Genomic DNA, 57,671 nt, shown 5'->3' with positions numbered 1-57,671 from the left:
CTTAAAAGACGTGGAGTTGCATTTACTCGATACCGGACATTTTGCCTTGGAAGAAGAAGGCGATGTGATCGCAGACCATATTGCTCAATTTCTCGCCTCACGACTGCAACCCGTCTCTGTCTAATTGAGTGCAAAAGTTGCTGGGCGATCGCTCAAAATGTCTAAGGAGTAATGGCATGACCACATTTAACACAGTTTCGATCAATGGTTTAGATATCTTTTACCGAGAAGCTGGTTCCCGCAGTAATCCGACAGTTCTGCTGTTGCACGGCTTTCCAACCTCCTCTCACATGTTTCGCAACTTGATATCTGCCTTAGCCGATCGCTTCCATCTTGTTGCCCCTGATTATCCAGGTTTTGGCTATAGTTCCATGCCCACGGTGGACGAGTTTGATTACACCTTTGATCATCTTACCGAAGTAATGGCAGGCTTTATCGCTGCGATCGGATTAAACCGCTATAGTCTTTACCTGATGGATTATGGCGCTCCCATTGGCTATCGCCTGGCAACGCAGCATCCTGAGCAGATTGAGACGCTGATTGTGCAAAATGGCAATGCCTACGAGGAGGGACTCGGTGATTTCTGGGAGCCTATGCGTGCTTTTTGGCAGAATAAGACACCCGAAAATGGCGATCGCGTGCGACAGGCTTTGACAAGCAAGGGCACGAAATGGTATTACATGACTGGAGCCAGGAATCTAGAAAACCTCAGTCCCGATACCTGGACTCTGGATCAGGCACTCCTTGATCGCCCTGGCAATATAGATATTCAATTGGCATTAAAATACGACTACCAGTCCAATGTGCGGTTATATCCACAATGGCAAGCTTACTTGCGCCAATATCAACCACCGACGCTAATTGTATGGGGCAAAAATGACCAGGGCTTTTTAGTCGAGGGAGCTTATGCCTACAAACGCGACTTAAAAAACCTGGAGTTTCATTTACTTGATACCGGACACTTTGCTCTGGAAGAAGATGGTGACGCGATCGCAAATTATATCGAGCAATTTCTCACATCACGACTGCAATCCGTTCTCGCCTGATTGGTGGAAATAATGGATTATCCCAGCATTGCTCATGCTCAAGTATAAACCTTTGAATAACAATACCTTCGCCAAAAAAAGAGTATGAACACAGAGGACTGATGTAGTAAAGATCGGCTGGAATCTTCAAAAAATGACCAAATAAAAAATACCTACCTTTGTAAGGGCTTTTATTGAAAAATTAAGGAGGATTGGTCATGGCAGCAATCGATACAGCACCGTTAGAAAACAGCCTGGGATTTCTAGCTTTAGGAGCTTACATTCTCACCTTAATGCCCACAAATCTTAGAATAATTTTTCCTCAAACTAAACAAGCGAACCTTCCCAAATGGCTGTTAAAATATCGACGAATTATCGGGATTCTGGCTTTCTGCTTGGCTTTGCTTCACGGTTTCCTCTTAGTGAAAAAGAGAGACCTTGATTTTTTAGATCCCAATACCTATTGGATTTATATCCAGGGTATATCTACCTTCATAATTTTTACCCTATTGGCAATTACTTCTAATGACTGGAGTGTCAAAAGACTGAAAAAAAATTGGAAGCGATTACATACCCTGACTTACTTAGCCATGTTCCTGCTCACTTGGCACGTTTGGGACAAAATGTTAGAGCATTGGAGCTATTTAACCCCGATTGGGCTAGTAGGGATTGTCACGACAACCCTTTTATTTCTGATGCGACGCTGGATTGAATATCGAAATAAACAACAAAAAGCGCAAGGAAAAGCGTTCTCATCTCAAATTCCAGAAAAAATTACTCTATAAGCTGTCGCGCATTTAATTTGCACAACTAGGGCGGGCTTTTCGGCCCACCCCACAATAGATTCATTTTTTGAGGATGCAAATTAAAAGATTTTTAGCTTAGTACTAGTAGTCTCCGACACCGTTACGCAGTGGGTGCAAGTCAGATTATTCTCCCACTCGCACAAGGAATGTCCTGTTATGAGATCGAAACAAATTACCAGGAAATCTTCAGCAGCATTGGCAATCAGCACCCTAACAATCTTGGTTGGTAGTAGCAGTTGTGCTAGCCTATTGTCTTCCTTCCGAAACGCTAGTATTGCTACTACCTCTGTTGCAACCATTCAACCCTTAAGTTCTCTCCAAGGAAATTCAACTTGGGTTTACGCATTGGCAATTAGCCCTGATGGACGCTTCCTCGCCAGTGGCAGTTACGATAAAAAAATTAAAATCTGGGATCTGCCTAGTAACACCTTACTCTACACTTTAGAAGGACACGGCGATGCAGTGGTAAGCCTTGCCATCAGTCCAGATAGCAAGCTGCTCGCTAGTGGCAGTTGGGATAACCGGATTAAACTCTGGAATTTAGAGACGGGACAACTGCTTCGTACCCTAGATGGCCATACAGATGATGTAGAAGCCGTTGCCATCAGCCCCAACGGAAAGTGGTTAGCCAGTGGTAGTGCTGACACAACCATCCGCATCTGGAACGTGCAGACTGGCATACAAGTTCATCAGTTATCGGATGGAAAGTGGGTAAGAACTGTTGCTTTTAGTCCAGATGGGCAGACCTTAGCTAGTGGCAATGAGGCTGGTACAGTCAAAATTTGGCGCATGGATGGTGCTGTTCTAAAAACCCTGAATGCTCATTCACAAGCCGTGCGCTCAGTGACTTTTAGCCCTGATGGACAGACTTTAGCGAGTGGCAGTGCTGATAGGACAGTCAAACTCTGGCAAATGCCCACTGGAAAATTGTTGCACTCCCTAATTGGACATTCAGGAGTTGTGTGGTCAGTGGCTTTCAGCCCTGATGGTAAGAGATTAGCTAGTGGTAGCAATGATAGCACTATCAAGTTATGGGGGTTGCCTGAAGGCAAACTCTTGGAGAATTTGATCGGGCATGAGCGAGGCGTGCGGTCAGTAGTTTTCAGACCGCATGGAAATATGATCAGTAGCAGTGCCGACAAAACCATCAAACTCTGGTCTCTTCCTAAAGAGTGACAAGAAGCTTTCACCAAACAAGATCAACTATTTCTGATTCTGTTGAACGATTTGAATTCAAAAGAGTAAACCCATGACCACTTATCGCACAGTATCGATCGATGGTTTAGATATCTTTTATCGTGAAGCTGGTTCTCGTAATAATCCGACGATTCTGCTATTGCACGGCTTTCCAACCTCGTCCCACATGTTCCGCAATCTAATTCCGGCGTTGGCGGATCAATTCCATCTGATTGCACCTGATTATCCTGGTTTTGGCTATAGTTCTATGCCAACGGTGGATGAGTTTGATTACACCTTCGATCGCCTTGCCGAAGTGATGGCAAGCTTTGTCGATGCGATCGGATTGAAACGCTATAGCCTTTATTTAATGGATTATGGCGCTCCCATTGGTTATCGATTGGCAACACAGTATCCAGAGCAGATTGAGACGCTAATTGTGCAAAATGGCAATGCCTACGAGGAGGGTCTTGGTGATTTCTGGAAGCCCATGCGCGCTTTTTGGCAGAATAAGACACCCGAAAATGGCGATCGCGTGCGACAGGCTTTGACAAGCAAGGGCACAAAATGGTATTATACTAATAGAGCTAGGAATATAGAAAACCTCAGTCCCGATACTTGGACTCTGGATCAGGCAATCCTCGATCGCCCTGGCAATATAGATATTCAATTGGCATTAAAATACGACTACCAGTCCAATGTGCGGTTATATCCACGATGGCAAGCTTACTTGCGCCAATATCAACCACCCACGTTAATTGTATGGGGCAAAAATGACCAGGGCTTTTTAGTCGAGGGAGCTTATGCCTACAAACGCGACTTAAAAAACCTGGAGTTTCATTTATTTGATACGGGGCACTTTGCTCTGGAAGAGGATGGGGATGCGATGGCAGACCATATTCACAGCTTTCTCAGCACTCACGTTGTAGAGAATACCAAACTAACCACTAGTAACAAATAGTTTTGGCTCTTAAACGATGTCGGTAAAAAGTGATTGTGATTTGACAATTACTACTGATCAAGCAGCAGTGTTAAATCAATTAACTTAACATCTCAACAGATTGTTTACAATTCATTAAAGGAGAATGTCATGGTTGCTCAAGCAAACTCGCAAGCAGCAAAAATTGTGGAATTTGCGGATGATCCACGTCTTTCCAAAGGAACGAAGGAATTTTTGAAAGTGCTGAATTCAGGGGGTGTGGCGCTGGAGAAACTCACTGCACTTGAAGCACGTCAAGTCCTTGTGGATGCACAGGCTTCTGTTTCAGTAGACCTTTCAGGCATTGAAGAATCCCAAAAGACGATTACTGCTGACGGTTATCCAATCACACTCAATATTGTACGACCATTAGGGGTCAAAGGCACATTACCTGTTTTCATCTTTATTCATGGTGGTGGTTGGGTGCTGGGTGATTACCCAACACACAAGCGCATGGTTCGCGATCTGGTTGTGCTTTCAGGGTTTGCAGGTGTCTTTGTCAACTATACTCGCACGCCAGATGCTCAGTACCCACAGGCAATCAATGAGATTTATGCTGCGACCAAATGGGTTGCTGAGCATGGTGAGGAAATTGGTGTGGATGGCAAGAATTTGGCAGTTGTTGGCAACAGTGTCGGCGGTAACATGACAACTGTCACTGCTTTGAAGGCGCAAGAAAAAGGAGGGCCACACATAAAGCTGCAAATTATGATGTGGCCGATTGTAGATGCGGATTTTGAAACGAATTCTTATCACCAATTTGGCGATCAGCGTTTTCTGACTGTACCCACGATGAAGTGGATGTATGACATGTACATCCCTGACCCAGAAAAGCGCAAAGACATTTATGCTTCTCCCCTACAGGCGACGGTTGAGCAACTCAAAGGCTTGCCTCCAACGTTAATTGTGGTTGCAGAGAGCGATATTTTGCATGACGAAGGCACAGCCTATGGACGCAAGCTCGATGAAGCTGGGGTCGAGGTAACAACTGTGCAGTACAACGGCATGATTCATGACTTCGGACTACTGAATGGTTTAGCCGAGTTGCCAGAAACCCGTTCTCTGTTTGTTCAAGCTGCTGCCCAATTGAAGAAATATCTGCAATAGGATGCGTAGTTTACAAAGAAAGGCAGAGGGCCGTTCGCGTAGCGGCGACCATAGGAGAAGGCAGGAGGCAGAAGGGATGAGTAGTATTAATGACAACTTTAGTTCTGGGTTTAAAGCCGATTTAATCAATAATTATACTGAAACTGCTTGCATCAAGGTATAAAAAGTCATTGTTTCAATCCCACTCTTTTAAGGGTGGGTTCCTTCTGCCCTCTGCCTCCTGTCTCTTGCCTTCTGAACGCCGCAGGCATCCTTTCCCGTTATGCCAAAACCTCGAAGTTTAAGTCTGTAAACGAGACGTTTACCTTCTTGCAAATGAACAAGAATTTAACGAAGATTCAAGGTATGAGACGTAAAACTAAGTTTCTGTACTTTTGGGCTACAGTCGTCGTTACAGTTTTAGCTTTAAAACCAACTCCAGGTGCCGCTCAAACCCACTCAGACACACAAACGGTTGACATTCAGGAGTTAGTCCGGACTCGCTGTGCCACCGATTCACGGAACACCTATCTCGAATGGAGCGGTTCTGTTTATGCGTTTGTTCCTCAAGAACAGCAGCGAAAGTTATTTAGTATCATCGGCATGAATGTTGCACGCTGCTTTCAGAATCAGCAAGGACAATGGTTATTAACATCTCGTGAACTTCAGTACTATTTAGATCCAGAGACGAATCAGGTGCTAAATCGCTGGCAGAATCCCTGGACAGGGGAAGTAGTGCCCGTAGTGCATGTTGCGAATAATCCCGTTCAGAACAACTTAGGACAAGGGAGATTCCCCGCTTTGGCGGCTGGCAGAAATCTCATTCTCACATTGGATGTTCCGCTTACCTATCCTAAAGTTCTAGCCAGTGATCCGAAGTTTCAAGACTATAGTCCCGAACCACTCTATCAAGCTGGGGAATTTTTTAAGTTTGTAGTTCCTGAAGCAAGAGTCGAACAGCTTAACGTTCTTACAGTACTGAATGTTTCAGGCACTTGGAATCGCATTGGTCCCTGGCTACCTTGGATGAAGATGAAAGGGAAACCAGGACAATTAGTTTACAGTGCTAGTATTCGGAAACTGCAAAGATTTGAGGAGCTTTCCCCATTGCTTCAGCAAGAAATTAAATCACGAGTCCCAGTTTATCGCACGGCTCCTACTTGCTATTTAGCTGCAAAGAGTAAAACTTCCTGGACCTACTTTCACGAATACTTTGACAATTATCTTGCTGGCGATCAATTCCCCATTTCTGAGACACAGAGCAACCAACCTTGTCAGCAATAAGCCTGTGCTGCTTCTAGAGATCTTAACTCACTTACGATCTCTACAAAGTTTAGAAGTAGAATCTCTAATTTGAGGTGTCTGAAATTACTTTGTTCTACCGTGCTTTATCTGTTATGCCAAGAGTATAAAAAAGTGAGAGCAACGCTCTGGGCAGCAAGCCGCGATCAGTGTCGATGCGATCGCCTTGTCCGAAAGCATTCGCAACTGCGGTCTGGGAACTCGCATTAAAGAAACGTTAATGGCTTCCTGAAGCGATGACTCTGCGCCGTTTCACCTTCAAATGGATCGTAATAACAAACTACTCTCAGGTAATTACCTGCTATGAACAGCCACACACCGAGCGCTAGGGACATTATCGGATCATCACCGTTGATTGCGATCGAAAACGAAGCACCACCCAAGCTGATTGTCGATCCACCGCTTCCTGAACCGTTAGCACAGGGTCGCGTCTTTATCCAGTACCGGACGGAGAACCTACGCGTGTTGCCAGTGTTTGGCAAAGGTGCCCTTGAAGTATCGCCGCGCATCGGTCATATCCACATCACCGTTGACGACGCGCCGTGGCACTTTGTCGATGCCAGTGGGGAAACGATCATCCTGGTCGGACTGGAACCTGGCGCACACAAGGTGCTGATTGAACTAGCTGACCCCACGCACAAAGTAATTACCAGCGAAACGGTGAAGTTCACACTGCCCGATCTTAAGAAATTATCATGAAAAAACTAGAGGGAAAAATTGCAGTTGTAACGGGGGCATCTGGGGAAACGCTGCACATCGCGGATCGTATTCATTGAACTGTATTAAACTGCTTTTGAGGTAATTCGGTCGGCACGGATTTAATGCCAATTAAATCATACTGAGACGTTGGCAAAGCCTCTCTGAACGAGAATCGCTATTATATCGCTTACATACTATGAACAACGCCGAAAATCCTCGACTACCCCTGCCGCCTTTTGATCATGAATCCGCTATCCAAAAAGTCCGAATTGCAGAGGATGCTTGGAACACACGTAACCCTGAACTAGTATCACTTGCTTACACGTCGGATAGCATTTGGCGTAACCGTTCAGAATTTCTATGTGGTCGTGAGGCAATCGTCGAGTTCTTAACACGTAAGTGGCTTAAAGAATTAGAATACCGTCTGATCAAAGAGCTTTGGGCTTTTCAAGACAACCGAATTGCTGTCCGGTTTGCTTACGAATGGCATAATGATTCCGGCAACTGGTTCCGTTCTTACGGCAATGAGAATTGGGAGTTCGATGAACATGGATTCATGCGATGGCGTATTGCCAGCATCAACGACCTGCCAATTCACCAGAGCGATTCTCCGAAGGAGACGCTACGCGAACGCAAATACCACTGGCTACTAGGTCGTCGTCCTGACGATCATCCAGGATTGTCCGACCTCAATCTTTGAAAAGCCGAAGCAACGACCATATTACCCAGTTTTTATCCTGCAAGAAGTCCACTGCTATGAACGCAAACAACGGCATCATCAACCAGTTCAGCCCGCTCAACTTGAAGCTTTACCCGAAAGCTGGCGCGACTACTTCCAGGAGCAAAGTCATCGTCAGGATAGGTCAAAGTTTAAATAGCAAATTATTAAAAAGGACACCATGACAACTCAAAATGTAACCATTTCAGCCTTGTCCGGGGGCAGTTTTAGCGCCTATCTAGCAGCACCCAATACTCAACCTTATGCAGGGATTGTGCTGATTCAAGAAATTCTTGGGGTAAATATTAATATGCATCAAATTGCCGATGATTATGCTAAGTCCGGCTATTTGGTGCTTGTGCCAGATTTGTATTGGCGACTGGAACCCGGTGTGCAACTTGATGCTGACGATCAGGATCAGTGGGCTAAAGCCTTTGAGTTACTCCAAGCGTTTGATGTGGATAGCGGCGTAGAAGACCTAAAGGCAAGTCTGTCTTTTCTGCGGCAGTATCCCAGCAGCACAGGTAAGGTCGGTAGTGTGGGCTTTTGTTTGGGCGGCAAACTGGCATATTTCATGGCAACACGTACTGATGCAGATGCCAACGTTAGTTACTACGGTGTTGACATTGAAAAGAATTTAGCAGAGGCGACAAAAATTCAGAAACCGCTGATATTGCACATGGATGAAAATGACGAGTTTGTGTCATCAACTGCTCAAGCATCCATTCAGCAGAGACTGAAAGACAACCCCTTGGTAACAATCTATCGCTATGAAGGAGTGAGTCATGGGTTTAGTCGCGTGGGTAGTTCCGCTTATCACAAAGAAGCCGCAGAATTAGCGCGCGATCGCACCTTGGCGTTTTTAAAACAGCATTTAGGCAGTGGTGTCAAAGTCTGAAATAGGGCGACTACTGCCAGATAATTCGCCCACTGCGATCGCCCTGGCAACCAAGTATTCTGATTTGGGTATATAGCCAATGCAGTCCTTTCTACAAATGAAGTTGTAGCAGCAATGCACTAATGTCAAACTCATTAATTTTAAAACACTCATGAAAAAATCTGCGTTACTCCTAGCTCTGCCAATCAGTATTTTAGCTAATTTTTCCTTAAGAGCTTCTGCTGATTCTACTGCTGGCATCCTCCTGAGTACAAAATGCCAGGGTAGTTACAACATCAGTATTTGGCAGAATTATACTTCTCGTGAACTGCTCTATCGCGCGACCAGTCCCAACGGGAATTTAAGTTTGGGCAAAGGAACTAGCCAAGCGACAGAAGGTGTTCGAGTATATAAGTTTCAAAGTGGAATTTATGAATATTGGGTGTGGGATGGCACGTTAGATAACCCGCAATCTGGAACTTTAGAGGTGTATAAAAACAACCGTATTTTGATGAAGCAAGCTTGTAGAAAAATTTGAATTTTTTAGCGGGTGTTAGCACTTTTTAGAAGCCCAACTAGTAGTCTGTCAAATTCATTTTGTGAGGTAAACTCAATCTTCAATTTCTTTTTTTCTTTCTCTTTCTTTGTGTACTACCCTTCTCCTTCGGAGACGCTACGCGAACGGGAACGACTTCGTCGAACGCGCCTTCTCTGCGAGACGCTGACGCGAACGCGGTTCGTTTCTCAACCCCATCAAAATTAATGCGATGAACCACTAGGGCAAATACGTTATCGCTAAAACCCTCTTAGTCAGCCAGTTTTTTCGGAAATTCATAACACCTTCTAGAAATCGTATTCACCTGATCAAACTCAAAGGATATGGAAGTGAACGCTCAACACTATGACGATATTATTATCGGCGGCGGCAAAGCGGGTAAAACACTTGCACCAGCGTTAGTCGCTGACGGACGAAAAACCGCTCTGGTTGAACGCAGTTTAAATATGATTGGTGGCGGGTGCATTAATATTGCCTGTATTCCTACTAAAACTATGGTGGCGAGTGCCAATGTGGCAAATACAGTGCGAAATAGTGCGGCTTATGGTGTTAAAGCTAATACACCCATCGTCGATCTGGCAGAAGTGATCAAACGAAAACGAACAGTTGTGCAATCTGCCCGTGAAATGAACTTGCACAATTTAGAAACGGCTCTGGATAAGAACTTGATCATCGGCACAGCAAGATTTATTGCTCCCAAAACAATTGAAGTGACGACGGCTCTTGGGAACACTCGCGTACTTACCGCCGAACGATTGTTTGTTAATACAGGCACACGACCATTAATTCCATCTGTACCCGGACTCACAGAAGCTGGATTTTTAACAAGTGAGTCGATTATGGAGCTAGAATATTTGCCTGAACACCTGATCGTTCTCGGTAGTAGCTATATTGGTTTAGAGTTTGCCCAGATGTTTCGGCGGTTTGGCTCTTTTGTTACTGTCATTGGGCAAAGTGAGCAAATCTTGTCACAGCAAAATCCAGATATAGCGATCGCAGTTCAAACACTGCTAGAAAAAGATGGTATTGAATTCTTGCTGAAGGCGAAGGTGTTGAGGGTTACTCGCACTGATAATGAAACCATCTTGCAAATCCAAGTTGGCGATCATGAAATCACTCTCCAAGGGTCGCATTTGCTCGTCGCCGTTGGTCGTGCGCCCAATACCGATAGCTTAAATTTAGCTGCTGCTGGTGTGGCAACTGATACACGCGGATTTATTCAAGTTAACGATCGCTTAGAGACGAACATTCCGGGAATTTGGGCGTTAGGCGACATCAACGGCGGCCCGCAATACACTCATATATCGCTCGATGATTATTGCATTGTCAAAGCTAATTTAATTGATGGAGGCAACCGGAGTACACGGGATCGATTGGTTCCATCTTGTCTGTTCATCGATCCAGAACTGGCTCATGTGGGTTTGACTGAAACTGAAGCACAGCAACAAGGATATGCCATCCGCGTGGCGAAGGTGGATGCGTCAGCCGTTCCTAGAGCAAGAACACTCGGTCAAACTGATGGACTGCTAAAGGCGATCGTGGATGCAGATACAGGTCGTATTCTAGGGTGTTCCTTGTTGTGTCATGAAGCAGGTGAAGTGATTTCAACGGTGCAGATGGTGATGCAAGCTCAGATGCCCTACACCATTCTGCGCGATGGTATTTTGACTCATCCCACGATGACCGAAGGGTTAAATATATTGTTTTCCAAGTTGTAAAAAGACAGCAATTGCAGACTCAAGGACTTACCAAACAAACGTCTTGAAGAGAAAAAAGTAGATATAGCATGATTAGTAAAACATCTAAAATCGGTATTATTGGTGCAGGTAATGTAGGTGCAGACGTTGCAAATGCTTTAGTCTTACTCGGTAAATGTGTAAGGGTCGTCCTTTTTGATCGAACCTTATCAAAAGCTGAAGGGCAAGCATGGGATATTGAAGACAGCATTCCCCTACTTAAAGAAATGGAGATTATACCATCAAATCAGTATGAAGATTTAGCTGATTCAGATATCATTATTGTGACTGCTGGGGTGCAGCCAAAACAAGGACAGACCCGATTAGATACATTGAGCGACAATGCAGAGATCATCCGTTTGACGATGAAAGAATTGGATCGAGTTGCACCGAATTCAATCGTAATCATTGTTAGCAATCCAGTGGATGTACTCACGCGGATTGCTCAAGCTACTTCCACCAGAGCAGAAAACCTAATTTTTGGTTCGGGAACCGTTCTTGATACTGCTAGACTGAGATATCAACTTGGAAAGCGACTGAATGTTGCAAAACTTGACGTTCATGCTTATGTGATTGGAGAGCATGGAGACAGTCAATTTGTCGTTTGGTCTAGTGCATTTATTGGGGGAATTCTGTTAACTGAATTTCCCATACCACAAGGAGCAACGCTAGAACAAATTCGGCAAGAGTACGCACAGTTAACTCGTAAACGAGGCCATAACATTTTTGAACGCAAAGGAAATACAAGCTATGGTATATCAATAGTAGTTTGTCAGTTGGTTGATACCATCCTGCGAGATGAAAAGCAGATATTTCCAGTATCGGCTAGAGCAACCCCTAACTATGGAGTTGGCAGTGAAGTTGTTCTTGGACTTCCATGTATCATTGGCTCAACAGGTATTGAGCGCCAACTTCTGTTATCAAGAAATGCTCATGAACAACGCTTATTAGAAGAATCAGCCAACAAACTCAATGAAGCCTATAATTTTTTGCATAATTAAAATCAATTGGGTGCGGCTATGGTTGAAAATACAGTATCCTGAACAATACCTTTGCCATCAAGTAGAACAAGGCAATACATGAGTTAAATATCAGTAGACCTGGATTTCTCACAAATTTTTCTTTCCTTAAGTTTTCTCGTTGTTAATAAATCGTAGGGGCGGGTTAAGCCAGATATTCACGGATGATGGGAGCATATCTGTGAACCCGCCCCTACAGCTTGTGAGAAATGCGGGTAGAGACTACTCAGGAAATAAATAACTTTAGTTTCACTATTTGATATACTTCGACTTAACATCCAGTGCTTGTTGATAAAAATAGCGACTTAAAGCTAAGTACACTTTCGTTCTAAAGTTTGAGAACGTTGTTAATAAGGAACCTTGTAATGATTAAGTTTTTAGTTCGTGCGCTGTTTGCTACATTATCGTTAACTGTATTTTTGAACTTGTTCACTTCTGTTGCCCTTGCACAAAGAACTTATGAGCCAACAACTGAATCGCTATCGAAGCATGAAGTTCCAGACTGGTTCAAGGATGCAAAACTTGGAATTTTCATCCATTGGGGGGTATATTCTGTACCTGGCTATGCACCACTAACTGGGGAACTAAACAAAGTCGTTGCAGAGCGTGGTTGGGAATACTGGTTTAAGAACAACCCTTACTCGGAATGGTATTACAACTCTATGAAACTTGAGGGAAGCCCTACCTATAACTACCATCGTACAACCTATGGTGAAGGCTTCACCTATGATGACTTTATTCCCAGATTTAATGCAGCCATAACAAATTGGAACCCTTCAAAATGGGCAAAATTATTCTCTAAAGTGGGTGCGCGGTACGTTGTATTAACAACGAAGCATCATGATGGCTTTTTGTTGTGGCCTAGTAAAACTATAAACCAGCTAGGGCGAGTGGCAACACGCGATGTTGTAGGTGAACTAACACAAGCTGTTCGCAAAGAAGGTATGCGGATGGGTGTGTATTATTCTGGTGGTCTTGATTGGTCTTTCAAAGATACAACAATCACAGACTTCAACACGCTGGTAGGAGCAATTATTCAGGAAAAAGCCTATGCAGATTATGCGAATGCTCATTGGCGCGAATTGATTGATCGCTATCAGCCATCTATATTATGGAATGATCTTGGCTACCCTATTGGGCAAGCGAATGAAATTATGGCCTACTTTTACAATCGCGTACCAGATGGTGTGGTGAATGACCGTTTTGATTTAGGTGGTCAGTTAGGGTTGCACTTTGATTTTTCCACACCTGAGTATAGCCAATCCACACAAATAGATCCTCATAAATGGGAAAGTACAAGGGGTTTAGGTTACTCATTCGGCTATAACCAAAATGATACTGATTTGAACATGATTTCGGTAGATGAACTAGTTGACTTATTTGTAGATATTGTTAGTAAAAATGGAAATTTATTGCTGAACATTGGGCCAAAAGCTGATGGTTCAATATCCAAAGTACAGCTTGAAAGATTAGAAGGCTTGGGTAAATGGCTAGATGTGAATGGTAAGGCAATCTTTGGCTCACGCTATTGGATACGAGCAGAAGATTTAACTCCAGAAAATATTCGAGTGCGCTACACCACTAATAAAGGAAAGTTATATGCAATATTGCTTGATGAGCCAACATTTGGGAAGGTTACTATTCCAGGAATAATTTTGCCGAAAAAAGCAAATATTACGATGCTAGGTGTTGGAGGTACACTGGAGTGGCAGCAGTATGGTCAGAATTTATCCATAACATTACCCCACAAGTCTTTAGTCAAAAAATCATCAGCTTACACATTAGAGATTAGCTGTATGCCTCTATAATCTGATTCAGAAGTTAGAAATATCTTTGATTAAAGAAGAAACAAGGCTTACAGCTTCTTTTTTAATAGAAGATGTTTCCTGAACCTAAACTTTTCAATTGATAGGCTTATGAGCTGGTAAGCCCTCGTTTCAGGGCAATAATAGTTGCCTGGGTGCGGTCTTTTGCCCCCAACTTACTTAAAATGCGGTTGATATTCGATTTGACAGTATTTTCAGTAATCGTCAAGGCAGCACTAATTTCTAAATTACTCATGCCTTGAGCAACTAATTGCAAGACTTCTAATTCGCGATCGGTCAATTCTGGATTGTTCATGCGCTGCACTAATTTAGCGCCAACATGGGGTGGAATATATTGCTGACCGCTATGAACAGTGCGAATCGCGGTTCGCAGCTCGCTGGGTTTACAATCTTTGAGCAGGAAGCCCTTTGCCCCAGCCCGTAAGCCCCGATAAATATCTTCGTCGCCATCATAAGTGGTTAATACAATAATGCGTGCTGTGTTAAATTCAGCACAAAGCGTTGTAATTGCTTCAACACCTCCCATTTCGGGCATCCGTAAGTCCATCAAGGTGATATCTGGTTGCTCCTGGCGAAATAAGGCGATCGCCTCAATGCCATTTTGTGCCTGACCAACTACCGCCATATCCGATTCTTCGTCAATGATGGCAATTAATCCTTGCTGGACAACGGCATGGTCATCCACGATCAGAACCCGAATTGGGGTGTGGGGTGTGGGGGACATGAGGTTCTACTCCCGATTGACAACGACAACAATTTCTGTACCTTGACCTGGATGGGTTTGGATGACTAACTCACCCCCAATTTGCTCTACCCGTTCACTCATACCTAATAGCCCAAATCCTTTACTGGAAGCAACCTGGTCAATGTCGAATCCCTGTCCATTGTCTTTAATGCGTAATAGACACTGTGACTCCTCACAAACTAATTCAACGTCAATTTGAGTGGCGTGAGCATATTTAATGGCATTGGTTAACGCTTCTTGTCCAATCCGTAACAAATGATTCTCCACATTGGGTAGTAAAGAATAGGCAGTACCAATGATTTCACAGGTGAGATGGGTTTGCGTAGATAATTTCATTTGATTGGTTAAGCGTTTTAAAGCATCAAATAAGTTGCCCTCTTCCAATACTTTGGGTCGCAATGCCGTCACCGATCGCCGCGCTTCTGCCAACCCAGTCCGGGCTAATTCATCCACAGTTTCTAAATGTGCTTCTGCCTTATCTGGTTTTTTGATGATCAGTTCCATTGCGGCTCCAATATGCAGCAGAATGCCCGTAAAAGCCTGCGCGAGAATGTCGTGTATTTCCCGTGCCATCCGGTTGCGCTCGTCCAAAATGGAAGCTTCTTCGGCGCGTTTGCGATCGCTGATATCTTGCCCAATTCCCACAAATAAACGATTATCAAGTTGAACATTTGCCCAGGCGGTATTGACAAAGCGATCATCTTTTGTTCTAATTTTTAGATCGAGCCAAATGCCAGTGGCGGCTAACATGTGGTCTAATATCTGCTGTCGCTGTTCTGGATCATAACTACATTCAGCGATTAGATCAATCTGCTGCAAATCGGCAGATGACCAGCCCAAAATTTGCTCAAACTGACGATTGACAAACTCAACTCGCCCCGTTGCGTCGTAAAGCGTAATCATCACCGGGATATGATCCACGATTGTTTGTAAAAGCTGTTTCTGCTGGCTTAAAGTCTCTTGAGCCTGTTTTCGTTCCACAATTTCTTGCTCCAGGTTTAAGGTTCGCTCTTCGACTTTTTGTTCCAAAGTCCGAGCGTACTCCTTCAGGTTTTCCCACAGCAGGTAGCTATTGCTAGTGATGGCAGATCCCACCAGCGCTAACAACGGCGGCACGATGATGATCCACCAACCCATGAGAAAAAGAATGTAAGCACCACCGCCAAGAGCGATGCCCAACAGCACCACTTTTAATATGGTTTGTTGGGGTGATGAAGCTGTCCAACCGATGACGGCTCCAATGGTTGACCAAACAACAATCCACAGGGACTCCATTGGCTCTGACCAGGTGTGCAGGAGCGATCGCCCATCTAACGCCGCGCTCAACAGTTGGCTGGTTAACAGTGCATGAACCTCAACCCCAGCGGGTACGGCAGTAGAGTCGGTGGTATAGGAAGTAAAAAATTTGTCTTTCACACTTTCTGCGGTGACTCCGATCAAAACGATGCGGTCACGCACCAAATCGCGTGGGAGCCGTCCCTGCAAGACTTCTGTGATCGAGATGGCGCGAAACCCTGGCTGGAATTTGGGAAAGTTGGATAGAATCTGATACCCACCCGCATCCATTCCCACATAACCGCCATCATTTGGTTGCAACGGCGTAAACACAGCCTGACCCAGGCGAAACTGTGTTTGATCAGGGTCAAGGGGTTGGCGGGAGATTCCTTGTTTGTCTAGGTAAAAAAATGCCAGACGTGCGCCCAGCGTAAAGATCGAGCGATCGTCCTGAGTTCTCAAATACAACAAGCTGCGACGTACCCGACCATCTGTGTCTAACAGCAGATCGCTGGCACTAACTTGATCCCGCTGTTTTAACAGCGATGGGGCGGGAATAACTTCACCATTTGCTGCTTTAATGACATTCTCAATGCCAATTAAGTTAGGAGTCGTGGTGAAGACCTTGGCTAAGGCTTGATGACCGGGTTTTACAGGTAAATCTCGAAAAATGTCTAATCCGATGACTCTGGGTTGCTGTTGTTTGATCGATGAAATGAGCTGAGCCAGCACTGTATCCGACATGGGCCATTGTCCCAGCTGTTTGATATCGGACTCATCAATTGTCACGAGAACAATCCGTGAATCAACTCTTTCAGGGGGACGCAGGCGAAACATCTGGTCTAGCGCCACTACTTCCATCAACTGGAGCGCTCCGGTTAAGCGCAAAAGCAACAAACCTCCGCCAACGCTGGGAACTGTGATTAAGACCCCACGCCATCGCCAAATTTGCTGTTTCAGGGTTGTCCACATAGATATCGCTCAACGCGGGCTTCCTGGCTCTGAGTTGCTATCAATCATGGTATTGACTCCTGCTGATTGCAACAGTTCACGCCAAGCAGTGTTAATGCTTGGATCGTTGAATTGTTTTTGTCTCAATTGATATAAAACAGTAAGTGCATCATACCAGGCATCTACTTTCTGATAAAGCGCCACCTGTTCTTTGGGCGGTGCTTGCTGAATTTGGCGTAAACGAGCGGAATCGAGTTCAATGCGTTGAACCATGCCTGTAACAAAGCGATCGTCCAGGCGATCGCTGGGATTGCAAATGATGGCAAACGACCAGGTATAAAGCTGTCCCACGGTTAAAGGCGGTGTCTGGGCTGGCAGGGTGAGGCTGATTAGGGTGGGAGTGTTGCTCAAAGCAACCGTTGTGCGATAAACGCCGCGACCGTCTCGAATACCAAGACTAAATTCTGCATTCTTGGCGCTGGTTTTGGGCACATAAACGAGAAACGTGGGATGCTCTGCTAATGTGTTGCCTGGTTTGGTGGTCGGGCTAAGGGCAGTCAGGATGAGTTCTGTTGGTGCTGCTGCCGCATCCTGAGGACAGTTAGATGGATTACGCCGTCCCCCTGGCGATGATCGATCCGGATTCCTCGGTGGCGGTGGTGGGCTACTTTGGGCGAGTTGGATGGTAGACCGACTCGCAAAGAGAGATGGGGATGATTTTGGCGCAGCGATGCCAGGAGCGATCGCCAATTCTAACGTGAGAGCCATGCCAATGGGTAGACGATACAATAGGGTTTTGGGGTCAGACATAACCTTTTTACAACCAATTTCCTAAAAGAACAAACGGTGCCCAGTAATAGGGCGAGGTGTAATCGTCTTGATGTAATAATGCGACCTGGGCGCGACGTAAGGCTTCGGCTTTGGTTACTCCAGGCTTTCCTAACTCACGGTAAAACGCAATCATCAAAGAGGCGGTGGAGCGATCGCTCACTGACCACAAGGAAGCGAGGGTACTGCGTGCCCCCGATCGCACTGCCACCCCTGCCATCCCCAGAGCCGCTCGTTTATCTCCGGTTGCCGTCTGACAAGCACTCAGTACCAGCAGTTCGATCGGGTTAAGTCTTCCTTCTCTAAAGCGCAGCAGTTGATCCAATTCTTTGACATTAATCTTTCCATCCCAGGTCAAGATGAAGGTTTGATCAGCGTTTGAGCTAAATTGACCGTGGGTTGCCAAATGAACGATCGGTGAAGGTGTCAACTCAATTTTCTGTTCAAACGATCGATCCGTGAACGATTGATCTAACAGCACTTGTGCCGGAATTTCTGACTGAATTTGATTAATCTCAACCCCAACATTGGGCAATGCCGCAAAGCCCTCCCGTGCTTGTGTTAATCCTGCTAATAGTCCCTGAAGCTGTTGACGCTCTAGCGGTTGGGGTTGGAGCAATTGTAGACCAGGTGTTAATACAATACTATATTTCTCAATTAAATACTGTTGACCATCGTGCAAAGCTGCCATTGGCAAACTACGTAGCAATCCATCGGGCACAAATACAAGCGTTTTGATCTCACTGCTCGCAAGTTCAGCCGCGATCGGACGCAAAAGCAAATCATAGACCTGTTGAGCCGCAGGCAACCAATCTTCGACAAAGGCTGTCGGTCTGAGCGATTGGCGCATCTGGGTCAAAATGCCTTCTACATTCGCTTGCGGCTGAGATGTTTTGGAATAGCGCAATGGCTGATTGGGCAATGCCAAAATCACTACCAATTGACTGGGCAAAATGATAGGATAAATGACTGCTGCGTGGGGATCAATTTGATCAATTTTTACTGAATGAGCATTGGTACAAGCTTCTCGAAAGAAGTTATCAAGTTCTGCTAACTGGAGTGCTTCGATTGTCTCGCGTGCCTGTGTCAGGTTTTCCTGGCTGGGTGCATCGCCTTTTGATTGCAATAACAATTCTACAAATTGGCGATACACGGGTTCGACACTTTCTCGGAATGAAAATTGCACATCCTGGTTAACCGCAACCAGGTCACTGCGAAGCGATTGCAGCATTTTGACCGCTGAACTATAGGCGATTGTGGCATTTGGCAAATTAAGAGTCTCCGAGCAGGGCTGTGTACCCTGACAGAAAATTCTTCCCAGCTGCCACTGCCATTGATAGGCAATTTCGGGGGCATCCAGCGATTGAGCCAGACTGAGCGCCTGTTGAGTCAGGGTTTGAGCATCGTTCCATTGATGGGTTGTTTCATATAAATTACCCAAAGTGCCAAGGGCATAGGATTCAGCACGAGAATCACCTGAAGCCCGAATGTGTTGAATCGCGATCGCCAGTTCCTGAGCTGAGGTTTTAAGCAATTCAGAGCGTAAACCTCCCCCACCTCCCCATCTCCCCATCTTGACTAAGCTTCGAGCCAGATCAATTCGGGCATACTCTGCTAGACGACCGGGCGGTAACTGGGCAAGCTGGGATTGAATTTGTGCAAATAGGGGCTGAGTCTCTGTTTGTCGATCGCTGTCAACCAACAAGCTTAACTGGGCAAGTTGGATCTGAGTTTTCGCGGTCAGTGAAGGAGCTGTGGCGATCGCTTTTTGATAAAAATCCAATGCAGTCTCCGTTTCTCCCTGGGCGCGAGTCGTGTTGCCCAAACTGAACAGAATGCCGCTAATATCGGATGCAATCGTTTTGTCGTGCAGGTTCTGAGCGATCGCCAAACTTTGCTGCAAAACCACACGAGATTGATCCAGATTGCCCACCAGCCTCAGCATTTTGCCCAGGTTTCGCAGACCGGTCACCTTCAAACGCCCGTCGGGCTGGCTTTGCAACGACTGTTCTACTTGCGCCAGCTTTGCTGTGGCTCGTCGGTAAAGTCCCTGGGACTGTAAGGCTCTTGCCTGATTAATCTGGCTACCGAGGATGCCAATCGAATCATGGGCTTGGCGATAGACAGCCTCCGCTTGTTGCCAGGTTGCTAATGCGTCGCTGGCTTTACCCTGCGCCAGTTGCAGCTTTCCCTGAGTGGTCAGTACCTGCGCGAGAACTTGTGAGCGATCGGGATTGGACTTTTGGGTACTTGCCAGCGAGATGGCTTGATCGATCGCCTGATTCGCCTGCGCCCACTGTCCCAAATCTTCAAAGGCAGTGGCGAGGAAACTCAGCACGAGTGCTTGATTCGTGCGATCGCCTGCTGTTTTGTAACGGTCTGCGGCCTGTTGCCAAAGGGTGATCGCCTCTCTTAGTTGCCCTGCCTGATAATGGTCTTGTGCCTGCTGCACAAGCTGAGATGACGAAGTTTCAGAGAGTTGGAGAGGTTGGGATGTAGCGGGCGATCGTCCTGTCTGCTCCACCTTCAGCCAATCACCCGTTTTATCTGCGGCGATCGCTATGCCAACATGCAAGCTAATAAAAATGAGCAGTCCGATCAGAGCAAATTGAAGGCAGCGAAACCATCCTCTTGCCAAGAAGAGATACCGTAATCCAAAGCGCCTTTGATCAATTCGTCTATCCCGATACTCCTCATTCATCTGTTTGTAAGGCTCCTGCCGATCCTGATATCAGGCGATGTGGTTGATTGAAGTGAATGTTTCTAGCTTGTTTCGTCTTGTTATCGCAAATTCTACAATAATCGCAAATTCTACAATATAAGACCAGGTAAGATAAGCAAGTTAGCTTACTTTAACAGTAAACCAAAAAGTTTTTCCCCAAAGAGCGATCACTAAAATACTTGTAGCTTATAATACTTTTAAACACAGGAAATTCTAACAAGCTGACATAGTAGAGATTATGATTACTTATGAGTAACTGATTGATATTTTGTTTGGGTTCTTCAGTACTTCTTAAAAGCCCGTATGCTATCTTCCCTGGCAAGCAACTGATTGATTCAAGCGATTCTGCACCGTTCGGTCAAGGGTGTCGGCAACCAGGAAGACCTCTCCAGTGGGAATGACGTGTATTCTGTTGGCTTCGATAATGGGGGTGTGGGGAAGTTTTGAATTTTGAGTTTTGAAATCTGGATTTTGAGCTTCCCCGTGTCCTGTTCTGTCTATCTGCTGAGCTACGGCTAGTCTGCGGCGATCGCTCCACTCCGCATCATCATCTAACTGCTGTTCTGGTGTAGGCGGCAAGCCACCGCGACCGGTGATCGCGAAGGAGTTGCCCTCGTTGGCAGGGCAGCCTTGAGCAATTAGCCCCGATGAATCTACGAGGTCGGCGGGTAGTTCCACTAATCCAGAGGTAGGGTCAATACCGGTGAGGATGATGTTGATCATGCCACTCAATGTAGAAGTTGCACCTGTGGCAGTAATTTCACTCAACGGGGTGGAAATCGGACTGGGACGAATACCGAAGAGGGAAAAGGCATTGATGCGGACATTACCACCGCGAAAGTCTTCAGAGTTGGCGCTGATGTTGCTATCTTCGTTCGGCACTGCAATCAGGAAGCGGGTATCAGTGGTGATGTCGCCGCCCGGAATATTCGCTCCAGTGGCGTTGGTGGTGATGTTACTGCCGTTGCGCAGGAGGATGAAGGGCGATCGCAAATTGATATTACCGCCACCGCCTGTGGTATCAGCACTGATATCCGCCTGGTTGTTCAGAGTAATAGCTTGTGCTGATACATCCACTTTGCCTGCACCTCCTAACCCAGCACTCTTGACAGTGACTTGACCAGTATTTTGGAGAATCAATTGCCCAGTCGTGATCGTGATGCCACCTCCCTGCCCTGTGGAGTTGGCTTCTGTGTTGGCAAACAGCCCACTGCTGGGACTAATCGTGTAGGTTCGTTCACCAAATCGAGCGACTCGATCGGCGAAGGCGGGGTCAAAGCCAGAAATAGTGATTTTGTCGGTGGCATTGATGATCGTGTTGCCTGCTCGTCCACTGCTATGGGTAGTGGTAAGGAGTTTTCCACCACTGGTCAGGTTAAGGGTATTGACGTTAATAGTGATATTACCACCATCCGACTGGTTATACGTTCGCGCAGTCGAAACTGCCCCATCTTGAATGCTCAAGGTTCCAGCAGTGATTTTAATGTTTCCGCCCTGACCATTCGCTGTAGCTGTATTGCTCGTCAATATCCCACTCGCCAATCCAAAGTCGCTAACTCCAGAAAAGTTAGCAGCATCTGCAATGATTATGATATCGCCTGCATTTCCTGTGCCTTCAGTCAGCGCCAACAGTCCAGCACCCCCTGTCAGCGACAGCGACCTAGTCCTGATGTTGATGTTGCCCGCGTTGCCGATCCCTGGTTGCGCTATTGAACTGAATGCTCCAGTGGCAGCCCCCGAACTAGCTGCTCCATCAAAAGAGACTCCCTCACGGGCAACTATATTGATACTACCCGCATTCCCTTTTCCAAAGGTGCTAGCAAACAGTCCAGCGCCCCCCGTCACCAAAAGCGACCCAGTCTCAATGTTGATGTCACTCCCATTGCCTAGCGCTCCCTGCTCTACTGAACTAAATGCTCCACTGGAGACGAGACTGAATCCAGTGTCACCCTCCCCGGCAAAGGAAACTTGCTCACGAGCATTAATATTCACCTTGCCCGCATTCCCATTGCCAAAGGTACTCGCAAACAGTTGAGAACCATTGATTAAGTAGAGTGAACCAGTCAGAATATTGATGTTGCCTGCATTGCCAGTTGCTCCGGAGTCTACGTAATTTACAAGCAGGCTGACATCTTTGAGGGTAACTGTCTGTGTCGCATCGATAGTAAGATTGCCAGCAGAAGCACCATCAAAGCCCAAGCCTGAGTTGATTCCCACCTGAAGGAAACTTAATTGGTTCATCGTCAAGTTCCGAGCCGTGACGGCAATACTCCCGCCACCTCCAGCACGAACGTCTATCCGAGATTTGTTGCCCAGAGACACATCTGCCCGCACCAGATCATTGGGAAAACTCAACCGCCATTCGCCCGCCGTTTGACTTAGCCCGACGCTTCCCTGGCCAGCAACGGCACCCAACTCGACTCGACTAGCCGGACTCACGATTCGCCCACCTTCTAACCGGATATCACCCCCGATCAGCAACAGACTTTGTGCTGCTGGTACCCGAAGCCCTGTTTCATTATTTGCGGTTGACTGATTAATAATGGCTTGTGCTGCCAGTTGATTAAAGAAAAAAGCATTAGGATTCATAGTGAGCAATTGACTGGGTAGCGATTTCGTCGCATCGCTGCTGAACACTTCACCATTGGGAAAGCCGATCGCATTCGCAGTCGTGCCCACAAAGGAACCGCCAATATTGAGCGACGCATTCGGACCAAATAAAATCCCATTGGGATTGAGCAAGAACAGATTTGCCGTCGCATTCGCTCGGATTAACCCATCAATATTGGAGACTGACCCACCTGTGACGCGGCTGAAAATGTTCTGCACGTCAGCGGCATTGTTAAAATAGGCAGATCCACCTGTAGGAATCGAAAATTGACTGAAGCTGTGGAACAGGTTGCCGCCTCGTCTGGCTCCGCCATCAATTTGCACGTTGGGATTACCTGTGACTTGTGATCGCTCTCCCGCAGGCAGTGTAGCATCGGGCACTACTTGAGCCGCGCTCGGTAAGGCACACAAAACATTCAAGCCAGTGATTGTTAAAACCCAGATTGCTAAGTGTGATCGACTCATTTTGCTACCTTCGTTAGATCGTTGCGATCGCTCTTGAGTGGGTGGCTTTTGCGCGATCAGTTAAGTCAGGATAAAGGAATCGACCGCATCAAATCAGGCAAGATAAGTTAGTTAGCGCTACTTCGTCAGTTTGGTGGTTGTACTTTAGTTGGAGTCAACCTGCCATTGTGAGATGGATTGATTGATCAATCGCTCTATTGAGCAAAAGTGTAAACCCTGAGTGGATGACAGGTAAAAGTTGATTGCCTATACTAAACTTCATGCAAACACAGCTATCTTTTCGATGAGATTTAATCCCGTTTCTGGAAACAGAGTCATGCATGGCAACTCTTGTTGCTTCGTGTAATTGAATCAGGTGAAAACCAATTAGACAATCGAGGTAAAACTAATGGCTCAAATTCTAAGCGCTCAACTTGCTCCCATTGCCTGACTGGAGTATTATATAACGAATTTTGTGAGTGAATCAATTTTGGATTTTGGATGCGTGGATTTTAGATTAACCCCATGCATAGAATGCAGGGGCAACAAGAAAAAATTTTTAGATTTTGGATGCGTGGATTTATTCTCGCGTTTAAATTCGGGGGCTATCCTGCGGGAACGCTACGCGAACAGACCAGTTTAGATTTTAAATTTTGAATCTTCAATCCAAAATTTAAAATCTAAAATCTAAAATTTGGTGAGCGTTACACTTATGAATTATTAAGTGAATAATCGCTCCTGGATGAACGTACTGTCAGTTGATTGTTAAGCTGCGAAGTCAAAGTTGATAAGAATACGCTTAAAACATTTTTCCGTGCTTTCAACCTGTCATTAGAAGCGGATGATTATACCTCAATACGCTTGGGTTAAGGGCTACTTGTACAAAATTGTGGGTTTACCAGACGCGACACCAGTCGCTACAACTCTTGGAACCCCCGCAACGCGCTGGCTCATAAATCGCCGTCTCTACAAATGTTTTGGTCTGATCTGAACTGTATTGGATTATACCTTGTTTCAAAATGATGAAATAAATGACATGAAACTTGACGCATCAAATCACGCAACCTTGACAGTGCAGAGAGTTGAGTTTGAGCGACTCGTTGAAGAATTGAGTCAGTTAAAGCAGTGCATTAGAAAGTACGATCGCCTGTTCCAGCAGTTGGGGCTGAACAAAAATCATATTAGCCAGCAATTGGGAGCATAAAATTGTACCGTCATCACGTTAATTGTGCTGATTATTCTTATTCGCAGTGTTTTAGCGGCAGGATAGTTTATCAAATTTGAGTTAGTAACCAGTTCGTATTTCAATAGGGACAGTATTATGACATCGATCGTATTCCTACTCGAGAATGATTTTGAGCATCTAAATGTTCCAACTCAAGTTGATGTTTTTAGTAAATCTACTATTAATCGTGCTTTCACTGTAGTTGCACAAGAAGTTGCCGGGCTGCTCCAACATAAATACCCTCCTCAAGTAGAGGGCATTAATCCTGTTAAGACGATGACTTACGATTGCTCACAAACGGTTACGATTCGAGCGATCGAACCAAAATACAAGCAGATTATCGATATTGAACTTTTGACTGAGCGTCAGTTGGAGGTGTTGCAATTGATTGTTGATGGGCACAGTAACTCCGTAATTGCTGGAGAGTTGTATATCACCACGGGTACAGTGAAGACCCATGTTCGCAATATTCTGAAAAAACTCTGCGCCAGCGATCGCACCCAGGCAGCGATTCGGGCACTTCGTTTTGGTCTTGTTCACTGAATAAAACCTATCATGCCGCTTCGAGAAGTTCCATTGTTTCATCGTTCTAAAACGTTGTAAAAGCTTCGACGCTTGCTTCAATTGAGCGACACTATCACAAAGCGATCGCATCTTTTTCTAGGATATAACGAGTTTGAAAACACGCCCTAGGGAAGAAGGGAATGACATCAAGGGTTTCATTGAACATTTTGAGGCAAGCGATCGAGCAAATTTTATCAGCCCTTTTGCACAGGTGATGTATTTGAGTAGAAAGGATGAAATATTGCTGTTCTGTTAATGAACCAGAATCTTATCTCTAATCAGAACCGACTGTATGCAAACGAGAATTACATTGGAGAAAAATTATGCAGATGGGAGTGATTGGTCTGGGACGTATGGGTGCGAACATTGTTCGGCGACTGCTGCAAAACAACCATGAATGTGTGGTGTTCAATCGCACACCTGACAAAGTGAAACAGCTTGTATCAGAAGGGGCGATCGGCACTTACAGCCTGGATGATTTTGTCCAGAAACTCGATAAACCTCGTGCGATTTGGTTGATGGTGCCAGCCGGAGAAGCAACCGAGCAGATGGTGAAGGAACTGGCTACAAAATTGGATTCCGGCGACATCTTAATTGATGGCGGCAACTCTTACTATATTGACGATATTCGACGGGCAAACGATCTGATGCAAAAGGGCATTCACTACCTAGATGTAGGAACCAGTGGCGGAGTGTGGGGTTTGGAGCGTGGTTATTGCATGATGATTGGTGGATCTCAGATGGCGGTTCAGTATCTCGATCCGATTTTTAAATCATTAGCTCCCGGACGGGGTGATATTTTGCGTACTGTTGGACGGGAAAAGATGAGCGGTACGGCTGAAGAAGGCTATCTGCACTGCGGATCGCATGGGGCGGGGCATTTTGTCAAGATGGTGCATAATGGCATCGAATATGGCTTGATGGCAGCCTACGCAGAAGGATTGAATATCTTGCATCACGCCAATGTGGGTAAGCAAAACGGTGTGGCTAATGCTGAAACGACTCCTCTCCGCAATCCTGAAAACTATCAGTATGACTTGAATCTGCCTGATATTGCTGAAGTTTGGCGACGGGGCAGTGTAATTGCCTCCTGGCTACTGGATCTAACTGCGATCGCCCTCCTGGAACAACCAGACCTATCAGGCTTTGGGGGGCGCGTGTCCGATTCGGGCGAAGGACGCTGGACGATCGCCGCCGCCATTGACGAAGGCACTCCTGTCCCTGTACTCAGCGCAGCCCTGTATCAACGGTTTAGCTCACGCGGCGAGAATGATTTTGCGGATAAGCTACTGTCTGCTATGCGTTTCCAGTTTGGCGGACACGTAGAACAACAGGCACAGACGAAATCATGACGATCGCCACTGCACCTCAGTCGAGTCAGACCCAACGCAAGCACTCACTGGCAGCGTGGAGGATGCGCTGAGGTTAGGATGCGTGGGGATCGGCTTCACTATCTATCCAGGTTCAGCCCATCGGTTTGAGATGTATCAGCAGATTCGAGCCTGTGACCTAATTTGTCTATCAAAGCTGTTTTGATAGCTTTGCAATCGAAATCAATCAAAACAGCCTAAAATTTTGGTTTGTTGGCTTGAGAGATACCTCAAATCTTCTGATTTTTGTTTTTCTTTCTTTTGTCTTATTCGGTAAGCTTAACCCTCTTGTTTTAAAGGTTTTTAGACAGTGCTAATACAAAAACTAAATGCGTGTACAGAGTTCATTGCAGGTGATGCCACTATTTTGCGAGAATTGTTACATCCTGATAAACAACCTTTGAAATTAAACTACAGTCTGGCTCATGCAGTAGTGCCAATTGGACAAACTTCTACACCTCACTCCTTAAAAACTTCCGAAGTTTACTATATTCTCAGTGGTCAGGGAGAAATGCATATAGATGATGAACTAGAGATAGTAGAACCAGGAGATGCTGTCTACATTCCACCGAATACCAAACAATTTATTCACAATTGTGGAGTTGAGCCGCTAATGTTTATATGCATAGTTGAGCCGGCTTGGCGTAAACAAGACGAGACTGTATATTCAAAAGAGAAACAGTCAGGATGGTGACTTCTTGACTTAGGCATCCAACTAAAGTTTGAATTTAGATTCAAACTTTAGTTGGAGCCAACCTTCCATTGATATATGGACTGATTCATCAATCATTGTATTGTACAAAAGTTTCAACTCAGAGTGGACGACAAGTTAGCGTTAATTGCATATATTTAATTCAGGCAAACATTAAGAGCAATTTAGTTACAATATTTAAGTTTGCTTGACACAAAGAAAGTAAAAAGAGTGTTGTATGCTCAACGCTGAGGCTGAACATACAACAGTCGGGGTGATGTTGTCTCAAGGATAGCAAAATCGCCGCGAGCGAAACTTTCTTCTCGGAAATTGATCGCATGAATATCTTCTTTGTCTACAAAAATCTGATGAGTTAATTTCTCAGGAGAATTTTATGGTGGATTCAATTTGCATCAATGCTGGTGGAGGGGCGATCGGAATCTATGGTGCGGATGCCTACTACAGTGGCGGTCAAAGCGCGTCGAGCAACACTCCCGTCGATAGTAAAGGCGTCTATTACCCGGCAAACCAGGAAGTTTATCAGACTGAACGCTACGGTACCTTCACCTACACCTTTACAGACCTGGTTCCGAATGCCATCCATACTGTCAAGCTCCACTTTAACGAACACTTCTGGGACTCGGTTGGCAAGCGCAAATTTAACGCTGCGATTAACGGCAGCCAAGTCCTATGGGATTATGACATTTTCTCCCAAGCTGGCGGCATTAATAAGGCGATCGCTGAAGAATTTGTAGTGACCTCAGATGCCAGGGGGCAGATTGTAGTGAACTTCACACCAGGTGCTGCCGACCAGCCCACAGTCAGCGGCTTTGAAATCAACCAAGGCACCCCTCCGCGCAACAATATGCTCTTGGGTTGCTTCCCTGGCTACGCTAATATCAACGACATAGAATCCTGGCTGGGTAAAAAGCACGCCGTGCAGGTCATGTTCACAAGCTGGGACCCGAACAACAAGGAACAGGCTTTCACTACGATGAATCAGATCTGGGATAGTGGAAGTGTACCTCTGGTGACATGGGAGGTCTTCATCGATGACAAAAATCGCTATGCACCAGCGAATATTGATGCACTAATCGCCAACGGCAGCTACGATAGCTATTTGAACGATTGGGCTGACTCCATGAAGAGCTTCCTGGCAGGTTCTGGCGGTGTATACGGCGATGCTGATGACCGTCGAGTTTACCTGCGATTTGCCCATGAGATGAACGGCGACTGGTATCCCTGGTCTGCCAGCTATAAAAACTCCCAGAACACGCCCACAGATTATATCAATATGTGGCAGCATGTTTGGACAGTTTTCAAAAATAAAGGCATCGACAGTAATCATTTGCAGTGGCTCTGGACACCCATGAATACCGATGTAGGCAGCCCGCTCAACAAGGCTGAGTCTTACTGGCCGGGCGATGCCTACGTTGATTGGGTTGGCATTGACGCTTACAACTGGGGCACTGGCCCGTCTTGGTCAAACTGGACACCTCCCGTCGCACTGCTAGACGACATGATTAACAGGCTCACAGGCTACGGCAAGCCGATAGCAATTCCAGAGTGGGGCACAACTAGTGATAACTACGGCAGCAACAATGTTGGCGCCAAAGGTCAGTGGATTGTTGAAATGTTCGACTACCTCTCGGTCAAACCCCAAATCAAAATGCTTTGTTACTTCAACATTGATAAAGAGACTGACTGGGCTATTTTTGGCGGATCTCGCGGCAACAGTACCTATACCATAGGCTCCGCCGTCCAGCAGGTCTACTCTAACTACAAGGCACGAGTCGGTGAAGACTACATTATCCCAGGCAACAACAGTTCCCAACGAATAACAGATGGCCAGTTCAAAGGACTGTAAACATTCCATCCCGGATAGTTCGACAAACCTACTCAATCAGCAAGACATCATGAAATTTTCATCGATCGACAACGTTGCACCAGCCACCGCAGGGGTCATCACCATACCCTATGATGAAATTCAAGCTGAAAATGCCGACCATAACGGCACGGTAATTGATGGACGCAATGACCGTACCTATCCAGGGTTGGCAAATGAAGCAATTGAACGTCGCGCCCTGAAACTCGATACCGTAGGGCAATATATCGAGTTCACCGTACCACGCGATGCAAACTCAATCGTCGTCCGTTACGCCATTCCTGACTCAGCCGATGGTGCAGGGCTAACAACACCTATTGGCTTATACATTAACGGTAAAAAACACCCCGACTTAATCTTGACATCGAAATACAGTTGGATTTATGGTACTTATCCATTCAACAACAATCCGGGCGACATCAGACCGCATCACTTTTATGATGAGGTGAATCGGCTAACACCACAAATGTCTGCGGGCGACAAGGTTCGGCTGATGGTGGAGTCAAATAGTACCGCATCCTGGTACATCATCGATCTAATTGATTTTGAGCAAGTAGCACCTGCTTATGCAATGCCAGAGGGATATCTCTCGCTGACCGCTGATTTTGGTGCAGATCCGTCCGGTGTACAGGATTCCACTACTGCTTTCCAAAATGCGCTTGATGCATCATCAAGTCAGCGTCGGGGATTATGGATTCCACCTGGCGAGTACAAAATTAGCACTTGGTTACAGGTACGCGACAATGTAACACTCAAGGGTGCGGGTATCTGGTATTCCAAGATTCACTTTGTGGCGCAGACGGGTAATAATGCCGGACTTATGGGGCCTTGGAATACAGGGACATCCGCACAAAATGTCAACTTTTCGGATTTTGCAATTTGGGGCGAGGTTACCCAGCGCGTTGATAACGACCAACTCAACGGTATCGGCGGCGCCTACTCGAACTCGACGTTTACGAACCTATGGATCGAGCATAACAAGTGTGGTATGTGGCTGGACGGGCCTTTTGACAAGCTGACAATCAAAAATGTCCGAATCCGCAATCAGCAAGCAGACGGGATCAACTTCCACAGACAGGTCACCAATTCCACCGTTACACAGTCATTTTTTCGCAACACAGGCGATGACGCCCTCGCAATGTGGAACGAAGGAGGTGGCGGTTTCAACACCTTCTCGTTCAACCGCGTTGAAATACCAGTGCTAGCAAACGGAATCGCCATTTATGGGGGTGAATCCAACGTCGTCACCGACAACTACATCGCTGACCAGCAGGCTGAAGGGGGTGGTGTCCACGTTGGCAACCGCTTCCCCGGAATTCGCCCAATCAGCGGCACAACGGTAATTGCCCGCAACGTAATTGTCCGCGCCGGTTCACAGGATTACTACAATAGCTGGAACTTCGGCACGGGTGCGCTGTGGTTCTACGCGCTTGATGCAGAAATGACGGGCGCTATCAATGTCGAAGATAACCAAATCATCGACAGCAATTATGAAGCGATTCATTTCATTGGCAGCAGCATTACCAATGTAACCTTCAACCGCAACTCCATTATCGGCGCTGGTACTTACGCGATGGAAATCCGTTGTGCGGGTGGGGTAACAATTAGTAATACAACAGCCACAGGTCTGGGACATGGCGGTATTTTAAACTGCCGAACAGACTTTGTCATCACTGATGGCGGTGGTAACGGTGATTGGATCGCCCAAACACCAATCTGCCCCGATCCTTATCCAAAACCGATTTATGCTCCGGTAGCAACATCATAAACTGGCAGAAGGCTTGATTTCAGTGCAGATGAAGCGATAGTAAGTAAAAGACGCGATCGCTCTCAACTCATTTGAGAATCGCTATATGTTAAGCAGACAAAAAAGCAGTTGTTGCGATTAATACCTGAAAGTATTTGTTTGGAGTTGATTTATGTCTTGTACACTCGGTAATTCCTACATTATCAAGTCAGGAGACACGCTTTTTATCATTGCCCAACAACAATTGGGTGATGGTGAGCACTGGCGTGAGATTCTCAAACCAGATGGTACCCCATTTACATACACAGATGCTGCTAATTTGCAAGTAGGTCAGGAAATTTGTATTCCAGGGTCTACTCCTTTTCCTCTTCCTCCCTCCGGTAACCAAATAGCTCTAGAAGCCAGATTTTACAGTATGGAGGAGACGAATTGCCATCTGCCTGCATCCGGCGTGCATGGGGTAACATTGCAAGCGGCACTTGCAGGTCAATTGCAATCACAATGCCAAGGTCAGAGCGTTGGGCGTTTACAGTGTGCAGTAGACCCTAATGTAATTCCCCTGTTAACAAATTTTACCTTGGTGCTTTGGGATGGCAAGCAAGTTCCTGCCGCTGCTCTAGATATAGGTACGGCAATTATAGGTAATAAGATTGACATCTTTGTTGATACCGTTCAAGAAGCAATCAATCTAGGTGTACAGTCTGTCACAGCAATTTTGTAATTTCATTTTTTGGAGTTGATTTATGTCTTGTACAGCCGGTAATTCATACATTGTTAAACCAGGAGACACGCTTTTTATTATTGCCGAACAACAATTAAGTGATGGTAACCGTTGGAGTGAAATCAAAAAACCAGATGGCACTCCCTTGACAGACGTGGATGCCTCGAATTTACAGGTAGGTCAGGAAATCTGTATTCCTAACGGGTCTACTCCTCCTCCCCCAACTCCATCGGGCAATGGTTTCGCAGGTATTGTATCGCGCCAAACCTTCGAGGCTCTATTCCCAAACCGAAACGGTTTTTACTCCTACGACGGTCTGGTGACCGCCACGCAGAAATACCCTAGCTTCTGCAATGAAGGATCTGACGAACAATGCAGACGTGAGGCGGCTGCATTCCTGGCAAATGTTACCCAAGAGACGGGTTTTTTACAATACATTGATGAACTGAACACAGCAGTATGGGGTAGCTACTGCGATCCCACAAACTATCCGTGTGTGCAGGGTAAAACCTATCACGGCCGTGGGCCGATCCAGTTGTCGTGGAACTACAACTATGCTACATGTGGGGCAGCTCTTGGTATCGATCTGCTCAATAACCCTGATTTGGTCTCAACAGATAGTGCTATTTCCTTCATGACCGCCCTATGGTTCTGGATGACATCGTGCCACGACGCTATCCGCAACTCCGGTTTCGGTATGACAATCTCCATTATCAATGGAGGCATCGAATGTGGACCGAATGCGTCCCCACAAGGTAGACAACAAGCCCAAAATCGAATCAATTTTTATCTGGATTTTTGCCAGAGGTTGGGAGTTTCACCGGGCGAAAATCTTTACTGCTAAGTAGTCATATCGTGTCTGGTAAAAGACTTATCATTAAGGTCGCAGGGGAGCAGGGGAGAGAGTTTTGCATTTTCTGCACAGATGTATCGAATCACAAGTAATTAATTAAACATAACTAATTACATAATGTCATTGCGAGGGAAGCAATCGCAGACGTTGGGATTGCTTCCCTCGCAATGACTGTAATTAATTTTGCGTGGTTACTTAGTCCCGTTCAATTTTGTGGGTTCGCAGATTAAGATGAAATGTACACCGTGTCCACGCTACGTTATTAGGAGTTATGTAAAAATAACTTGAACAATTAAGTGCCTACTTTGGGTTTGATAATATAGTTCCACTCACCATGAAAAGAATTTCGTTCGATTGCAATAGTATCAAGCTCTTGGTCTGTAACTTTGATTCCCGTTTTGTAGGAATTTAAATCTAATCTAGCCTCAACTTCTAATCCTTGTGTGGTGGTAGTATTGCGAATTAAATTAATCACAACTTGTAAGCTGGTCAATGGTCTGCCTCGCCAGTTTTGGGTAATGTGACAAAACAAGCGATGCTCAATCTTATTCCATTTACTTGTGCCTGGAGGAAAATGGCACACATGAATAGTTTTACCAGTTTCAGTTGCTAATTCTTGTAGCTTTAATTTCCTTTTGGCGTGAGCGATAACTATTGCTACCACCACAATCAGCCGTAATCATTATATGCTGGCTTTTTGGATAAACTTCTTTTCCCATTGAGTACCACCAATGACGAATAGACAAGGGCTGCAAACTCTGCTGTATCGTGGTGGATGCCAACATTCACCCATCCTTGATTTGAGGTTAAATCATAAATTCCGTAGGGAATTGCTTTGCCCAATTTAGGGTCAACAAAATCATGCATCTTCACCTCAATTGGCCGTTCCTTCTCACACCACTCGGTTCCAGAATTTTTAAAATCTCCAATTAATTCTTTTTTTTTGGTATCAACTGAAATTACGGGTTCGTTCTGGGATTGAAAGTGCAAGACTTGCTTGGAAATATGTAAAAATTGGTCGTCCCTATCTGGATGAGACGAGCCATCACGGGTTTTACGATTTGATTGTAAGCTGTAGCCCAGCGATTCAAGTAAGTTGTAAACACTTTTAGGACTAGTCCTATGTCCGCCAATATTTAATGCCGCAGCTAGTTTCACTACACTTTTAGAAGTCCATTTTAGAGGCGATTCTGGATCTCCCAGCTTCACTGGTTCAATCAGCGATTCTAAATCTGATAACAGCATCGCGTCTGTGTGTAGACTAGTAAGCATAACCCCATTATCATAGCCAATGCTTCTATTCTTTCGGGGCTTTTAATGAAAATACTATCTGTAAAAAACAATGGGTCTTTCAAAAAACCAAATCCTCTTTCACATGATTGCTGTGCTTTGTATTCTTTAATTATTTTATCATTGTCAAGTTGCTGGGATTCTAAGACATTTGTGGCAATAATAAAACGCCCAGCACTTTTGGTTTCGAGAGCAATTGCATTGTTATTTTGTAAAACAGTTGCTGAAATTTGATAATAGTTGTCTGTCCTTTGCTCTTTGGCATCTGGTGTTTTTTCAGTGATTTCAATTTTGTCTATTTGATGGTGTTTAAATTGTTTAGATATTTTTGATAATGCCTTCATCGCATCAGATGAACATGCAAACTTCTCTTGTGACAAGATTTTTAACTTGGCTTTGGAACTAGAGAGATTTTTTTCAATAGTTTGTGATAATTTATGTAAGTCTGATTTTCTCTGGCATGACTTTGTACTACCAACCATCTTTGCTCTATGCCTGCGTAGCTGACTTTTTTCTCAACATATGAATATCCATCTAGTTCACTTTTAATGAATTCTGATTCTGGTAAGGTGGTGACTAAGTATTTTGCTAATTTTAGAGTTAAAGGCACTCGAGACAACCACTTAATATTAGACATTAATTTGATATTTTCTTCTGTATATAATGCACAATCTGCCACTATCAAACTATCGACTTTTATTTGATTGAGATATGACACGGCAATTGCTCCAAAACATGCTGAGTCAGCTTGGTTTCCGGATGCTGCTTTCAAAAATATTGGTATATCTCCATCTCCTGAGCATACCAATTCCATAATAAATTGTTTTAAATCTGGTCTATGGTCACGAGAATAACCATATGTAATTTTTATAGCTTCCGGTGATTTTATCTCTGATTCTTCGGGAAACTGAATATTACCAATTTTTGGAAATATCACCTCTGGCAAACTAGTTTTATATTCTCCATGTAGATGAAATGATGATGAGTCTAAATGCGATGACGCTAAAGATATTTCAAATTTTTTCACCACATTTAAACTAATTGCTAAAAATATTGTATCTAGACCTTTGAGGAATAATTTATCCATCACTCTGCCGAGTTTATCGTCGTTCAGATATTCTGGTTTGACTCCGGCTCCAATTAAATGCTCGCAAGCTATCGATTCAAAAAACTTTGGAAACATATATAATGGTTTTGAAACCATCCCCAATCCATTTAAAATCATTGCTTTTACTACATGTCCAGCACTAACTTTTTCTCCGGCTTCTGACCCGATTAAATTATTAATTATTGACACCAAACCAATTGAGTCTACGATTCCTGCCACTATACCCAAATGGTCAATATTCTTGATTTCAATATCTTTGATATTCAACATTATTGGAAAGTAACCAAAACCATATCAGTTAAAATTTTCACATTTTTAGACAGCCTTTGTGCGATAAATTTCAGTTGCTTATACAAATACCTCTATCCACCCGAAAATTGAATCATTATTGAATTAAAAAACATGAGGAAAGGAGAGGCTGCCAATGGCAGCCTCTCCTTTCCTACCCCCCCCCATATGAGAATGATTATTATTTTTTCCTGCTACACGGATATCTGAACTTAATAGAAGTTATTCTTATTTAGCTGGAATAAGCTCTAGTAGAAGCTAGTTCTTATGTACTATATATATCCGGTTCTTTGGGGTGTGACAGTTCTGGGTGCGGAAGATGGGATCTAAGCCTTTAATTCGGTTACATTCTGATGATCTAACTATTCGGTAAATTGTTCAAGTTATTTTTACATGATGCCTCAGTGAGCCGAACGACGTGTTTGTCCCCGACTTCATCATGGATAAAACTGCTGGTTTTGTTTTGCTCGATTGTGCGATCGCAGAACCGAATATACCTAGCTGTGTAGTCGCAATGGTCATAGCCGCAGCGCCCAAAAAGCGGCGGCGTTGATGGTTGATTTTCTCGGACATTTCTCTTTTTCCAATTGGATTTAACTCAACTTGCTTTAATTGAATTGGCTATCTGTTTATTTGAGTTGTAAAGAAGCAGTTACGGCAAGAAATTCTTGTATAATTTTTTCGATCAGTTCACCTGCCGGGAGAGCTTCGGCTAATGCTGCTCCCTGTCCTGCCCACATACTGGCAAAATCGGGACTTGATTGTTGAGCAGAAGTCTGATATAAAAACCGCCCTATAGACATCTGAGCTGGGAATGGCAGTACTTTATCTCTGTTATTTTCCATTTCACGTATAAATCGATTTCGGATTGCTCTGGCGGGTTTGCCGGAAAATACTTCAGTAATAACCGTGTCTTCGTCCTTACACTTGAGTACAGCCTGCCTATAGACTTCTGGGATATTGTTCTCAGGACAGGCGAGAAAAGCGGTTCCCATCTGTACCCCGCTCGCCCCAAGTGCAAATGCAGCAACGATTCCACGAGCATCCATGATTCCGCCCGCCGCAACGACCGGAACCGATACTGCATCAGCTATTTGCGGCACTAACGCTGCTGTTCCAATCAATCCATGTTCATAAGATACCGCAAAAGTACCACGATGACCTCCAGCTTCAAAGCCCTGGGCTATGATGACATCAACTCCTGCTTCGACTAGAGTTTTTGCTTCATTAGTTGTTGTTGCAGTAGCTAACACAATTGAGCCTATAGCGTGTATCTCCCGAATTGCCTCAATTGGCGCAGGTCCAAAGTGGAAACTAAATACAGGTATTTTCTCCTCAAGCAGGACAGTAAATTGATCAACAAATGGCCCTAGTATCGGTATTGGTTCGGGCACAGGTCAGGCATCAAGTTCGTTGTGCCATTTTGTTAATAGCTCAGACATCGGTGTTTGCTGCTCAGGTGTAAGTTGATACGCTTCAACTGCTGGGGCAAACAAATTAACTGCAAAGGGTTTGTCTGTCAGCTCTCGAATTTGCCTGATAATGGAGCGAAGTTTGGCTGGTGCGGTGGCCGCACCACCATAGGAGCCAAGACCTCCTGCATTAGAAACAGCTGCAACCAACTCAGGTGTGGAAGCGCCAGCCATCGGAGCCTGAATTATTGGATGCGCGATTTTGAGCAAATCTATCAGTTCTGTTTTAGGCCACATAAGTATTTCCCACGCTTGCTAATAGAAGCAAGATATATGTCTTTAAGCGATCGTCTGTTCGCATTACTCAGTTGTGATAGTGGGGAGGAGTTTGCAGTTCGGATGCTACAGGTTCGAGTTCCGTAGCTCGCCCCTTGAAGTCAAAAAATTTATGCACTGCGGAAAATCGCTCCACCGTTTAGTTTAGAGCCTTACTTGCCGCATAAGCTGCCCTGACTGGATTATTTAACTACGAGTGGACTGCCCCCCGAGCCGTGGATTCACTTTGCGTGAATTCAGCAGCGTGCAATTTTACGAAGTCGTACACGCTCGTCGGCATCTTGCCAGTTAGCTTGAACAGGTCATCTGTCATGCGGTCATACCGCCCCTGCGTGTGAAGTTCGGCCATCACCGCGAGGTGGTTGGCAAGGTGCGTTGGCACCCCAAACTCACGAAGCGTATCAGTCCAACTGGAGAGCGGCACGTTACGATAGCGGATAGTTCGGCCGAGTGCCTGGGAAAAGACGCGCGCGTAGTAGTCCAGATCGGCCGACTCAAATCCGGTTAGATTGTAAACATGACCGATGTGCGAAGCAGGGTCGTCCAGGATCGCGGAAACGGCGTGTGCCACATCCACAGCCGAGATAGGCGAGGTCTTGCTGTTACCCAGTGGCAGCGCCAGTTCGTCGCTATCCCGGACGCCAGCAGCAGCGAGACGCAGGAAGAAGCCTTCAAGGAAGACTGTCGGTCGCACCGTAACGATCGGCAGCCCCGACCATGCCAATGCCTGTTCCGCAAGCCAGTGCAGCTTGTGCTGCGGACTCGGGGTGGTCTCGGTGATGCTCATCTGCGTCACCGTCATCTGCGAGATGTTCACGAAGACTTCAACGCCGTGGTGGCGCGCTACCGCTGCGGTGTTAACCGTGGCTTCGAGATAAGCCGCCGAGACCGACATTCCGAAATAGATGCGCGCGCAACCTGCGATCGCGCGGTGCATCGAGGTAAGGTCAGTCAGATCGCCCTGTACGACCTCGGCCCCGAGCTGGCGCAGACCAAGAGCGCGTTCATCCTCCCGCCGGACTAAGGCGCGCACCTTATGCCCTTTGGCGAGCAGCATTGCGGTGAGGTTACGGCTGATCGCACCAAGATCGCCAGCCGCAGCTGCCGGCTGCCCATCTACAAGCACGCGAAACCGCACGGATGTTCCTCGCTCGGCCGGCCCCATGACGAGATGAAGGTCGCGCGCGTGGAAGCGGTACGCGATTCGCCCGCCAGACTTGTTCAGTACAATAGCTTGTTTTCCGATTGTCCAATCGCCTGAAAGTGCCCATTGATTAAGTTTTAATTGCGCGGAGGCAGTATATAAATGACGCTTGTTTAACACCGCGCCGCCGGGAGATGCAAAATTTTCCGTTCTTTCGTAGCCGAGGTAGTTTTCAGGCGATTTCAGGCTGCCCCAATCGGCGGCGGCTTCAAAACCGCGAGCGTTGACTTTGACCATTTCCGGGCCGACATGGGCAGTTCCAGACTCAGACAGTAGCTGTTGAATGACCCTTTCCGATTGCTCGTAATCGCCTTCACCGAATTGGTGATGACGAATGCGTCCTTGCGTGTCTATAAAGTAAAGGGCTGGCCAATAATGGTTCTCGAAAGCGCGCCACACAGCGTAATCGTTATCCACGGCGATCGGATAGTCAATTTTCATTACTGTTGAGGCTCGGCGAACGATCCGGGATACATCGCCGAGTGGATTTGCTCGCCATCGGCGATCAGGGCGTAACGTGCCAAAGGATTGTTATGCTCCCAGCAGGCAAGTTGTCCGATGCGCCCAACGGCACTATCGATGGCGCACAGACCCGAGCCATCACCCTGACCCCAGAGTATCCGCTCGTTATAAGTAGGCGTAAGCTTGCGGCGGCGCTGGATCAACTTACCGTCTGCGTCGAAGAGAAGTTGCGTATTGTAGATCGAGCCGCCGTCGCGCTCATTGACGCCGATCGAAACGACCATGTTTGCTTCCTTCGCGGCTTCGGCGATCGCCTGGGTTTCAGCAGACGGCACCGTAACCGACTCTTCAAGCAACCGCAGATGTTCCTTTGCCAACGCGAATGGGGCTAGTACATAGGAGAAGTAGGGGTAATAGGGAACGATGGTTTCGGGGAAGGTCGCGAACTGGACACCTTGTTTGCCCAGCTCGCGGATTTTCTTCACGACCTTCTCGACGGTACCCTGCCGACTGTACAGCACCGGGCTGATCTGCACGGCAGCGGCTTTAACGATAGTCTTTTTCATAATTTTGTAACTTACTGTCCAAGCCAGGTGATAAAACGATCTCCGGTAACAGCCGATCTCCAAATCTGATATGGAGCAAAAGAACGCTGCTGACACATTACGCAGGTTCCAAGGTGAAGACGCGGATAGGGAGCTAGGATCGTCCGCGTCCTCATCACAGAAACCTGAACGCCGCCCTGAGTTCCTGGGCAAGAATCGTTGGCTTCGTAAGCCTCTGCTGCTACCTACTCGCCGACGTACTCTGCGGGTATGGCAACTCTGCACGTATCATCTGGAAAGAACATGAAAAACCTTTTCCATGTAACGGTCCGCGGCGGCGGCGGACTCTTCTGGACTGCTGCCATTCTGACGTGCGCTCAGGTAAGGCGCGTACCAGTCCCACCAATGATGCTCGGCGTGAGTTTTCTCGTAGCGATCGTGGTACTCCGCCGTCTCGCCAAGAAGGTTTGCAAGGGTTGCAATGTTCATGTCTCGTGCTCGCGTAGAGTTCCAAACGCAGCTTCCCGGTCGCGTTTGGATTTCCTGGAGCAGCCAGAGGTTCCCGTCTGGGTCCTCGAACGAGGCAAATGAGAAGTAGGAACGACCTTGCGGGTCGCGCCCGGGGATGCTTGAGTTCTCCACGGCGTTGTTGAAGGGGCCGCCAGCGTAGTGGAAGACTTCGCTGACGTTAACACTACGAGCGATCAAGTCTTCGCGAGCGGAGTCGAGGTCTTCCACGGCGAGAACCAGGCTATGCGCCGAGCCAGGATTGTTCGGAGTGACTTTCTTGCCGAAGATGATCGAGGCTTCCGAGTTGTACGGTGTCATCTGCACGCCGCGGAAGTCACCATCCACCACGTCGATGTCGAGCCGCCAGCCGAGATTCTCGTAGAATGCTTTCGCGCGGTCAACGTCGGAAACGCTGAACACCACAACTTCGAGCTTCATGTTTGGACTGTTTACGCGATCGCTGCTCATATTTTTCTCCTTTTGATTGGTATCTTTAATGTTCAGATTAGTTACTTTTCATTCTTCTGCGAGCGCGATTGGGCACACCACTCAAATTCTTTGAGTTCAAGGGGCGACTTAGATATGCGTCCGCCAATGAAAAGTGCGGTGGTTTTATTGCACGCTTGAGTCTGTTTTTACAGTGGTTTGCAGCTGGTGTTCGAGATGTAAAATTTCCGCTGCCCGCTCCCCAACTATTACGCAAGGAGCCATCGTGTTACCGGTCGTTACTCGCGGCAGAATCGATCCATCAGCAATCCGGAGATTTTCGATTCCATACACTTTCAGGTTGCTATCTACCACTGACATAGAATCTCGGCCCATCTTCGCGGTACAGGTTTCGTGCCAGAAACTCGTCGCAGCATCTCGAATAAAACGTTCGAGTTCGGCCCCTTTCAAATTACCTGGCATCACTTCACGCTTAACAAACGGACGAAGTGGAGCGGAGTTACCGACTTCGCGGCAGAGTTCTACGCAGGCGATCGCAGTTTTGAGATCATCCGCGTCAGACAGAGTGTTTGCATCAATCAGAATCGGGTCGGATGGATTGGCTCCCGTCAGGCGCAGACGGCCTCGGCTTTTGGGATGGGCAATCGCCCCGAATAATGTCCAACCTGCATCGGGTAAGCCAAACCGGGCGACATTCTCGGCAGTGGATTTTGGCACTTCAGCCTGACAGACAAATAAATCTGGACTGTCAAGCCCGGACTGGCTGGTTGAGAAAAAGATTGCCTCGGACAAGTTGTTTTTTGGTTGGAGAGCGGTTTCATATTCCCAAACACAATCGAATGCAACATGGTCTTGAAAATTTTGCCCCACACCGGGAAGGTGCTGCACGACAGGAATTCCAAATCGCCGCAACTCAGCCTCATCGCCAATGCCAGATTGCATCAGCACCTTCGGCGTATGGATCGCACCGAGCGACAGCACGACTTCGACTGCCGCACCAATGCGATAGAGTGTGCCACGGTAAGAAATCTCCACGCCAGTCACCCGCTTACCCTGGAACGTCAGCCGCGTCACCAGTGCATGAGTGAGAACCGTCAGATTGGGTCGATCCATATAAGGGAAGACGTAGGAGCGGAAGATAGATTCGCGCTTGCCATTGCGGACTCGCACATCGCTGATAGCGGCGCCCTTCACTGCTTCCATCATGCGACCGTTCGGATTCTCGAAAGTAGGAATACCGACCGATTGCGCTCCTGCGATCGTTGCAGGAGCGATCGGGTTTGGCTCCGGCGCGGGCTGGACAAACACTGGCCCTCCCGTTCCGCGATACATTGGGTCTGGCACACCATGCCAATCTTCCAGGCGGCGATAAATCTTTAAGACGGATTCATAACTCCAGGCCGGATCGTTGGCAACGGATGCGAAGAAATCCCAATCGTGCTGGTGTCCGCGTGCCCAAACCATGACGTTGATGCTTGATCCACCGCCGAGTACTTTGCCCATCGAGAACGGAATTGAACGATCGTTGACATGGGGATTCGGCTTTCCCTGGAAGCTCCAGTCCCGATCGCTTCCAAGATTCATAAACCATTGATTCGCGGTGACAACACTGGGTACATCATCGGTGCCGCCAGCTTCAAGCAGTAGAACGCTAACATCCGGGTTCTCAGCTAGTCTGCGGGCAACTACTGAGCCAGAAGATCCAGATCCGCAAACAATAAAATCGTACTGGTGTCTTAGTTCAGAGGTGAGCTTGTGCTGGTTGCTGCGAACGCGATCAGTGAAATTGTCATCATTACTGGTGCTACCCAGATCGTTGTCCCGTTCATGCTCAAAATTCGTTTTCACTGGGTCTACCTTGCTTTCAAAATTGAAATGATTCCGTTATATCTGTCACTCGGCTCAAAATCGGTAGAGATGCTTAAGTTCCGCCACTTTTGGTCAGCTTCAAACCGTGCGATGTCACTGTGCTCCACCGCATGAGCAGCATCACTTCCGAGCAGAAGCCGCAGTTGTTAAAGAGTAGCGACGATTATGATTAATTTCTTGGGACACGTGCCGACCTCTTTGTAGTTAGGTTCTTTCTAAAGCAGTCATTTTGACGCGCGCAGCGATCTGAACGCTAACCTTGCGCCAGTCGTAATCGGTTGCCCAATAGCGCGCGAGTTTCTGAGTCGTTGCGAGCTGCACACCCTGCGACTGATCGGCGACTGTCTCCTTTTCGGGCCATCGCGTTGCTATGATGCGACGGCGGAGGTCGTCGAGTGCCGCTTGCGGAACGTTGATGTGGAAGGGACGGATTGTAGTTGTGTCGGTGTGCAAGGTTTCAAGTTGAGTCATGGTGGTCACCTTTGGTGTTACTTTGCTGGATTGGGCATTGGCAGAACCGAATCGACCTAGCTGTGTAGTCGCAATAGTCATCGCCGCAATGCCCAAAAAGCGGCGGCGTTGTTGGTTGATTTTTTTAGACATTGATCGTTCTCTGATTGGATTTAGCTCATTGAAACTGACGAAACTTTCGTAACCCCAGACATCATCTAGAACTCACCCCATCGCTCACTTCACCGAGGAGAAGGCGGTCGGTTGAAGCAGTTCGTTGCTGATGTTTTGCACGAGTGGGCCGTCCTTCTCACTCTCTTTACTGATCGCGATCCATTCGGGGTCCGCGAGAAATGCACTCCAACGCTCCTGACGCTCAGCCATGCTGTCCCAAGCGAGCAGGTAGGTGAGTTTCTGGTTGCTCTCGCCAATTAGCGTCGTCCAGAACCCAGCTTGGCGGATGCCATGTTTTTCCCATATCTGTATCGTGTGGTTCTGAAAGCGCGAAATCAGTGCTGGCAGTCGTCCGGGCACGGATTGATAAATGCGTAATTCATAGATCATAGCTGTGTTCCTTTTTGGAAATGTCAGAGTTACAACCGTTTCCATTTCACACCCAAATTATTCAGCCGATGGCTTACTAAACTGAAAACTGCTGAATTTTTCTGATCGCAAGGCGGTATCAGTGACCCGCACTCTGGCCACCATCGACGTGAAGGATTTCGCCCGTGACAAAGTTGGCTGATTCGAGATAGAGGATTGCATCGACGACATCGGATATCTCGCCCATACGACCGATCGGGTGCAGAGCATCGAGCTGTGCATGGGTTTCGACAGGATGCATTGGTGTCTTGATAGTACCCAGCGCGATCGCGTTCACCCGAATACCACGCTTGGCATACTCGATCGCCAGCGATTTGGTCGCGGCATTTAGTCCGCCCTTCGTCAGTGACGCGAGTACAGACGGTACGCCAGCGATCGCGTGGTCAACCAGGCTCGTCGATATCTGCACAACATGACCGCTGCCCTGCTTCTCCATTTCGGCGATCGCCAGTTGCGTCATGTGAAAGAAGCCAGTGACGTTAGTGCCCACGTACGCCTCGTAGTCTGCCTCGGTGTATTGGGTAAATGGCTTGGCGATGAAGATACCAGCATTGTTGATGAGCGTGTCAATGCGCCCAAATCGGGTCACGCCTTCGATGATCGCACGCTCGGCAGTTTTTCGATCAGCAATGTCGCCTGACACCGCCAGGATTGCATCATCATCCGATGGCTGAATTGAGCGTGAGATAGCGACCACCCGATAGTTGCGATCGCGGTACGCCTTGACAAGAGCTGCGCCAATGCCCTGCGACGCGCCGGTAATAACAGCGACTTTCTGTTCGATGCCCATAATAAAACTCCTTTATGCTTTTGAGGGGTGTGGCAACTCTAACCACATCATCAACGCTGAACAACACAATTCATGTTTTAACGGTTTACGTGATTGCTACTGATTTTGTTCTCCTTGTAGTTGGTAAGTTTAATGTTCAAATTGATTACTTTTCATTCTTGGGCGATCGCCCAATGCACGCTACTCAAGTTCTTTGAGTAACCGAATTACCGCAGAATTCAGGATGCGGCAGCCTGAAAAATAATATGCTCACCTGTGGGAGTGATTTTTGTCTCAACCTCACTTTCCTCTCGGAATGAACCCGGGAACGCCAGTCTCCACAACGGTATTAAACCTGACGCGCGATTTGATTCCTTCGCTGATTTCCCGCATGGCATCCTCAGGAAGGATGGAAATGTCAAAGTTCTCCTTAATCCGGCTGGGGGTCTTTGAGGTGGTCAGGAGAGCCGTTCCGCGTTGGATACCCCAGGCGAGCAGTACCTGGGCTGATGTCTTGTTGACCCGTTTGGCGATGGCGGCGATCGCAGGATCTTCCAGCAGCTTAGGCTCGCTACTATGCCCCAGCGCCGCGAAAGCTTGCATCACGATGCCACTGTTTCTGCAATAGTCTAAAAGTTCCCATTGCGGAAGATACGGATGGGATTCGACGTGAACAACCGCAGGCTTGATCCTCGCGGCTTCAAAGATCTCCTTCACCTTTTCCAAGCTGACGTTAGATAATCCGATGGCCTTGCACTTGCCTTCGTCCACAAGGCTCTCCAACCTCCTCCATGTATCCAGCAAGGTCACCCCTTCGTCATAAATCACATTGCCGTTCGCGTCCCTCGGATCTTGCTCGTCTCCAGGTTGGAAGGCAAAGGGGGTATGGATGAGATAGAGATCGACGTAGTCGAGTTGGAGTTTCTTGAGACTCGCCTCGAAGGCGGGTGCGACTCGTTCAGGACGATGATGGTTGTTCCAGAGCTTCGTGGCAATAAACACGTCCTCCCGCTTGATTTTCCCCGCCTTGAACACCTCCTGCATCGCTTCGCCGACCTCTTGTTCAGTCCGGTAACGTTCTGCTGTGTCGATCTGACGAAATCCTGCTTCCAGCGCGCACTTGGTCGCGTTTTTGGTGGCGATGGGGTCGGGAATCAGCGTGCCAAAGCCAAGCGCGGGGATCGCACCGGTTCCGTTGTTGAGCGGTATCTTTGTATAGCGAAGGTTGTCGGGTTCTACCATTGAATTAACTCTCCAATATTTCCGAGTTGGACTTCAGCCTGCAACTGTCGTGAACCCTCTCCAGTGAGCCTAATGAGCCTGCCAGGAATGCTGCAAGAGCTTGATGTCACGCAAAACAGCAATGCAGCCTCGGTCAGGTGCAGCACCTGGTTCGGCGGCAACCACAGCACAGACTAATCATCGTCTGCTGTTCATTCACATCAGCTCAAACAGAGCAAAGCAACTTCAGTAACTCTTCCGCTGCGGGTCCCGAAGAGGCTGGATTCTGTCCGGTCACAAGCCTTCCGTCCACCTGGACATAAAGAACCCAGTTAGCGGCTTTGCTGTAAATGCCACCCCGTTCCTTTAGCCGATCTTCCAACAGAAAAGGTACGACTGTGGTCAAGTCCATCGCTGCTTCTTCTGTATTCGTGAATCCGGTCACGCGCTTGCCTTTAACCAGATACTCGCCATCCTTCCCATGTACATTCACGAACGCGACTGGCGCGTGACATACCGCAGCGACTGGCTTGTCGGCTTTCACGAAGGCTTCGATCAGCGCGATCGAGGTCGCATTATCGGGCATGTCCCACATGGGGCCATGTCCACCAGGGTAGAAGACCGCGTCAAAATCGGCTGCGGACACGTCAGCTAGCTTTTTTGTATTGCTAAGTTCAGCCTGTGCATCGGTATCTGTGCGGAAGCGCTGCGTTAATTCGGTCTGGAACTCAGGTATCTCGCTTTTCGGATCGAGCGGCGGCTGTCCGCCCTTTGGTGATGCCACCGCGATCGCCACTCCCGCATCCTTCAGCACGTAATAGGGAGCAGCGAACTCTTCCAACCAGAAACCAGTTTTCTTCCCGGTATTGCCGAGTTGATCGTCAGACGTGAGAACCATGAGAATCTTCATCGCAAACCTCCTTTTATTTAAGAACCTATCTTGAAATGCCTATATTGGTGAAGCTCAATGCCCACAGGGATATATGTCTAATTAGGGTGTCCAGCCCTGCTGTCTGCCTTTCCTGGTTCACTGCAAGCGATTCTCTCTCATGAGAGGCTACGCCAACGCGAGAGAAAATGCAAAACTCGTCGGTTAAACTTTTCTGGATTTTCGATAAACGTGAAATGCCCGCCACCTTCATCGGCTTCAAAGATTTCTAACTCAGAGTTAAGAATGCTTTGATTGATCCAGACTTGCGATCGCCACGGAATAATACTTTTTCTTCCAGAAATGACCAAAGTTGGCTGACGAATCCTGACAATTTGATCGCGCCAGTCGGTGTGAGCGTGGTTGTACAACAGCGTTGCAGCGATCGCTCGTGGCAAGCGTTGATTGCACTCAACGATCCACTCAAACTGCTCCTGTGACATCGCTGGCGTGACCATTGAAGTGAGAAGGCTTCGAGTCAGTTCCTCAGCATTGCCATTTTCTAGAGTGTGTACTGCTGCATTGAGTTGTTCGCCAGTAAACACTGCCCCGGACTCTGCGATTTCTTGAGCGTTCCAATGCGATCGCGAGATGACCAACGGAGATTGATCGACCAACACTAATCGATCAATTTCATCTAATCCAAACAGATCAAGATAACTCCAGATCAGAGAACATCCCATTGAGTGACCTAATAGGTGTGGCTTTTGGAGTTTCAGAGTACCGATCAATTCATAAATATCTTGAGCCAAGCGAGAGATTCGATACCCGAACCTCACTTTTTCTGACTCGCCGTGTCCTCGCAAATCGATCACGATCGCCTGATAGTGTTCGGCAAAAACAGGAATTTGATATTTGAATTGTTCTGCCGATTGCGACCAACCGTGAAGCATCACGATGGGTTGTCCGCTACCCGCGCTGATGTAGCTTAATTCGGCACCATCAGATGTTCTGAATGTTTTTCTTTGCATATTGTCCTTTCCCAGCGCAGTTTGAAAATCATTGACAATCAGTGCGTGCATTACTGGTGATGGCTTCATCTTCCAGTTCGTACCCAAAGACTGCAAACCTCCGCTTACGAACGAACGGCGTTCAGCCGATTTCCGGCGGATTCAAATACATCGGCTGCTCATTGCAAAGGCTTCGCTTAACTTCCCTGGTGAAGTCGTCAGCCAGTAACTCTTCCTTGTTGTCTTCAATGCCAGTCAGGGCGGCTTCGGCAACCTGCTGTGGACTGATCTTTTTCATCTCGAAGCCTTTGGTCATGTCGGTATCCATAAAGCCGACATGCAGACCGAGCACTAATGTCTTCTGGTTTCGCAGATCTATGCGTAAGGCATTGGTGAAGCTCCACGCTGCTGACTTTGAGGCGGAATACGCTGCCAGCATCGGACGCGCATACCAAGTGGCATCCGACAAGACATTGATGACTGCTCCACCCCCATTCTTGGCAAGAATTGGAGCAAATTTCTGGCTGAGCAGAATCATGCCATAGTAGTTAGTCTCGAAGACTTCCCGCGCGACATCGATCGTGGTTGGATCTAGGGTACTGCTGGTGAAGCGAGCAATACCCGCGTTGTTGACCAGCACAGTGGTATCACTGCACTGTGTCACGGCCGCAGCTATCGAGGCAGGATCGGTCACATCGAGTTTGACCTGAATGATACCTGGCGTTTTGACTTCAGTGGGACTACGCACCCCGGCATATACCTTTTTGGCACCACGGTCAAGTGCCTCGTGGGCGAATGCCAAGCCTAAGCCGCGACTAGCACCAGAAATAAAGACGACGGAATCTTGAGTTTTCATCTTCAGTTACCTCTAAATAATTGACCGCGTCTTGCAAACGGCATGGATTGCGCTGATGCCGAGAGCAGCGCCCGAATGATGTTTTCCAACACCGCTATGTGAACGTTACAAAATTCTCAGCTTGTTACCGTCCGGGAGCGCGCGTTTTCACTTCTTGGAGCACCCAACCATTACCGTCCGGATCGCTGAACGAGGCAAAGGAGGCATAGTCGCGACGTTCTGGGTCTGGGCCTGTTTCCCGTCCCTCAGTTCCGGCGTGGTGGAAGACCCCGCCAATATCGTGGAACACCTCACTCACCTCGACACCCCGATCGACGAGTTCGGCGTGGGCTGCCTCGATGTCGTAAACTATGAGGTGCAGACCTTGGACTGAACCCGGTGCGGCTAAGGTAACGCCAGTACCAAAGATGATTGAAGCATCTTGCACAATTGCCTGAATCAACTGATGCATTTCCCTGAACTGAAGACATTGGTAATTCCCATATTCCACGAGTATCACGGGGGCATTAAGCGTCCCCTCATAGCGATCGCGTTGGGAAGGTAGAACAAAGAGTTGATTAAGATGACTATCTTGATTCATCACACACTCTACCAAGAAGGTTTTTCATAGCATCGAGGGATTGCCATGACTCCTATCTGTGATTCCTCCCGACTCCGTTTTTTCTATGTCTTAAGCTTATGAAACTAATTCAGCTTTGTCGCCAACTCACAGTTGAGTAATTGAAGCGATGAAACAACAGTTGCTGACTATCTCTAAAACTAACCCTCAACCGAACTTAAGTTCAGTTCCGCTTGTTTCACAACTTGGCGAGTCCCCGCTTCAGTGCGGTAATCACAGCTTGAGTGCGATCGCTCACGCCTAATTTGCTCAGAATTCGGTTGATGTGAAATTTGACAGTACTTTCAGTAATATTCAAAGCCGCAGCAATATCTTGATTACTCAAGCCACGCGCCATCTGGCAAACAACCTCTTGTTCTCGATCGCTCAACTCTGGAATGTTCATCCGTTGCACCAGTTTGGCAGCGACTTCGGAAGGTATATATTGTTGTCCGCTGTGAACGATATGAATCGCATTCAGGAGTGCATCCGGTTCCGCGTCCTTGAGCAGATACCCCTTGGCTCCGGCGCGTAATGCTCGATAAATATCTTCGTCCCCGTCATAAGTGGTCAGTACAATCATCCGGGCATGGGTGAATTCAGCACAGATTGCAAAGATCGCATCAACGCCGCTTACCTGGGGCATCCGTAAGTCGATCAAGGTGACATCAGGCTGGAGTTGCCGATATTGAGCGATCGCTTCCTGCCCATTGCCCCCTTGACCTACCACCGTCATATCTGGCTCATTTTCAATCATCGCGGCTGATCCTTGCCGCACAATCGAGTGATCGTCAACAATCAAAACGCGGATTGCTGTAGACTGACTCACGTTGATGCCTCCCGATGTACGGATACGATCGTTTCTGTTCCCTGCCCCAGTCGGCTCTCAATCGAGAGTTGTGCCCCAATGCGTTCCGCTCGTTCGGTAATCCCCAGTAAGCCAAACCCCCGATTTAGGATTGTATGGTTGGCTTCAAACCCTTGTCCATTGTCTTTAATTCGTAAGCAGCATTGTGTTGGTTCATAAATTAATTCAATCCGAATTTCCTTTGCATTCGCATACCTAATTGAATTCGTAAATGCAGGGCTAACGCGTCTCAAAGCCTATTGACAAGCAGACTTGTTAGATAAGCAGTCGTTGTAGGAAAAAAGTGGCCTAGCCGAGGTAGTGTAAGATTTAATACATCTAAGTGCCAGGTAAGAGTAATGCCAAGAGGATTTGAGAACAAGAAAAGCAAAACCAAAGCATCTTGTACACCCAGCATAGATAGCAAAGACATTACCACTAAGTTTCAGGAATACTTCACACAAATAAAAGACCCCATAGTGGAAAGGACAAGATATCATTTACTCACAGATATCATCACCATAGCAATTTTGGCAGTGATAGCAGGAGCCTACGGTTGGGAAGATATTGAGGAATATGGAATCAGTAAACAGGAGTGGTTGGAGACATTTCTAGAACTGCCAGAGGGAATACCCAGCCCCGATACTTTTAGAAGAGTGTTTGAGAGAATTAACCCAAGAGAATTTGAACAATGTTTTCAGCAGTGGGTGCAATCATTGGTAGAGAAATTGGGAGTAGAAGTAGTAGCCATAGATGGCAAAACTCACAGAGGCTCATATGACAGAGGAGCGCAGCTAAAAGCTTTACACACGGTGAGTGCATGGTCAAGTGAACACCGTTTAGTCTTGGGACAAGTGAAAGTAAGTGATAAATCTCATGAAATTACCGCGATTCCAGCACTGTTAGAAATACTGGACATATCTGGCTGTATCATTACTATTGATGCAATGGGTACTCAAAAATCGATAGCCCAAAAAATCATTGCCGCAAATGCTGACTATGTTTTGAGCCTCAAAGATAATCATCCTACACTACACCAACAAGTGAAGAATTGGTTTGAGGCTAACCTGGCACAGGGATTTCAAGGTGTTGATGTCAGTATCAGTCAACGAGTAGAGAAAGGACATCACCGCATCGAAAATCGTCAAGTGTACACCGTACCAGTGTCACAACTTCCTGTACTTCACGAACAAGATTTGTGGGCAGGATTGACAACAGTAGTTATGGTAGTCCGTTCTATTCAGCATTGGAATCAGACTACTCAAGAAATTCAATTTTACATTACTAGTATCACCAGTGACGCTAACAAGATTGGTAGTGCAATTCGACAGCATTGGGGAATTGAAAACTCTGTTCATTGGACATTGGATGTCACATTCAGTGAGGATGAATCTCGAATTCGTTCTCTGCACAGCCCACAGAATTTTGCTTTGCTACGTCGCATTGCCCTCAATCTACGAGACGCTACGCGCTAAGCGAAGCTATGCCGAAGGCTTTACGCTAAACTACGTTCCGCTCGTAATGACATTTGACGTTTAATTAGTTTGAACTACTTAACACGTCAGAAATGAAAAATTCTTCCCTTGCTTTCATGAAGCCCCAAGGGCCACCACAGTTCTCTGGGGGACAAACACCTTTACCGCCAGTGCAGATTGGGTAAGTTTGCTTGGGATCTGGAGTAAGTATTGCTTCTACTCTGATTTGATGCCGCCACCAATAACGCCATGCACCCATTAATGGGCAAATACTGAAGTCATATTCGTATAAAAACTTTTCTTTCTCCCTCAACCCAAGGGACGCAAGTTTTACTTCACAGGCGCGATCGCTAAATACTGTTCCCCCTGGTTGGATAATCCCGTAGTGCTTACCGTGGATGATGAAATGATGGAGGTGAATATCTTCCCACCCCATTGCCAACTGAATCGTGTAATGTAAATCTTCTATTGTGCTATCGCTGCTGACTTTTATACGCCGCCAAATCATCGGGCTGATGCTCAACAGCACCACAAAAATTTTCTTACAGTGACTTTGCAGCACTCTGCTGTCCTACACTGAAGACAGTATTGAATATATAGATACAGCAATAAGCCCCGGTTATTGGCGCTGCTATACTCAAAGCGGAGTCCACCCAAGGCAAGCCACGCCGACATATGCTTACCATCTACCATAAAAACGTCAATAAGTCCAAACGGATCGTCTGGTTAAAAGAAGAACTAGAGTTGCCCTACTCCGGGGCGTGTGTACCAACGCGAAGCGCGTTTTGATTTCCGTCGCTAGCGCGATCGCCTTTTTGTGGCGATCGCGCTAGCGAGCCTGTTATCAGGGAAGAGAGCAACGCGGTAATGCCAATGGTGCTTGCGCCAATTTTTTTCAGTCCTTGATAAAGAAAGAAAAAGTGAGTTATAAAAGTATGAGCTACAGCCGAATAACGGCTGTCAAAAATCAAGTAAAAATTCAAACTCAAGCCCTTACGGTAAATTCCCCGTAGGGGCTTTTTGGTTTGATTGAATACTTGTCAGCTTAATCTCAAAAATGAAAGGAAAAGAGAAATGGCTAAAAACGAACAGAAAAACCTCATTAAGAAGGCAGAAGTACGAAGGCAGAGGGCAGAAGGAATCCCTATAAATAAATTTAAGGGATTTAGCAAGGACGTAGTATTTCTTGCGCTTCGCGTCTCGAAATACATATTGTCTTATTTTTTCATAAATGAATTTAGGGGCTTGTGACCCTTATGGCATCGGGCACACCCTTGAATCTCTTCCCTTCAGCATAGCTGCCATCTGCCCTCTGCCTTTCTTCGGTCATGTTCCAGAAATGTATGACGAAATTCCTCTAAATGTGGCGGTCATCGGCTTTTTTGATAACTCCACCTTGAGCCGAATTAATATCAAATTGATTGAGGATTTTCGCGTCATAAATACTTGTGACAAATATTTATGACACTTGGAGAATTTCTAGGGAGCTATTCGGCAGTAGCATCAAGGCTTTTTGAGTTATTAATCGGGCAATAAATGTTAGTTAACCGGATAAATTCCGTGCCATGTGATTGATTATAATATGTCATAAATCAGGGGGTTAAATGCCAACAATAATTGAATTATTCATTGCCACTCTCATGCTCATAAATAGGAACTCTTGATGGATTTGCTTTCTTAAACTCTGAAAAATTACTTCGATTGACTATGTCATTAACTCTTGTAGTAGCCAACATAAATTTAACTAGGAGCTAGGATTATGAACACGCTTATCTCGAATCCCACAACGCTTTTTGATGTTTACTATATTTATTGTGAATACCTCCTCTCACAAGATAAGGACAGTAAACATGATGTGACGGCAGGTATTCGCACTGTATTAATTCGCTATACCCTACCTAAGTGGGGCTTCCCTTTACCCTCACGCAATAAGCAAAATTCTAAGCAAATAAGTTTTGGATTAGAATTTATGAAAACCGTGCCGATATCGGAATTAAATAACGCGCTCGACTATCAACAAGAAGTTTTTGATTCTCTTGGTGATGTTAAGAGCAAGCGAAATTACCGCTTTCATCTTAAGAAGATGCTTTGTTGGTGTAGTAATCAGTCTTGGTGGAAAATCGCTGTCAAGACAGATGCAGAGAATTATTGTCCTCCCATCCGCCTGCAAAGAGGTCGGGTTAGCGATAAAGTTCGCGTCACTAACAAGAAAATGACACCTAAATGTAGCAATTATACTTATAGCTTAAAACCTGCGGAAATCTCGACCCAGTTACAACAAGAGTTAGACAGTTTTTTTAATTTTCAAATAACACTTGTTGGCAGTCGCAAACGTCAAGATGCTGCTTTACGTCCTCGCAGCGCAATCGTTCACGTTAATAATAGTAAACGAATGTAGTCAAAAGATGCAGCACAAAATTTATGACCGTCGGACTCCAGAACAAAGAGTGGCTCCCGCTTTGGTGGCTTTGCAGTCATTGCCTACAGGTACTTTGCCACCACCACCGCCGCTTCAAACTAGTGGTTCATCGCATTAATTTTGAGGAGTGAATAAATTCGTAGTCAGGACTTTAGGGCGTGTTTTCAAACTATAACCACAACAAATAATTGTTCTAGAAAAATTGACTCGTTTCTTTGACCTGGACTAAGAATAAAAGTTATGGGTTTACCTTTACCCTCACACCGAATGTGTATTTTTGTACTGAAACCCCCGCGAGAACGACCTAGTTTCTCTTCTTCTTCACCCCCTTTTTTCCACCAGCTGCGTGCTGGTGGGCGCGTACCACTGTGCCATCCACATAATGAACTTGCCAATCCAGGTTGTCTTTTTGATCTGCGATCGCTTGTAGATGCCCTAAGATTTGGTTCCAAATTCCAGCTTTTTGCCAGCGATAAAACCTTGTTGCTATACTCTCCCACTTTCCATACCGTTCCGGCATATCCCGCCACGGTGCCCCAGTTCTGAGTATCCATAGGATTCCATTGATCACTGTGCGGTGATCGTTATTGGGCTTACCCGTTCGTGGTTTTGTAGGTGGAAGTAGCGATTTTAACTTCTCCCACTGTTCATTACTCAAGTCTCCTCGATTCATCAAGACACCCCACATGCGATCGCCTATTTTGTAGGATACAACGAGTTTGAAAACACGCCCTAGTCCTTGATTTGAGGATTGAAGTCCTCACTACTCACTCATCAAAACTTTTGCGATAGACCACTAGCTGCAATTGGTAACCCAGCAATAACTCCTGGAGCTTTGGCAATCCATATAGCTGTTCCTGGCGTGACATCCTTAGCTAATAGGCTATTCGTTGTGCGATCGCCGCGACCAATATTCTCCAACAACCAGCTATGCAACAGCGGATCTAACACCAGCCAAGGTGGCAAAACAGCAAACTTGCTCACAACTTCATTGCTTCCTTCTAAACTGCCAGGAATACTATAGCTGAAAACCCTGACTGTGCAAGCCTTACAATCTCGATTCAAAAAAAACTCAATTTTTTGAAAAAAAGAGTTGACAAACCAAAGTCGGCTCGATATATTGGATAAGTGCCTGAGAGCGGAGCGCGAAAAGCGAAGCGCGGCAGGGACACCGAACCTTGAAAATATTATAGTTTGAAAGCCAGTATATAACAAATACCTGCGTCAAGTAAAGAAAATAACCAGACTGAGGTTAAAGTCAGTCGTCAAGAGCTAAACAAACTTCAACAAAATGGAGAGTTTGATCCTGGCTCAGGATGAACGCTGGCGGTATGCTTAACACATGCAAGTCGAACGGTCTCTTCGGAGATAGTGGCGGACGGGTGAGTAACGCGTGAGAATCTAGCTTCAGGTCGGGGACAACCACTGGAAACGGTGGCTAATACCGGATGTGCCGAAAGGTAAAAGGCTTGCTGCCTGAAGATGAGCTCGCGTCTGATTAGCTAGTAGGTGTGGTAAGAGCGCACCTAGGCGACGATCAGTAGCTGGTCTGAGAGGATGATCAGCCACACTGGGACTGAGACACGGCCCAGACTCCTACGGGAGGCAGCAGTGGGGAATTTTCCGCAATGGGCGAAAGCCTGACGGAGCAATACCGCGTGAGGGAGGAAGGCTCTTGGGTTGTAAACCTCTTTTCTCAAGGAAGAAAAAAATGACGGTACTTGAGGAATCAGCATCGGCTAACTCCGTGCCAGCAGCCGCGGTAATACGGAGGATGCAAGCGTTATCCGGAATGATTGGGCGTAAAGCGTCCGCAGGTGGCTATGTAAGTCTGCTGTTAAAGAGCAAGGCTCAACCTTGTAAAAGCAGTGGAAACTACATGGCTAGAGTGCGTTCGGGGCAGAGGGAATTCCTGGTGTAGCGGTGAAATGCGTAGAGATCAGGAAGAACACCGGTGGCGAAAGCGCTCTGCTAGGCCGCAACTGACACTGAGGGACGAAAGCTAGGGGAGCGAATGGGATTAGATACCCCAGTAGTCCTAGCCGTAAACGATGGATACTAGGCGTGGCTTGTATCGACCCGAGCCGTGCCGGAGCTAACGCGTTAAGTATCCCGCCTGGGGAGTACGCCGGCAACGGTGAAACTCAAAGGAATTGACGGGGGCCCGCACAAGCGGTGGAGTATGTGGTTTAATTCGATGCAACGCGAAGAACCTTACCAAGACTTGACATGTCGCGAATCCTCTTGAAAGGGAGGAGTGCCTTCGGGAGCGCGAACACAGGTGGTGCATGGCTGTCGTCAGCTCGTGTCGTGAGATGTTGGGTTAAGTCCCGCAACGAGCGCAACCCTCGTTTTTAGTTGCCAGCATTAAGTTGGGCACTCTAGAGAGACTGCCGGTGACAAACCGGAGGAAGGTGGGGATGACGTCAAGTCAGCATGCCCCTTACGTCTTGGGCTACACACGTACTACAATGCTACGGACAAAGGGCAGCAAGCTAGCGATAGCAAGCAAATCTCACAAACCGTAGCTCAGTTCAGATCGGAGCTTGCAACTCAGCTCCGTGAAGTCGGAATCGCTAGTAATTGCAGGTCAGCATACTGCAGTGAATTCGTTCCCGGGCCTTGTACACACCGCCCGTCACACCATGGAAGCTGGCAACGCCCGAAGTCATTACTCCAACCATTCGTGGGGGAGGATGCCTAAGGCAGTGCTGGTGACTGGGGTGAAGTCGTAACAAGGTAGCCGTACCGGAAGGTGTGGCTGGATCACCTCCTTTTAGGGAGACCTACCCAACTCAAATATTGAAAGCAAACAGCAAATAGATAATGAGATGGTCTACTCTAGGTCGGTCGCAGGAATTGTTGAGGCTTTCAAACTATGATGAGGTTCAATTATGGGCTATTAGCTCAGGTGGTTAGAGCGCACCCCTGATAAGGGTGAGGTCCCTGGTTCGAGTCCAGGATGGCCCACCTGAAGCAAGTCAAAAGTTAAAAGTCAAAAGTCAAAAGTAAGAAATAAATTATTTTTGAATTTTGAATTTTGAATTTTGAATTGTGTTAGGGGGTTTAGCTCAGTTGGTAGAGCGCCTGCTTTGCAAGCAGGATGTCAGCGGTTCGAGTCCGCTAACCTCCACATCAAGTACTTCCTTGTGAAAATCGCCAAAGTTATATCGATGGCAGTCAAAAGCTGAAAACGGTATAATGGTTGTGATGACAAAGACAGTATGATACAATCAAAGATTGTGGTTAAATTCAGCAATTGACAAATCTCAAAGTCAAACTGCTGGGTGAAAACCAGCCAGAACCTTGAAAACTGCATAGTAACGCGAAAAAAGCAGGCAGACACAGACATTTAATGAATGAAATGTGTTTGCAGTGGTGAAGACCAAATGAATTGTGGTCAAGCTAATAAGGGCTGATGGTGGATACCTAGGCACACAGAGGCGAAGAAGGACGTGGTTACCGACGAAATGCTCCGGGGAGTTGGAAGCAGACATTGATCCGGAGATGTCCGAATGGGGCAACCCTAAATACTACCTGCTGAATATATAGGCAGGAAAGAGCCAACCCAGCGAATTGAAACATCTTAGTAGCTGGAGGAAGAGAAATCAAAAGAGATTCCCTGTGTAGTGGTGAGCGAAAGGGGAAAAGCCTAAACCAAAGGGTTTACCTTTTGGGGTTGTGGGAAAGCAATAACGAATCTAGCGGTTAGACGAAGCAGCTAAATACTGCACCAAAGAAGGTGAAAGTCCTGTAGTCGAAAACTTAAGGATAGTAGCTTCATCCCGAGTAGCATGGGGCACGAGGAATCCCATGTGAATCAGCGAGGACCATCTCGTAAGGCTAAATACTACTGTGTGACCGATAGTGAACAAGTACCGCGAGGGAAAGGTGAAAAGAACCCCGGAAGGGGAGTGAAATAGAACATGAAACCGTCAGCCTACAAGCAGTGGGAGTCCGATTAAACGGATGACCGCGTGCCTGTTGAAGAATGAGCCGGCGACTTATAGGCACTGGTAGGTTAAAGCGAGAATGCTGGAGCCAAAGGGAAACCGAGTCTGAAGAGGGCGAAAAATCAGTGTTTATAGACCCGAACCCTGGTGATCTAACCATGTCCAGGATGAAGCTTGGGTAACACCAAGTGGAGGTCCGAACCGACCGATGTTGAAAAATCGGCGGATGAGGTGTGGTTAGGGGTGAAATGCCAATCGAACCAGGAGCTAGCTGGTTCTCCCCGAAATGTGTTTAGGCGCAGCGGTAATGAATATATCTGGGGGGTAAAGCACTGTTTCGGTGCGGGCTGGGAGACCGGTACCAAATCGAGACAAACTCAGAATACCCAGAGCACACATTGCCAGTGAGACAGTGGGGGATAAGCTTCATTGTCAAGAGGGAAACAGCCCAGACCACCAGCTAAGGTCCCCAAATCATCGCTAAGTGATAAAGGAGGTGAGAGTGCACAGACAACTAGGAGGTTTGCCTAGAAGCAGCCACCCTTGAAAGAGTGCGTAATAGCTCACTAGTCAAGCGCTCTCGCGCCGAAAATGAACGGGGCTAAGCGATGTACCGAAGCTGTGGGATTTGTCTAACGATAAATCGGTAGGGGAGCGTTCCGTCGTAGGTAGAAGCAGTAGCGGCAAGCAGCTGT

Annotated in this window: 49 protein-coding genes, 2 tRNA genes, 2 rRNA genes and 5 pseudogenes (2 of these 58 only partly in view); 31 read left to right on the top strand and 27 right to left on the bottom strand. The window is 46.7% G+C overall.

All coding sequences use genetic code 11. The features are described from left to right. The 9 genes from AACU32_RS04580 to AACU32_RS04540 all read left to right on the top strand — a co-directional run. Window positions 1-124, top strand: partial view of an alpha/beta fold hydrolase gene (locus AACU32_RS04580; protein WP_096598260.1) — the end only. Its footprint begins 746 nt before the window's first position; only the last 124 of its 870 coding nucleotides appear in the window; the start codon falls outside the window, past its left edge; the stop codon is at window positions 122-124. A 52-nt stretch (window positions 125-176) separates the two neighbouring features. Continuing rightward, the gene (locus tag AACU32_RS04575; protein ID WP_096598258.1) at window positions 177-1,046 is read left to right on the top strand and encodes an alpha/beta fold hydrolase; all 870 of its coding nucleotides are present in this window, start codon (window positions 177-179) and stop codon (window positions 1,044-1,046) included. A 197-nt stretch (window positions 1,047-1,243) separates the two neighbouring features. Further along, window positions 1,244-1,810: a ferric reductase-like transmembrane domain-containing protein gene (locus AACU32_RS04570; RefSeq protein WP_096598256.1), complete on the top strand. Its 567-nt coding sequence runs from the start codon at window positions 1,244-1,246 to the stop codon at window positions 1,808-1,810. Window positions 1,811-1,987: 177 nt separating this feature from the next. Continuing rightward, on the top strand, window positions 1,988-3,007 hold the full coding sequence (locus tag AACU32_RS04565) for a WD40 repeat domain-containing protein (RefSeq protein WP_096598254.1): 1,020 nt from the start codon (window positions 1,988-1,990) through the stop codon (window positions 3,005-3,007). Between the two features lie 73 nt (window positions 3,008-3,080). Next, entirely contained in the window at window positions 3,081-3,968 is an 888-nt protein-coding gene (locus tag AACU32_RS04560; RefSeq protein ID WP_096598252.1) for an alpha/beta fold hydrolase, read from the top strand. A gap of 129 nt (window positions 3,969-4,097) precedes the next feature. Then, window positions 4,098-5,093: an alpha/beta hydrolase gene (locus tag AACU32_RS04555; protein ID WP_096598250.1), complete on the top strand. Its 996-nt coding sequence runs from the start codon at window positions 4,098-4,100 to the stop codon at window positions 5,091-5,093. 315 nt (window positions 5,094-5,408) lie between these two features. Continuing rightward, window positions 5,409-6,356, top strand: coding sequence for a DUF1838 domain-containing protein (locus tag AACU32_RS04550; protein ID WP_096598248.1), 948 nt, complete (start codon window positions 5,409-5,411; stop codon window positions 6,354-6,356). 321 nt (window positions 6,357-6,677) lie between these two features. Then, a complete protein-coding gene (locus AACU32_RS04545) occupies window positions 6,678-7,073 on the top strand; it encodes a DUF6130 family protein (RefSeq protein WP_096598246.1) in 396 nt (131 codons plus the stop codon). Between the two features lie 196 nt (window positions 7,074-7,269). Further along, entirely contained in the window at window positions 7,270-7,773 is a 504-nt protein-coding gene (locus tag AACU32_RS04540; protein ID WP_096598244.1) for a nuclear transport factor 2 family protein, read from the top strand. A gap of 32 nt (window positions 7,774-7,805) precedes the next feature. Here AACU32_RS04540 and AACU32_RS04535 read toward each other — a convergent pair whose 3' ends face one another. Continuing rightward, entirely contained in the window at window positions 7,806-7,940 is a 135-nt protein-coding gene (locus AACU32_RS04535) for a hypothetical protein (protein WP_339377505.1), read from the bottom strand. A 32-nt stretch (window positions 7,941-7,972) separates the two neighbouring features. Here AACU32_RS04535 and AACU32_RS04530 point away from each other — a divergent pair, with 32 nt between their 5' ends. From AACU32_RS04530 to AACU32_RS04510, 5 genes are all read left to right on the top strand, one after another. Next, a complete protein-coding gene (locus AACU32_RS04530; protein WP_096598242.1) occupies window positions 7,973-8,689 on the top strand; it encodes a dienelactone hydrolase family protein in 717 nt (238 codons plus the stop codon). Between the two features lie 151 nt (window positions 8,690-8,840). Beyond that, window positions 8,841-9,206, top strand: coding sequence for a hypothetical protein (locus AACU32_RS04525; RefSeq protein ID WP_339377504.1), 366 nt, complete (start codon window positions 8,841-8,843; stop codon window positions 9,204-9,206). 341 nt (window positions 9,207-9,547) lie between these two features. Further along, on the top strand, window positions 9,548-10,942 hold the full coding sequence (locus tag AACU32_RS04520; RefSeq protein ID WP_096598238.1) for a mercuric reductase: 1,395 nt from the start codon (window positions 9,548-9,550) through the stop codon (window positions 10,940-10,942). Between the two features lie 68 nt (window positions 10,943-11,010). Beyond that, window positions 11,011-11,961 (top strand): malate dehydrogenase, encoded by a 951-nt coding sequence (locus AACU32_RS04515; RefSeq protein ID WP_096598236.1) that lies wholly within the window; start codon window positions 11,011-11,013, stop codon window positions 11,959-11,961. 383 nt (window positions 11,962-12,344) lie between these two features. Then, window positions 12,345-13,787, top strand: coding sequence for an alpha-L-fucosidase (locus AACU32_RS04510; RefSeq protein WP_096598234.1), 1,443 nt, complete (start codon window positions 12,345-12,347; stop codon window positions 13,785-13,787). Window positions 13,788-13,893: 106 nt separating this feature from the next. Here the strand turns inward: AACU32_RS04510 and AACU32_RS04505 are convergent, their stop codons facing one another. The 5 genes from AACU32_RS04505 to AACU32_RS04485 all read right to left on the bottom strand — a co-directional run bounded on the left by AACU32_RS04505 (window position 13,894) and on the right by AACU32_RS04485 (window position 23,401). Beyond that, entirely contained in the window at window positions 13,894-14,529 is a 636-nt protein-coding gene (locus AACU32_RS04505) for a response regulator (protein ID WP_096598232.1), read from the bottom strand. Window positions 14,530-14,535: 6 nt separating this feature from the next. Beyond that, window positions 14,536-16,797 (bottom strand): CHASE2 domain-containing protein, encoded by a 2,262-nt coding sequence (locus tag AACU32_RS04500; protein ID WP_096598230.1) that lies wholly within the window; start codon window positions 16,795-16,797, stop codon window positions 14,536-14,538. A gap of 9 nt (window positions 16,798-16,806) precedes the next feature. Then, window positions 16,807-17,586 (bottom strand): DUF928 domain-containing protein, encoded by a 780-nt coding sequence (locus tag AACU32_RS04495; protein WP_096598228.1) that lies wholly within the window; start codon window positions 17,584-17,586, stop codon window positions 16,807-16,809. A gap of 7 nt (window positions 17,587-17,593) precedes the next feature. Continuing rightward, a complete protein-coding gene (locus AACU32_RS04490; protein WP_096598226.1) occupies window positions 17,594-20,305 on the bottom strand; it encodes a CHAT domain-containing protein in 2,712 nt (903 codons plus the stop codon). 327 nt (window positions 20,306-20,632) lie between these two features. Further along, entirely contained in the window at window positions 20,633-23,401 is a 2,769-nt protein-coding gene (locus AACU32_RS04485) for a two-partner secretion domain-containing protein (RefSeq protein WP_096598223.1), read from the bottom strand. 1,015 nt (window positions 23,402-24,416) lie between these two features. Between AACU32_RS04485 and AACU32_RS04480 the strand changes: the two genes are divergently transcribed. The 8 genes and pseudogenes from AACU32_RS04480 to AACU32_RS04445 all read left to right on the top strand — a co-directional run bounded on the left by AACU32_RS04480 (window position 24,417) and on the right by AACU32_RS04445 (window position 32,427). Then, on the top strand, window positions 24,417-24,584 hold the full coding sequence (locus tag AACU32_RS04480) for a hypothetical protein (protein ID WP_339377503.1): 168 nt from the start codon (window positions 24,417-24,419) through the stop codon (window positions 24,582-24,584). Window positions 24,585-24,896: 312 nt separating this feature from the next. Continuing rightward, window positions 24,897-25,148 (top strand): annotated as a pseudogene (locus AACU32_RS04475) (helix-turn-helix domain-containing protein); the annotation flags it as partial. 344 nt (window positions 25,149-25,492) lie between these two features. Beyond that, entirely contained in the window at window positions 25,493-26,521 is a 1,029-nt protein-coding gene (gene gnd, locus AACU32_RS04470) for a phosphogluconate dehydrogenase (NAD(+)-dependent, decarboxylating) (RefSeq protein WP_096598219.1), read from the top strand. 328 nt (window positions 26,522-26,849) lie between these two features. Next, window positions 26,850-27,233, top strand: coding sequence for a cupin domain-containing protein (locus AACU32_RS04465; RefSeq protein ID WP_096598217.1), 384 nt, complete (start codon window positions 26,850-26,852; stop codon window positions 27,231-27,233). A 391-nt stretch (window positions 27,234-27,624) separates the two neighbouring features. After that, window positions 27,625-29,097 (top strand): malectin domain-containing carbohydrate-binding protein, encoded by a 1,473-nt coding sequence (locus AACU32_RS04460; RefSeq protein WP_096598215.1) that lies wholly within the window; start codon window positions 27,625-27,627, stop codon window positions 29,095-29,097. A gap of 49 nt (window positions 29,098-29,146) precedes the next feature. Further along, complete coding sequence (locus tag AACU32_RS04455; RefSeq protein ID WP_339377502.1) at window positions 29,147-30,883, top strand: glycosyl hydrolase family 28-related protein; 1,737 nt, start codon at window positions 29,147-29,149, stop codon at window positions 30,881-30,883. A gap of 151 nt (window positions 30,884-31,034) precedes the next feature. Beyond that, complete coding sequence (locus AACU32_RS04450) at window positions 31,035-31,583, top strand: 3D domain-containing protein (protein WP_096598211.1); 549 nt, start codon at window positions 31,035-31,037, stop codon at window positions 31,581-31,583. Window positions 31,584-31,605: 22 nt separating this feature from the next. After that, entirely contained in the window at window positions 31,606-32,427 is an 822-nt protein-coding gene (locus tag AACU32_RS04445) for a glycoside hydrolase family 19 protein (RefSeq protein WP_096598209.1), read from the top strand. A gap of 301 nt (window positions 32,428-32,728) precedes the next feature. Here AACU32_RS04445 and AACU32_RS04440 read toward each other — a convergent pair. The 10 genes and pseudogenes from AACU32_RS04440 to AACU32_RS04395 form a co-directional block, all read right to left on the bottom strand. Further along, a pseudogene (locus AACU32_RS04440) lies at window positions 32,729-33,687 on the bottom strand (ISAzo13 family transposase); the annotation flags it as partial. A gap of 2 nt (window positions 33,688-33,689) precedes the next feature. After that, window positions 33,690-35,104, bottom strand: a pseudogene (locus AACU32_RS04435) (IS1634 family transposase); the annotation flags it as partial. A gap of 647 nt (window positions 35,105-35,751) precedes the next feature. Next, a pseudogene (locus AACU32_RS04430) lies at window positions 35,752-36,831 on the bottom strand (NAD(P)H-dependent flavin oxidoreductase). Window positions 36,832-37,060: 229 nt separating this feature from the next. Further along, window positions 37,061-38,515, bottom strand: a complete 1,455-nt coding sequence (locus AACU32_RS04425) for an NmrA family NAD(P)-binding protein (RefSeq protein ID WP_339377501.1) — start codon at window positions 38,513-38,515, stop codon at window positions 37,061-37,063. Beyond that, entirely contained in the window at window positions 38,515-39,102 is a 588-nt protein-coding gene (locus tag AACU32_RS04420; protein ID WP_339377500.1) for a nitrilase-related carbon-nitrogen hydrolase, read from the bottom strand. The genes AACU32_RS04425 and AACU32_RS04420 overlap by 1 nt, the downstream gene beginning before the upstream one ends. Window positions 39,103-39,369: 267 nt before the next feature. Next, the gene (locus tag AACU32_RS04415) at window positions 39,370-40,059 is read right to left on the bottom strand and encodes a VOC family protein (RefSeq protein ID WP_096598203.1); all 690 of its coding nucleotides are present in this window, start codon (window positions 40,057-40,059) and stop codon (window positions 39,370-39,372) included. A gap of 144 nt (window positions 40,060-40,203) precedes the next feature. Further along, a complete protein-coding gene (locus tag AACU32_RS04410; protein WP_339377499.1) occupies window positions 40,204-41,886 on the bottom strand; it encodes a GMC family oxidoreductase in 1,683 nt (560 codons plus the stop codon). A gap of 225 nt (window positions 41,887-42,111) precedes the next feature. Beyond that, on the bottom strand, window positions 42,112-42,510 hold the full coding sequence (locus AACU32_RS04405) for an epoxide hydrolase N-terminal domain-containing protein (RefSeq protein ID WP_339377498.1): 399 nt from the start codon (window positions 42,508-42,510) through the stop codon (window positions 42,112-42,114). A gap of 84 nt (window positions 42,511-42,594) precedes the next feature. After that, a complete protein-coding gene (locus AACU32_RS04400) occupies window positions 42,595-42,921 on the bottom strand; it encodes an NIPSNAP family protein (RefSeq protein WP_096607853.1) in 327 nt (108 codons plus the stop codon). Window positions 42,922-43,039: 118 nt separating this feature from the next. Then, the gene (locus tag AACU32_RS04395) at window positions 43,040-43,750 is read right to left on the bottom strand and encodes an SDR family NAD(P)-dependent oxidoreductase (RefSeq protein ID WP_096598201.1); all 711 of its coding nucleotides are present in this window, start codon (window positions 43,748-43,750) and stop codon (window positions 43,040-43,042) included. 29 nt (window positions 43,751-43,779) lie between these two features. Between AACU32_RS04395 and AACU32_RS04390 the strand changes: the two genes are divergently transcribed. Next, window positions 43,780-43,947, top strand: a complete 168-nt coding sequence (locus tag AACU32_RS04390) for a hypothetical protein (RefSeq protein ID WP_339377497.1) — start codon at window positions 43,780-43,782, stop codon at window positions 43,945-43,947. Between the two features lie 82 nt (window positions 43,948-44,029). Here AACU32_RS04390 and AACU32_RS04385 read toward each other — a convergent pair whose 3' ends face one another. The 7 genes from AACU32_RS04385 to AACU32_RS04355 form a co-directional block, all read right to left on the bottom strand. Beyond that, window positions 44,030-44,971, bottom strand: coding sequence for an aldo/keto reductase (locus AACU32_RS04385; protein WP_096598199.1), 942 nt, complete (start codon window positions 44,969-44,971; stop codon window positions 44,030-44,032). Between the two features lie 205 nt (window positions 44,972-45,176). Continuing rightward, window positions 45,177-45,860, bottom strand: coding sequence for a type 1 glutamine amidotransferase domain-containing protein (locus tag AACU32_RS04380; RefSeq protein ID WP_096598197.1), 684 nt, complete (start codon window positions 45,858-45,860; stop codon window positions 45,177-45,179). Window positions 45,861-45,997: 137 nt separating this feature from the next. Beyond that, the gene (locus tag AACU32_RS04375) at window positions 45,998-46,918 is read right to left on the bottom strand and encodes an alpha/beta fold hydrolase (protein WP_096598195.1); all 921 of its coding nucleotides are present in this window, start codon (window positions 46,916-46,918) and stop codon (window positions 45,998-46,000) included. A gap of 52 nt (window positions 46,919-46,970) precedes the next feature. Next, a complete protein-coding gene (locus AACU32_RS04370; RefSeq protein ID WP_096598193.1) occupies window positions 46,971-47,684 on the bottom strand; it encodes an SDR family oxidoreductase in 714 nt (237 codons plus the stop codon). Between the two features lie 124 nt (window positions 47,685-47,808). Then, the gene (locus tag AACU32_RS04365) at window positions 47,809-48,279 is read right to left on the bottom strand and encodes a hypothetical protein (protein WP_339377496.1); all 471 of its coding nucleotides are present in this window, start codon (window positions 48,277-48,279) and stop codon (window positions 47,809-47,811) included. A 202-nt stretch (window positions 48,280-48,481) separates the two neighbouring features. Further along, window positions 48,482-49,111, bottom strand: coding sequence for a response regulator (locus AACU32_RS04360; protein WP_096598189.1), 630 nt, complete (start codon window positions 49,109-49,111; stop codon window positions 48,482-48,484). Next, window positions 49,108-49,383, bottom strand: coding sequence for an ATP-binding protein (locus tag AACU32_RS04355; protein WP_096598187.1), 276 nt, complete (start codon window positions 49,381-49,383; stop codon window positions 49,108-49,110). The genes AACU32_RS04360 and AACU32_RS04355 overlap by 4 nt, the downstream gene beginning before the upstream one ends. A 105-nt stretch (window positions 49,384-49,488) precedes the next feature. Between AACU32_RS04355 and AACU32_RS04350 the strand changes: the two genes are divergently transcribed. Further along, the gene (locus AACU32_RS04350; protein ID WP_339377495.1) at window positions 49,489-50,604 is read left to right on the top strand and encodes an ISAs1 family transposase; all 1,116 of its coding nucleotides are present in this window, start codon (window positions 49,489-49,491) and stop codon (window positions 50,602-50,604) included. 64 nt (window positions 50,605-50,668) lie between these two features. On the opposite strand, the gene AACU32_RS04345 is transcribed toward AACU32_RS04350, so the two are convergent. Both AACU32_RS04345 and AACU32_RS04340 read right to left on the bottom strand, forming a co-directional pair. After that, the gene (locus AACU32_RS04345; protein WP_339377494.1) at window positions 50,669-51,136 is read right to left on the bottom strand and encodes a plasmid pRiA4b ORF-3 family protein; all 468 of its coding nucleotides are present in this window, start codon (window positions 51,134-51,136) and stop codon (window positions 50,669-50,671) included. A 217-nt stretch (window positions 51,137-51,353) separates the two neighbouring features. Beyond that, entirely contained in the window at window positions 51,354-51,593 is a 240-nt protein-coding gene (locus tag AACU32_RS04340; protein WP_339377493.1) for a hypothetical protein, read from the bottom strand. A gap of 242 nt (window positions 51,594-51,835) precedes the next feature. On the opposite strand from AACU32_RS04340, the gene AACU32_RS04335 reads away from it, so the two are divergent. The 3 genes from AACU32_RS04335 to AACU32_RS04325 all read left to right on the top strand — a co-directional run bounded on the left by AACU32_RS04335 (window position 51,836) and on the right by AACU32_RS04325 (window position 53,141). Beyond that, entirely contained in the window at window positions 51,836-52,069 is a 234-nt protein-coding gene (locus AACU32_RS04335) for a hypothetical protein (protein WP_339377492.1), read from the top strand. Window positions 52,070-52,363: 294 nt separating this feature from the next. After that, entirely contained in the window at window positions 52,364-53,002 is a 639-nt protein-coding gene (locus AACU32_RS04330; RefSeq protein ID WP_096598183.1) for a hypothetical protein, read from the top strand. 7 nt (window positions 53,003-53,009) lie between these two features. Beyond that, window positions 53,010-53,141, top strand: coding sequence for a hypothetical protein (locus AACU32_RS04325; RefSeq protein ID WP_339377491.1), 132 nt, complete (start codon window positions 53,010-53,012; stop codon window positions 53,139-53,141). Between the two features lie 186 nt (window positions 53,142-53,327). On the opposite strand, the gene AACU32_RS04320 is transcribed toward AACU32_RS04325, so the two are convergent. Both AACU32_RS04320 and AACU32_RS04315 read right to left on the bottom strand, forming a co-directional pair. Beyond that, the gene (locus tag AACU32_RS04320) at window positions 53,328-53,696 is read right to left on the bottom strand and encodes an IS5 family transposase (RefSeq protein WP_445223160.1); all 369 of its coding nucleotides are present in this window, start codon (window positions 53,694-53,696) and stop codon (window positions 53,328-53,330) included. A 125-nt stretch (window positions 53,697-53,821) separates the two neighbouring features. Then, window positions 53,822-54,007 (bottom strand): annotated as a pseudogene (locus tag AACU32_RS04315) (carboxylating nicotinate-nucleotide diphosphorylase); the annotation flags it as partial. A gap of 304 nt (window positions 54,008-54,311) precedes the next feature. On the opposite strand from AACU32_RS04315, the gene AACU32_RS04310 reads away from it, so the two are divergent. From AACU32_RS04310 to AACU32_RS04295, 4 genes are all read left to right on the top strand, one after another. Beyond that, window positions 54,312-55,800: ribosomal RNA gene (locus tag AACU32_RS04310) — 16S ribosomal RNA — on the top strand. 119 nt (window positions 55,801-55,919) lie between these two features. Then, window positions 55,920-55,993 (top strand) — tRNA-Ile (locus AACU32_RS04305). Between the two features lie 90 nt (window positions 55,994-56,083). Beyond that, a tRNA-Ala gene (locus AACU32_RS04300) sits at window positions 56,084-56,156 on the top strand. 265 nt (window positions 56,157-56,421) lie between these two features. Continuing rightward, window positions 56,422-57,671 (top strand): 23S ribosomal RNA (locus AACU32_RS04295) (it continues 1,579 nt past the right edge of the window). Together the 16S and 23S rRNA genes with 2 tRNA genes alongside form the textbook arrangement of a ribosomal RNA operon.

Origin of the sequence: Calothrix sp. NIES-2100 (assembly GCF_963875285.1) — a bacterium.
Lineage (GTDB): Bacteria > Cyanobacteriota > Cyanobacteriia > Cyanobacteriales > Nostocaceae > Aulosira.
Note: the sequence above shows the minus strand (reverse complement) of the source record. Positions and strands in the feature narration are given on the sequence as shown.

What these genes read in the sequence shown, in the direction of transcription:
- AACU32_RS04395 (WP_096598201.1), bottom strand. Translation starts at nt 43,750, where the DNA reads ATGGGCATCGAACAGAAAGTCGCTGTTATTACCGGCGCGTCGCAGGGC.
- AACU32_RS04405 (WP_339377498.1), bottom strand. Translation starts at nt 42,510, where the DNA reads ATGTCTAAAAAAATCAACCAACAACGCCGCCGCTTTTTGGGCATTGCG.
- AACU32_RS04460 (WP_096598215.1), top strand. Translation starts at nt 27,625, where the DNA reads ATGGTGGATTCAATTTGCATCAATGCTGGTGGAGGGGCGATCGGAATC.
- AACU32_RS04425 (WP_339377501.1), bottom strand. Translation starts at nt 38,515, where the DNA reads ATGAAAATTGACTATCCGATCGCCGTGGATAACGATTACGCTGTGTGG.
- AACU32_RS04335 (WP_339377492.1), top strand. Translation starts at nt 51,836, where the DNA reads ATGAATTTAGGGGCTTGTGACCCTTATGGCATCGGGCACACCCTTGAA.
- AACU32_RS04520 (WP_096598238.1), top strand. Translation starts at nt 9,548, where the DNA reads ATGGAAGTGAACGCTCAACACTATGACGATATTATTATCGGCGGCGGC.
- AACU32_RS04565 (WP_096598254.1), top strand. Translation starts at nt 1,988, where the DNA reads ATGAGATCGAAACAAATTACCAGGAAATCTTCAGCAGCATTGGCAATC.
- AACU32_RS04320 (WP_445223160.1), bottom strand. Translation starts at nt 53,696, where the DNA reads ATGAATCGAGGAGACTTGAGTAATGAACAGTGGGAGAAGTTAAAATCG.
- AACU32_RS04325 (WP_339377491.1), top strand. Translation starts at nt 53,010, where the DNA reads ATGCAGCACAAAATTTATGACCGTCGGACTCCAGAACAAAGAGTGGCT.
- AACU32_RS04350 (WP_339377495.1), top strand. Translation starts at nt 49,489, where the DNA reads ATGCCAAGAGGATTTGAGAACAAGAAAAGCAAAACCAAAGCATCTTGT.
- AACU32_RS04415 (WP_096598203.1), bottom strand. Translation starts at nt 40,059, where the DNA reads ATGAGCAGCGATCGCGTAAACAGTCCAAACATGAAGCTCGAAGTTGTG.
- AACU32_RS04575 (WP_096598258.1), top strand. Translation starts at nt 177, where the DNA reads ATGACCACATTTAACACAGTTTCGATCAATGGTTTAGATATCTTTTAC.
- AACU32_RS04380 (WP_096598197.1), bottom strand. Translation starts at nt 45,860, where the DNA reads ATGAAGATTCTCATGGTTCTCACGTCTGACGATCAACTCGGCAATACC.
- AACU32_RS04400 (WP_096607853.1), bottom strand. Translation starts at nt 42,921, where the DNA reads ATGATCTATGAATTACGCATTTATCAATCCGTGCCCGGACGACTGCCA.
- AACU32_RS04550 (WP_096598248.1), top strand. Translation starts at nt 5,409, where the DNA reads ATGAACAAGAATTTAACGAAGATTCAAGGTATGAGACGTAAAACTAAG.
- AACU32_RS04375 (WP_096598195.1), bottom strand. Translation starts at nt 46,918, where the DNA reads ATGAAGCCATCACCAGTAATGCACGCACTGATTGTCAATGATTTTCAA.
- AACU32_RS04450 (WP_096598211.1), top strand. Translation starts at nt 31,035, where the DNA reads ATGTCTTGTACACTCGGTAATTCCTACATTATCAAGTCAGGAGACACG.
- AACU32_RS04540 (WP_096598244.1), top strand. Translation starts at nt 7,270, where the DNA reads ATGAACAACGCCGAAAATCCTCGACTACCCCTGCCGCCTTTTGATCAT.
- AACU32_RS04560 (WP_096598252.1), top strand. Translation starts at nt 3,081, where the DNA reads ATGACCACTTATCGCACAGTATCGATCGATGGTTTAGATATCTTTTAT.
- AACU32_RS04455 (WP_339377502.1), top strand. Translation starts at nt 29,147, where the DNA reads ATGAAATTTTCATCGATCGACAACGTTGCACCAGCCACCGCAGGGGTC.
- AACU32_RS04515 (WP_096598236.1), top strand. Translation starts at nt 11,011, where the DNA reads ATGATTAGTAAAACATCTAAAATCGGTATTATTGGTGCAGGTAATGTA.
- AACU32_RS04510 (WP_096598234.1), top strand. Translation starts at nt 12,345, where the DNA reads ATGATTAAGTTTTTAGTTCGTGCGCTGTTTGCTACATTATCGTTAACT.
- AACU32_RS04545 (WP_096598246.1), top strand. Translation starts at nt 6,678, where the DNA reads ATGAACAGCCACACACCGAGCGCTAGGGACATTATCGGATCATCACCG.
- AACU32_RS04370 (WP_096598193.1), bottom strand. Translation starts at nt 47,684, where the DNA reads ATGAAAACTCAAGATTCCGTCGTCTTTATTTCTGGTGCTAGTCGCGGC.
- AACU32_RS04500 (WP_096598230.1), bottom strand. Translation starts at nt 16,797, where the DNA reads ATGTGGACAACCCTGAAACAGCAAATTTGGCGATGGCGTGGGGTCTTA.
- AACU32_RS04420 (WP_339377500.1), bottom strand. Translation starts at nt 39,102, where the DNA reads ATGAAAAAGACTATCGTTAAAGCCGCTGCCGTGCAGATCAGCCCGGTG.
- AACU32_RS04490 (WP_096598226.1), bottom strand. Translation starts at nt 20,305, where the DNA reads ATGAATGAGGAGTATCGGGATAGACGAATTGATCAAAGGCGCTTTGGA.
- AACU32_RS04485 (WP_096598223.1), bottom strand. Translation starts at nt 23,401, where the DNA reads ATGAGTCGATCACACTTAGCAATCTGGGTTTTAACAATCACTGGCTTG.
- AACU32_RS04505 (WP_096598232.1), bottom strand. Translation starts at nt 14,529, where the DNA reads ATGTCCCCCACACCCCACACCCCAATTCGGGTTCTGATCGTGGATGAC.
- AACU32_RS04525 (WP_339377504.1), top strand. Translation starts at nt 8,841, where the DNA reads ATGAAAAAATCTGCGTTACTCCTAGCTCTGCCAATCAGTATTTTAGCT.
- AACU32_RS04385 (WP_096598199.1), bottom strand. Translation starts at nt 44,971, where the DNA reads ATGGTAGAACCCGACAACCTTCGCTATACAAAGATACCGCTCAACAAC.
- AACU32_RS04555 (WP_096598250.1), top strand. Translation starts at nt 4,098, where the DNA reads ATGGTTGCTCAAGCAAACTCGCAAGCAGCAAAAATTGTGGAATTTGCG.
- AACU32_RS04530 (WP_096598242.1), top strand. Translation starts at nt 7,973, where the DNA reads ATGACAACTCAAAATGTAACCATTTCAGCCTTGTCCGGGGGCAGTTTT.
- gnd (WP_096598219.1), top strand. Translation starts at nt 25,493, where the DNA reads ATGCAGATGGGAGTGATTGGTCTGGGACGTATGGGTGCGAACATTGTT.
- AACU32_RS04570 (WP_096598256.1), top strand. Translation starts at nt 1,244, where the DNA reads ATGGCAGCAATCGATACAGCACCGTTAGAAAACAGCCTGGGATTTCTA.
- AACU32_RS04480 (WP_339377503.1), top strand. Translation starts at nt 24,417, where the DNA reads ATGAAACTTGACGCATCAAATCACGCAACCTTGACAGTGCAGAGAGTT.
- AACU32_RS04330 (WP_096598183.1), top strand. Translation starts at nt 52,364, where the DNA reads ATGAACACGCTTATCTCGAATCCCACAACGCTTTTTGATGTTTACTAT.
- AACU32_RS04445 (WP_096598209.1), top strand. Translation starts at nt 31,606, where the DNA reads ATGTCTTGTACAGCCGGTAATTCATACATTGTTAAACCAGGAGACACG.
- AACU32_RS04495 (WP_096598228.1), bottom strand. Translation starts at nt 17,586, where the DNA reads ATGTCTGACCCCAAAACCCTATTGTATCGTCTACCCATTGGCATGGCT.